The organism is Streptomyces sp. col6 (assembly GCF_008042035.1).
Taxonomy (GTDB): domain Bacteria; phylum Actinomycetota; class Actinomycetes; order Streptomycetales; family Streptomycetaceae; genus Streptomyces.
The window spans coordinates 852,509-910,179 of the sequence record NZ_RDBL01000029.1; the positions used below are offsets into that span (position 1 = coordinate 852,509).

Below are 57,671 nucleotides of genomic sequence, written 5' to 3' on the forward strand. Positions count from 1 at the left end.
TTCACGGCGAGGCCGGTGGTGAACAGCCGCGCCAGGCCCGCGACCAGGGCCTCGGAATCGCCGCGGTCCTTGCGTATCAGCGGGACGCAGGTGGTGTTCTCGTCGGCGGCGGATGCGGTCCCGAGCGCGGTGAGGATCGCGTCCGGGCCGATCTCCACGAACGTACGGGCTCCGAAGGCTTCGGCGGCGTTCACGGCATCGGCGAACCGGACAGGGCGGCGGACCTGGTCCACCCAGTACTCCGGGGACTGCCAGCCGGAGGCGGACGCGGCGCCGGTGACGGTGGAGACCACCGGGATGCCCGGCTCGCTGAACGTCAACTCCGAGGTGACCGAGCGGAACTCGTCGAGCATCGGGTCCATCAACGAGGAGTGGAACGCGTGCGAGACGGAAAGACGGCTGGTCTTCCGCCCCAGCGCGGCGAAATGCTCGCCCACCGCCAGCACCTCGGACTCCACACCTGAAACGACGACGGACTGCGGCCCGTTGACCGCCGCGATACCGACGCCCTCGGTCAGCAGGGGCAGCACCTCGTCCTCGGTCGCCTGAACGGCGACCATCGCACCGCCGGCCGGCAGCGCCTGCATCATCCGGCCACGGGCAACAACGAGACGAGCGGCATCCGCGAGGGACAACACCCCGGCAATGTGCGCGGCAGCCAGCTCACCGATCGAGTGACCCACCACCACATCAGGCGTGACGCCCCACGCCTCCACGAGCCGGAACAGCGCCACCTCGAACGCGAAGAGAGCGGGCTGGGTGAGAGCGGTCGCATTCAGCGCCTCCGCGTCTTCCCCCCACACCACCTCGCGCAACCCACGACCGAGATGCGCGTCCACCTCCGCGCACACCGCGTCAAACGCCTCCGCGAACACCGGGAACGCCTCATACAGCTCACGGCCCATCCCCAACCGCTGCGCACCCTGCCCCGTGAAGAGAAACGCTGTCTTCCCCTTCGCGGCGACGCCACGCACCACGGAAGGGTGGTTCTCCCCCTCGGCCACCGCCGCGAGCCCGGTCAGGGCCGCCTCGCGGGTCTCCGCGAGCACCACCGCGCGGTGGTCGAGCGCCGCGCGGGCCGTCGCCAGGGAGTACGTGAGGTCGGCGCCGCTCGTCTCCGAGTCCGCCGTGACATGGGCGTGGATGCGGCCCGCCTGTGCGGCCAGAGCCGTCGCATCGCGGCCGGAGAGCAGCCAGGGCAGCACCACCGGCAGGGGCGTGGCGGGGGCCTCGTCGGTCGGCGCTTCTGCTGCCTCATCGGCCTCCGCCGGTTCCGCCGCCGGCGCCTCCTCCAGGATCACGTGCGCATTCGTCCCGCTCACGCCGAAGGCCGAGACACCGGCCCGGCGCGGACGGTCCTCGGCACGCTCCCAGGTCCGGGTCTCGGTCAGCAGCCGGACCCGGCCCGCCGACCAGTCGACGTGGCTCGACGGCTCGTCGACGTGGAGGGTCTTCGGGAGCACGCCGTGGCGCAGCGCCTCGACCATCTTGATGATGGAGCCGACACCGGCGGCGGCCTGTGCGTGGCCCATGTTGGACTTGATGGACCCCAGCCACAGCGGCCGGTCCTCGTCGCGTCCCTGCCCGTAGGTGGCGAGCAGCGCCTGCGCCTCGATCGGGTCGCCGAGCGTCGTCCCGGTGCCGTGGCCCTCGACGGCGTCCACATGGGTCGCGGAGAGCTTGGCGTTGGCGAGGGCCTGGCGGATGACCCGCTGCTGGGCGCGGCCGTTGGGGGCGGTGAGGCCGTTGCTGGCGCCGTCCTGGTTGACCGCGCTGCCGCGTACGACGGCGAGCACGGGGTGTCCGTTGCGGCGGGCGTCCGCGAGGCGTTCGAGGACGAGCATGCCGGCGCCCTCGGACCAGCCGGTGCCGTCCGCCGCCTCCGCGAACGCCTTGCAGCGGCCGTCCGGGGCGAGCCCGTGCTGACGGCTGAACGCGATGAACGGCGACGGGGTCGACATCACCATGACACCGCCGGCCAGGGCGAGCGTGCACTCGCGCCGGCGCAGCGCGGTCGCCGCCAGGTGGAGGGAGACCAGCGACGAGGAGCAGGCGGTGTCGACGGTGACGGCGGGCCCTTCGAGGCCCAGGGTGTAGGAGATCCGGCCGGAGATCACGGCGGCCGCGTTGCCGGTCGTCATGTACGCCTCGGCGACCTCGCCCGCCGCGCCGACGATGTACTCGTAGTCCTGGATGCCGGAGCCCGCGAACACGCCGACGGGCTTGCCCCGCAGGGCCGTCGGGTCGATCCCCGCCCGCTCGATCGCCTCCCAGGACACCTCCAGGAGCAGCCGCTGCTGGGGGTCCATGGTCAGGGCCTCGTTGGGGCTGATCCCGAAGAAGCCGGCGTCGAAGTCGGCGACGTCGTGGACGAACCCGCCCTCGTTCACGTAACTGCTGCCGGACGCGGTGTCGCCCTCGTCGCCCCGCAGCGCGTCGAGGTCCCAGCCCCGGTCGGCGGGGAAGGTGGAGACGGCGTCGCGGCCCTCGGCGACGAGCCGCCACAGCTCCTCGGGGGAGGAGACCCCGCCCGGGTAGCGGCAGCTCATCGCCACGATGGCGATGGGCTCGTGGTCCTGGTTCTCGGCTTCCTGAAGCCTGCGCCGCGTCTGGTGCAGATCCGCCGTGACCCGCTTGAGGTAGTCGAGAAGCCGTGCGTCGTCATTGGACATGTTGGGTCCCACCGAGTCCTTGTTCATGCCGGTTCATGCCGAGAGGTCGAGTCGGGTCGCAGGTGCGGGGCGGGGCCCGGTGCCGTCGCCGGCACCGGGCGCGCGGTCGGTCAGGTGAGGCCGAGTTCGTTGTCGATGAAGGCGAAGACGTCGTCGGCGGACGCGGCTTCCAGCTGGTCGCCGACCTTCTGGCCGCGGTCGCCGTTCTGCGCGTCGAGCGTCCCGGTCAGCCGGGTCAGCAGGGACTGGAGCCGGGCCGTGATCCTGGTGGCCTCGATGTCCTCGGCGGCGAGCGCCGAAGCGGCCTCCTCCAGGCGGTCGAGCTGCGCCAGTACGGGGAGTTCGCCGAGGCTTTCGTCCTGGCAGAGCTCCGACCACAGATGGCCGGCCAGCGCACCGGGGCTCGGGTGGTCGTAGATCATGCTGGTGGGCAGCGGGCGCCCGGTCGCGGCGACGAGCTTCGTACGCAGATCGACGGCGGCGACCGAGTCGAACCCGAGGTCCGTGAACCCCCGGTCCGCCCCGACCTCGGCCGGGTCGTCGTACCCGAGCAGCGCCGCGACATGCGTACGGACAAGGTCCAGCAGCACGGACCGCTGCTCCGGTTCGGCGAGACCGGCCAGCCGGTCCGCGAGGCCGGAGTCCCCGGCTCCGCCGTCTGCGCCACCGTCCGTGCTGAGCGCGGCCCGCGCGTCGGGCAGGGCGTCCAGAAGGGGGCGGGGGCGGGACGCGCTCAGCACGGACGGGGTTCGGACTGAGCGGCACGAATGTGCACGTGATCGTGGAGGAGGCGCCGGCCGCGGTGGTTTCCGCCTCCGCCGCACCCGCCTCGGCGGAGGCGGAAACCACCGCGGCCGGCGCCTCCTCCACGATCACGTGCACATTCGTGCCGCTCAGTCCGAACGACGACACCCCGGCCCGCTTGGCGCGGCCGAGGTCCGGCCAGGCGACCGGCTCGGTCAGCAGCCGTACGCTGCCCGCGCTCCAGTCCACGTTGTGGCTCGGCTCGTCCACGTGCAGGGTGCGCGGCAGGACGCCCGCCTTCATCGCCTGCACCATCTTGATCACGCCACCGACACCGGCGGCGGCCTGCGCATGGCCGATGTTCGACTTGAACGACCCCAGCCACAGCGGCCGGTCGGCGGGCCGCTCGCGCCCGTAGGCGGCGATGAGGGCCTGCGCCTCGATCGGGTCACCGAGGGTCGTGCCGGTGCCGTGCGCCTCGACGGCGTCCACATCGGCGGGGGCGAGGCCGCCGGAGGCCAGGGCCTGCTGGATGACGCGCTGCTGCGAGGGGCCGTTCGGCGCGGTCAGCCCGTTGGACGCGCCGTCGGAGTTCATCGCCGAACCCCGGATGACGGCGAGGACGGGGTGGCCGTTGCGGCGGGCGTCGGAAAGCCGCTCGACGAGGAGCATGCCCGCGCCCTCGGACCAGGTGGTGCCGTCGGCCGCAGCGGCGAAGGACTTGCAGCGGCCGTCGGGGGCGAGGCCCCGGTCCTGGCTGAAGCCGACGAAGGAGTCGGGGCTCGCCATGACGGTGACACCGCCCGCGAGCGCGAGTGCGCATTCCCCGCTGCGCACCGACTGAACCGCGAGATGGAGGGCGACGAGGGAGGAGGAGCAGGCCGTGTCGACGGTGACTGCGGGGCCTTCGAGGCCGAGGGTGTAGGCGACGCGCCCGGAGGCGACGCTCGCCAGGCCGCCGGTACCGCCGCCGCCCGGGTAGTCGTGGTAGACGACCCCGGCGAACACACCGGTACGGCTGCCCTTCAGCGAGGTCGGGTCGATTCCGGCACGCTCGATGGCCTCCCAGGACACTTCCAGCAGCAGCCGCTGCTGCGGATCGGTGTCCTTCGCCTCACGCGGGCTGATCTTGAAGAAGTCCGCGTCGAACTCCCCCGCGTCGTGCAGGAAGCCGCCCTCCCGGCAGTACGTCCTGCCGGGCGTCGACGGCTCGGGGTCGTACAGCGCGTCCATGTCCCAGCCACGGCCGTCCGGGAACAGCGACACGGCGTCCCGGCCCGCGTCCACCAGCTGCCACAGGTCCTCGGGCGAGGTGATGCCGCCGGGGAAGCGGCAGCCCATCGCCACGATCGCGACCGGTTCGCTGCCCCGCGCCTCGGCCTCCGACAACTGGCGTCGGGTGCGCTGGAGTTCGGCGGTGGCGCGCTTGAGATAGTCCCGGAGCTTGTCGTCGTTGCTCATCGAACCTCAACCAATCTGCAGCTGATCGCTGGCTAGGAGATGCCGAATTCGCTGTCGAGCACGTCGAACAGCTCCTCGTCGGTGACCGTTTCGAAGTCGGGCCCCTCGCCGACCGGTGCCGGGTCGCCCTGGGCGTCGCGCCACCGCCGCACGATGGCTTCGAGGCGGGCGGTGATCGCGTCCGCGCGGGCGCCGACCGTCTCCGCGTCCGCGCCGGTGACGGGGAACCCGCCGAGCACGTCCTCGATCCGGTCCAGCTCGGCCAGCACCGCGGCGGCCGGGTCGCCGCCCCCCGCACCGGACTCGGAGTCCAGGCGCTCCGCCAGGAAGGCGACGACGGCACGCGGGGTCGGGTAGTCGAAGATCAGCGTGGCGGGCAGGTCGCAGCCGGACGCGGCGGTCAGCCGCTTGCGCAGCTCCACGGCGGCCAGCGAGTCGAAGCCCATGTCGCGGAAGGCGAGATCGGTCTCGACGACGCCCACGGACGCGTGCCCGAGCACGGCCGCCACATGCGTACGCACCAGCGCCAGCAGGACTCGCCCGGCCTCGGCCGCCCCGAGCCCGTCCAGCTCCGCCCGCAGCCCCGCAGCGGCCCGCTGCGACTCCTCCACGGTGGGCACGTCGTGCGCCGTGTGCGGGACGGTGGCACCGGTGGAACCGCTGCCTTCCACCCAGAAACGGGTGCGCTGGAAGGCGTACGTGGGCAGCTCGACGGTCCGTGCCCCACTGCCGGCGAAGTACGCCCGCCAGTCGACCCGGACGCCCTGCGCGTACAGCCGCCCGGCCGCTCCGGCCAGGGACTCCGCCTCGGGGCGGTTCCTGCGCAGGAGCGGGACGAGCGCGGTGTCCTCGTCGGTCACGGAGGCCGCGCCGAGAGCGGTGAGCACCGCGTCGGGCCCGACCTCCACGAACGTACGGGCTCCGAGCGCTTCGGCGGCGTTCACTGCATCGGCGAAGCGGACAGGGCGGCGGACCTGGTCGACCCAGTACTCCGGGGTCTGCCAGTCGGTGGACGGGGCGCCGGTGACGGTGGAGACGACCGGGATACGGGGCTCCGCGTACGTCACCTTCTCGGCTACGGCGCGGAAGTCGATCAGCATCGGCTCCATGAGGGCGGAATGGAACGCGTGCGAGACGGGAAGGCGGCTGGTCTTCCGGCCGAGCGCGGCGAAGTGCTCGCCCACGGCGAGAGCGGCGATCTCGGTCCCGGAGACCACGACCGCCTGCGGCCCGTTGACAGCAGCGATGCCCACCCCGTCCGTGAGGAGAGGAAGCACCTCGTCCTCGGTGGCCTGTACGGCGACCATCGCACCGCCGGCCGGCAGCGCCTGCATGAGGCGGCCACGGGCAACAACGAGACGAGCGGCATCCGCGAGGGACAACACCCCGGCAATGTGCGCAGCGGCCAGCTCACCGATCGAGTGACCCACCACCACATCAGGCGTGACGCCCCACGCCTCCACGAGCCGGAACAGCGCCACCTCGAACGCGAAGAGAGCGGGCTGGGTGAGAGCGGTCGCATTCAGTGCCTCCGCGTCTTCCCCCCACATGACCGCGCGCAACGACGCACCGAGGTGCGCGTCCACCTCCGCGCACACCGCGTCAAACGCCTCGGCGAACACCGGGAACGCCTCATACAGTTCACGGCCCATCCCCAGCCGCTGCGCGCCCTGCCCCGTGAACAGAAACGCCGTCTTGCCCGCCCGGCGGGCCCGGCCGACGACCACCGCCGGGTGTTCGTTCCCCGCCGCGAGCGCGGCCAGCGCGTCCGTGCGGTCGGTGGCTGTCTGTCCGAGGACCACCGCCCGGTGGGTGAAGGCGGTCCGTGTGGTGGCCAGGGAGAGCCCGATGTCCGCCGCATCGGTCTCGGGCTCTCCCAGGGCCTGTTCCCGCAGGCGGGCGGCCTGAGCACTGAGGGCCTGCTCGGACTTCGCCGTCACCACCCAAGGAACCACGGGGAGCGCGGCCCGCACGGCCGTCTCCCCCGTCTCTTCCGGCGCCTCCTCGACGATCACATGGGCGTTCGTCCCACTGATCCCGAACGAGGACACCCCGGCCCGCCGCACCGCACCGCCTGGCACCCAGGGCCGCGGCTCGGCCAGCAGCTCGACCGCGCCCTCCGTCCAGTCCACCTGGTCCGAAGGCGTTTCGGCGTACAGGGACTTGGGAAGCACGCCGTGGCGCAGGGCCATGACCATCTTGATGATCCCCGCGACACCCGCCGCCGCCTGGCTGTGCCCCATGTTGGACTTGATGGACCCCAGCCACAGGGGCCGGCCCTCCGGCCGGTCCTGCCCGTAGGTCTCCAGGAGCGCCTGCGCCTCGATCGGGTCGCCGAGGGTCGTGCCGGTGCCGTGCGCCTCGACCGCGTCGACCTCCGCCGCCGTCAGGCCCGCGTCGGACAGGGCCTGGCGGATCACGCGCTGCTGGGCGGGCCCGTTGGGGGCGGTGAGGCCGTTGCTCGCACCGTCCTGGTTGAGCGCCGACCCACGCACCACCGCGAGCACCGGATGACCGTTGCGCCGGGCGTCCGACAGCCGCTCCAGGACCAGGACACCGGCGCCCTCGGAACAGGCGACACCGTCGGCGGATGCGGAGAAGGACTTCGAACGGCCGTCGGACGCCAGGCCCTGCTGCGTGCTGAAGTACACGAACATGTCCGGGGTCGACATGACCGTCACCCCGCCGGCGAGGGCGAGCGAGCACTCACCCGCCCGCAGCGCCTGCGCCGCCAGGTGCAGCGCCACCAACGAAGAGGAGCAGGCCGTGTCCACGCTGACCGCAGGCCCTTCGAGCCCCAGCGTGTAGGCGACCCGGCCGGACACCACGCTGCCCGCCGTGGTGCTCCCGGGCTCCGCGCCGAGCGCGTAGTCGTGATACATCACCCCGGCGAAGACACCGGTCGGCGAGCCCTTGAGCGTCGTCGGGTCGATCCCGGCCCGCTCGATCGCCTCCCAGGCGACCTCCAGCAGCAGCCGCTGCTGCGGATCGGTCACCAGGGCCTCGTTGGGGCTGATCCCGAAGAACACCGGGTCGAAGTCCGGTGCGTCGTAGAGGAAGCCGCCCTCGCGCGCGTACGTCTTGCCGGGCTTACCCGGCTCGGGGTCGTACACGCCCTCGTCCCAGCCGCGGTCCGCGGGAAACTCCCCGATCGCGTCCACGCCGTCCGCGACCAGCTGCCACAGGGCCTCGGGGCTCGTGGCGCCACCCGGGTAGCGGCAGCCCATGCCGACGACGACCACCGGGTCGTCGTGGTGCGCGCCGTGTCCGGACGGGCCCGCCTCTTCGAGACGGCGCTCGGCGTCCGCCAGCCGGCGGCGCACCTCGCGCAGGTCGGTCGTGGCCCGCTTCAGGTATTCGAGAAGTCGCTCTTCGTTGCTCACAGAGACCCGCTCCCTCTGGCTCGACGATCCGTGGCGACTCACTCACGCGGCGTCCAACGTTGATCGGATTCGAACGCTACTGACGGCTTCGAGGGGCGGCCTACCCTTAACCCACCCCTGCCGCGGGCCCCTGTCCGGCGGGGCGGGAACGCGCGAAAGCCGGGGTGCGTGACGGCTGCCGTACAGCTGTCACGCACCCCGGCCGGGGCCCGTACCGCCTGGTGAGGCGGGACCGGGTGTCAGGGGGTCGCGGGGGTGCCGAGCTCGTTGTCGAGGATGTCGAACAGCTCGTCCGCGGTGACCTCGCCGAGGTCCTGTGCCGCCTCCTGCGGCTCGTCCGCCTGCGGTGCGTCGAGCCGGCCGGCCAGCTCCCGCAGGCGCTGTACGAACCGGGCACGTTCGGGTCCGGCGGGCGGGGCATCGGTGGCGAGCAGGGACTCCAGCTTCTTGAGGTCCGCCTCCGCCCGTGACACCGGGACGGCCGGCACCAGACGGGCGGCGATGTACGCGGCGACCTCCGCCGCGCTCGGGTAGTCGAAGATCAGCGTGGCGGGCAGCCGCACCCCGCTCACCGCGCTGAGCTGGTTGCGCAGTTCGACCGAACCCAGCGAGTCGAAGCCCAGCTCCCCGAACGCGCGGTCCGGTTCGATCGCCTCACCGGACGCGTGACCGAGTACGGCCGCCGCGTGCCCCCGTACGACGTCCAGGATGATCCCGGTCCGTTCCTCCTCGTCGCATCCCGCGACCCGCGCGGCGAGCCAGGCGCCCTTGGGCGCACCGGCCGTGGAACGCCTGCGCGCGGGCGGGGCCATCGCGCGCAGGAGGGCGGGGAGTTCGTCGGTACGGGTGCGCAGGGCACCCGGGTCGACGCGGAGCGGAACGGTGGCCGCGACACCCGACGTCAGGGCGGCGTCGAACAGGGCCAGGGCCTCCGTCTCGGACAGCGCGGGCATCCCCGCCCGGCGCATGCGCTCCAGGTCGGCATCGGCCAGGTGGGACGCCATGCCGGTGTCCACGGCCCAGAGCCCGAAGGCCATCGAGGACGCGGGCAGCCCCTCGGCGTGGCGTTGGGCGGCGAGCGCGTCGAGGAAGACGTTGGCCGCCGCGTAGTTGCCCTGCCCGGCCGCCAGGACGAGCCCGCCGGCCGAGGAGAACATCACGAACGCCGACAGGTCCAGCTCCCGCGTCAGCTCGTGCAGATGCCAGGCCGCGTCCACCTTCGGCCGCAGAACGGCATCCACCCGCTCGGGCGTCAGCGCGCCCACCACACCGTTGTCCGCGACACCGGCGACATGGACGACACCGGAGAGCGGGTGCGCCGGGTCCACGGACGCGATCACCGCGGCCAAGGCGTCCCGGTCCGCGACGTCGCAGGCCGCGACGGCTACCGAAGCGCCCAGGCCGGACAGTTGCGCCACCAGATCGGCCGCACCGGGCGCGTCCGCGCCCCGGCGGCCCAGCAACAGCAGGCTCCGCACCCCGTGTTCGGCGACCAGGTGGCGTGCCACCCGGGCGCCCAGACCGCCGGTGCCGCCCGTGATCAGCACGGTCCCGTCCGCGTCCCACACAGGGGCGGCGTCGGCTCCCGGCGGGGCCGACACCAGGCGCGGCACCCGCACCTCGCCCTCACGCACCAGCAACTCCGGCTCACCGAGGGCGACAAGACTGCCGAGTGGCACCGAGTCGTCGGAGTCGATCAGCACGAACCGCCCCGGGTTCTCCGCCTGCGCGGCCCGGACCAGCCCCCACACGGGGGCCTGTCGCAGGTCCACCGGTCCCGCGCACTCGGCATCGACAGCACCGCGCGTGAGGACCGCCAGCACGGCGCCCTCTTCCCGCTCCTCGGACAGCCAGTCCTGCACGGCCTCCAGCGCACGGCCCACCACGCCCCGTACGGCGCCCGGCACGTCCGCGTCCTTCTCCGCCACCACGCACTCGTAAACGGCGGGCACCTCGGCTGTCCCGTCGCCCAGGGGCACCGGCTGCCAGTCCACCCGGAGCAGCGCATCTGCGGTCGCGGAGCCGGACTGCCGGTCCCAGACGGGCCGGGACAGCAGGGACTCCACCGACAGCACCGGGTTGCCGTGCTCGTCGGCGACGGTCAGCGAGAGGCCGTCCTGCTGGGCGACGGGCCTGACCCGGACCCGGAGCGCCTTCGCCCCGGCCGCGTGCAGGGCGACGCCGTTCCAGGCGAAGGGGAGCAGGGTCTGCCCGCCGTCCTCGCGGCCCGGGATCGCCAGCAGTCCGACGTGCATCGCCGCGTCGAGCAGGGCGGGGTGGAGGCCGAAGCGGGCGGCGTCCTCGTGCGCGGACTCGGGCAGGCGCACCTCGGCGTACAGCTCCTCGCCGAGGCTCCAGGCTGCGGTGAGCCCCTGGAACACCGGCCCGTAGTGGTACCCGGCCTCCGCGAGGTCCTGGTAGGCACGGTCCACGGTCAGCTCCTGGGCCCCGGCCGGCGGCCAGTCCATGAGCCCGTCCGGGCCCTGCTCGTCCGGCACCGGCGCCAGAACACCTTCGGCGTGACGGGTCCACGGCAGGTCCGGCTGGTCCTCGGCGCGCGAGTGGACGGCCACGGTTCGGCGCCCGGTCTCGTCCGCCGCCCCGACGGCCACCTGGACGGCGATGCCGCCGAGGGGGTGCAGGACGAGGGGCGCCTGAAGGGTCAGCTCCTCCAGCAGCCCGCAGTCGAGCTGTTCGCCGGCCCGGACGGCCAGTTCGACGAACCCGGTGCCGGGCAGCAGGACGCTTCCGAGGACGTTGTGGTCCACGATCCAGCCGTGCGTCCCGGCGGACAGCCTGCCGGTGAGCACCGCACCGCCGTCGTCGGGCAGGACCACGGCCGCCCGGAGCACCGGGTGGTCGAGCGCGAGCTGCCCGGAGGCGGCGGCGCCCCCGCCCTGGGACGCGGGTGCGTCGAGCCAGTAGCGGTTGCGCTGGAAGGCGTACGTGGGCAGCTCGACGGTCCGCGCCCCGGAACCGGCGTAGAACGCCCGCCAGTCGACCTCGCCGCCGCCGACGAACACGCGCGCCAGACCGCCGGCCAGGCACTCGGGCTCGGTGCGGTTCCTGCGGACGAGGGGGATGAACGTGCTGGTGTCCTCGGCCGCCGCGCCGGCGGCGAGGGCGGTGAGGATCGCGTCCGGGCCGATCTCCACGAACGTACGGGCCCCGAGGACTTCGGCGGCGTTCACGGCATCCGCGAACCGGACGGGCTGGCGGACCTGATCGACCCAGTACTCCGGGGACTGCCAGTCGGAGGAGGCGAGGCCGGTGACGGTGGAGACAGCCGGGATGCGCGGCTCGTCGAACGTCAACGCGGCGGTGACCGCACGGAATTCGTCGAGCATCGGGTCCATCAGCGCGGAATGGAACGCGTGCGAAACGGAAAGACGACTGGTCTTCCGGCCGGCAGCGGCGAAGTGCTCGCCGATACCCACCGCCTCATCCGCCAACCCTGAAACCACCACGGAACGGGCCCCGTTGACGGCCGCGATGCCTACCCCGTCCGTGAGAAGCGGAAGCACCTCGTCCTCGGTGGCCTGTACGGCAACCATCGCACCGCCGGCCGGAAGAGCCTGCATCAGCCGACCGCGCGCAACGACAAGCTTCGCCGCGTCCGCGAGAGACAGCACCCCAGCGATGTGGGCAGCAGCCAGCTCACCGATCGAGTGCCCGACCACGACATCAGGCGTGACGCCCCACGTCTCGACGAGCCGGAACAGCGCCACCTCGAAGGCGAACAGCGCAGGCTGGGTGTACGAAGTCGCGTTCAGCGCCTCTGTGTCTTCCCCCCACACGACCTCGCGCAACGACGAACCGAGGTGCGCGTCTACCTCCCTGCACACCGCGTCAAACGCTGCCGCGAACACCGGGAACGCCTCATACAACTCACGTCCCATCCCCAGCCGCTGAGCGCCCTGCCCCGTAAACAGAAACGCCGTCTTCCCCTTGGCCGGCGCACCCCGCACCAGCCCCGGGTGCTCCTCACCGGCGGCGAGGGCGGCCAGCGCGTCCGTACGGTCGCCGAGGACCACCGCCCGGTGCTCGAACACCGGGCGCGAGGCCACCAGCGAGTGGCCGGTGTCCTCGGCACGGTGGTCACCGGCCACGGACAGCAGCCGCGCAGCCTGCCCGGCCAGGGCCTCGGGGGACCTCGCGGACAGCACCCAGGGGGCGACGGCCAGATCGGCCCCGGGCTCGATCGCGGCAGCCCCGGGGGCCTCCTCCACGATCACGTGCGCGTTCGTCCCGCTCAGCCCGAACGACGACACACCGGCTCGCCTCGGCCGCCCCGCCGGCTGCCACTCACGGGCCTCCGTCAGCAGCTCCACGTCACCGGCCGACCAGTCGACCTGGTCCGAGCGCTCCCCCACGTGCAGGGAGGGCGGCAGCACACCGTGCCGCATCGCCATCACCATCTTGATGATCCCCGCGACACCGGCCGCCGCCTGGGTGTGGCCCATGTTGGACTTGATGGACCCCAGCCACAGGGGCCGGTCCTCGTCGCGCCCCTGCCCGTAGGTCGCGAGCAGTGCCTGTGCCTCGATGGGGTCACCGAGCCGGGTGCCGGTGCCGTGCGCCTCGACCGCGTCGACCTCCGCCGCCGTCAGGCCCGCGTCGGACAAGGCCTGGCGGATCACGCGCTGCTGGGCGGGCCCGTTGGGAGCGGTGAGGCCGTTGCTCGCACCGTCCTGGTTGAGCGCCGAACCCCGGACCACGGCGAGCACAGGGTGCCCGTTGCGCCGGGCATCGGACAGCCGCTCCAGAAGCAGCACACCCGCGCCCTCACCCCAGCCCGTACCGTCCGCACCCGCGCCGAAGGACTTGCAGCGCCCGTCCGGCGAGAGCCCGCGCTGCTCGCTGAAGTACACGAGCATGTCGGGCGTCGACATCACCGTCACACCCCCGGCCAGGGCGAGTGAGCACTCACCCGACCGCAGCGCCTGCGCCGCCGAGTGCAGGGCGACCAGGGACGAGGAGCAGGCCGTGTCGACGGTGACCGCCGGGCCTTCGAGCCCCAGCGTGTAGGCGACCCGGCCGGACACCAGGCTTCCCGCCGTGCCACCCGCGTAATCGTGGTACATCACACCGGCGTAGACCCCGGTGCGGCTGCCCTTGAGCGCGGTCGGGTCCACACCCGCGCGCTCGATCGCCTCCCAGGACACTTCGAGCAGCAGCCGCTGCTGCGGGTCCATGATCGCGGCCTCGCGCGGGCTGATCCCGAAGAACGCCGGGTCGAACTCCGCCGCGTCGTAGAGGAATCCGCCGTCCCGGGCGTACGACTTGCCGGGCACGCCCGGCTCCGGGTCGTACACATCCGGGTCCCAGCCCCGGTCGTCCGGGAGCGGGGCGATGGCGTCCACTCCGTCCGCGACCAGGCGCCACAGCTCGTCGGGGGTGGTCACACCGCCCGGGTAGCGGCACGCCATGCCCACGATCACGACCGGGTCATCGGCGCCCGCGCGGGAGACCTCCGGGGCCGATGAGCGGTCCGCCTCCGGGGTGCCGTCGAGCAGCGTCAGGACGAAGGCGGCGACGGCCTCGGCGGTCGGGTGGTCGAAGATCAGCGTCGCCGGGAGCCGCAGCCCGGTCTCGGCGTCGAGCCGGTTGCGCAGCTCGACCGCCGTCAGGGAGTCGAACCCCAGTTCGTCGAAGGCGCGGCCCGGTTCGATGGCCTCGCCCGAAGCGTGGCCGAGGACGGCCGCGATCTTCGTACGGACCAGTTCCAGGACGGCCCCGGCGCGCTCGGCGCCCGTCAGGCCCGCGAGCCGCGTCCGCAGCACCGGTGAACCCCCGCGCGCGGCACGGCGACCGGGTGCCCGTACGAGTCCTCGCAGCAGGGCGGGCACCTCGTCGGCATTCGCACGCAGGACCGCGAGGTCGAGGCGTACCGGCACCGAGGCCGCGATGCCCGACCCCAGGGCGGCGTCGAAGAGGGCGAGGCCCCGGTCGGCGGCGATCGCGGGGGTGCCGGCCTCGCGCATCCGGTCCAGCTCGGCCGCGCCGAGCCCGGTGCCCATGCCTCCGGGGGTGTCCCAGAGCCCGAAGGCCAGGGAGGACGCCGGAAAACCCTCCGCGTGGCGTTTGGCGGCGAGTGCGTCGAGGAAGGCGTTGGCCGCCGCGTAGTTGGCCTGGCCGGTGGAGCCGAGGGTGCCCGCGATGGACGAGAACAGGACGAACGCGGTGAGGTCCAGGTCGCGGGTCAGCTCGTGCAGGTGCCAGGCGGCGTCCGCCTTGGGCGCGAAGACGCCCCGGAAGCGGTCGGCGGTCAGCGAGGTGATCATCGCGTCGTCCAGGACGCCCGCCGCGTGGACGACGCCCCGCAACGGGTGCGCCGCGTCGATCCCCGCCAGCAGCGCGGCCACGGCTTCGCGGTCGGCCACGTCGCAGGCCGCGAAGGACACGCTGGCACCCGACTCGGCCAGTTCCGCCCGCAGTTCCTCGGCGCCGGGCGCCTGTGCGCCCCGGCGGCCGGCCAACAGCAGGTGGCGCACGCCATGTTCCGTGACCAGGTGGCGGGCGACAAGCGCGCCGAGGCCGCCCGTTCCGCCGGTGATCAGTACGGTGCCGTCCGCGTCCCAGACCGGTGCGGCCTCAAGGGACGCGGTGGTCCGGGCCAGCCGGGGCGTCAGCGCCCGCCCGTCGCGTACGGCGGACTCGGGCTCCTCGCCGGGCCCGGTGTGCGGCAGCCCCTCGGGGGCGTCCGTGTCGAGCAGCACGAACCGGCCCGGGTTCTCCGCCTGCGCGGCCCGGACAAGACCCCAGACGGGGGCCTGTCGTACGTCGACCGCTTCGCCGTCCGCTGTGGCGACCGCGCCACGTGTGACGACGAGCAGGGTGACGGCGACGAACCGCTGGTCCGCCAGCCACTGCCGTACGACATCCAGGACATGCACCGATACGGCGTGCGCGGCCGGGGGCACGTCGTCCCCCGCCGCAGCCGCGACCGGGGCGCAGTCCAGGACGACCGTGCCGGTCACGGGGCCGTCGTCGGGCACGTCCTCCCAGCGCTGCCAGTCGCCGGGCGCGGGCGCGGCACCGGCCGGCTGCCAGACGACCCGGTACAGCGGTTCCGTGGCCGTACCCGTCCCGCCGGGCGTCGAATCCATCGCCCGGCCGACGACTCCGCCGACCGAGGCGACCGGGGCGCCCGACCCGTCCGCGATCTCCAGGGCGAGGCTTTCCGGGGTGGGCCGCGAGATACGGACCCGGGCCGCCGGTGTGCCGTCCGCGTACAGCCGCACGTCCTTCCAGACGAACGGCAGCACCGTTCCGCCGCCCTGCTCCCCGGCGCCCTCCATCAGCGCGGCGTGCATCGAGGCGTCCAGCAGGGCCGGGTGCAGGCCGTAGTCGGTGGCCTGTATGTCGTCGTCGAGCGCGACCTCCGCGTACAGGTCGCCGTCGAGCCGCCAGGCGGCCGTCAGCCCCTGGAAGGCGGGTCCGTACGCGAGGCCCTGTTCGCGCAGGCTCTCGTACGCACCGTCGAGCGCGACCGGTACCGCGCCGGCCGGCGGCCAGGCGGACAGTTCGAAGGCGGGCGCCTGCGCGTCCTCGGTCAGCACACCTTCGGCATGCAGCACCCAGTCGGCGTCGGCCACGCTCTCGTGCCGTGCGTACACCCCGACCGTGCGCCGGGCGGACTCGTCCGCCGCCCCCACGACGACCTGCACGGTGACGGCGCCGTCCTCGGGCAGGACGAGCGGCGCGTGCAGGGCCAGCTCCTCCAGCACTGCACAGCCGACGTGATCACCGGCGCGCACGGCGAGTTCGACGAAGCCGGCACCGGGGAAGAGCACCGCGTCCCGCACCACATGGTCCGCGAGCCACGGCTGAGCCGCCACGGCCAGCCGCCCGCTGAGCACCGCGCCCCCGGAGTCGGCCAGGGTGACCACGGAACCGAGCAGCGGGTGCGGGTGCGGGTGCGGAATACTCCCCGGCTTCACCGCGTCGAGCCAGAACCGGGTGCGCTGGAAGGGGTACGTGGGAAGGTCCGCCCTCGCCGCGCCCGTACCCGCGAAGAACGCCTTCCAGTCGACCCGCAGCCCGTCCGCGAACAGCCGGCCCAGGCCGCCGACCAGGGACTCGGGCTCGGGGCGGTTCCTGCGGACGAGGGGGACGAAAGCGGTGTTCTCGTCGGTCGCGGCTGCGGTCCCGAGGGCGGTGAGGACCGCGTCGGGGCCGATCTCCACGAACGTACGGGCTCCGAAGGCTTCGGCGGCGTGTACGGCGTCCGCGAACCGGACAGGGCGGCGGACCTGGTCCACCCAGTACTCGGGGGACTGCCAGTCGGTGGACAGCTCGCCACTCACCGTGGAGACGACGGGAATGCGCGGCTCGGAGAACGTCAACCGGGCGGTGATGGAGCGGAATTCGTCGAGCATCGGGTCCATCAGCGCGGAATGGAACGCGTGCGAGACGGGAAGGCGGCTGGTCTTCCGTCCCAGCGCGGCGAAGTGCTCGCCGATACCGACCGCCTCGGACTCCACACCCGAAACGACCACGGAATGCGGCCCGTTGACCGCCGCGATCCCGATCCCGTCGGTCAGCAGCGGCAGCACCTCTTCCTCCGTCGCCTGCACCGCGACCATCGCCCCGCCGGCGGGAAGCGCCTGCATCAGACGACCGCGAGCGACGACCAGACGGGCGGCATCCGCAAGCGAGAGCACCCCCGCGACGTGCGCGGCGGCCAGCTCACCGATCGAGTGCCCGACCACCACATCAGGCGTGACGCCCCACGCCTCCACGAGTCGGAACAGCGCCACCTCGAACGCGAAGAGAGCAGGCTGGGTGTACGAGGTCGCGTTCAGCGCCTCCGCGTCTTCCCCCCACACCACCTCACGCAACCCACGATCAAGGTGCGCGTCTACCTCCGCACACACCTCGTCAAACGCCCCTGCGAACACAGGGAACGCCTCATACAGCTCACGGCCCATACCCAGCCGCTGCGCACCCTGCCCCGTGAACAGAAACGCCGACTTCCCGACCGTCCGTGTGGCGCCCCGCACCAGCCCCGCGTGCTCCTCGCCCGCCGCCAGCGCGGCCAGCGCGCCCGTACGGTCGCCGAGCACCACCGCACGGTGGGTGAACGCCGTACGCGTCGTGACCAGCGACAGCCCGATGTCCTCGGCCCGGTGGTCACCGGCCACGGACAGCAGCCGCGCCGCCTGCTCGGCCAGGGCCCCGGCGGACTTCGCGGACAGCACCCAGGGCGTGACGGCAAGATCCGCCCCCGCCTCGCCACCCGCAGGGGCGTCCGGTGCCTCCTGCACGATCACATGCGCGTTCGTCCCGCTCAGCCCGAAGGAGGACACACCGGCCCGCCGGGGCCGCCCCGGGCGCACCCACTCCCGGTTCTCCGTGAGCAGTTCCACGTCACCCGCCGACCAGTCCACCTGGTCCGAGGGCGCATCGACGTGGAGGGACTGGGGAAGGACTCCGTGGCGCATGGCCATGACCATCTTGATGATGCCCGCGACACCGGCGGCGGCCTGGGTGTGGCCGAAGTTCGACTTCACCGAGCCCAGCCACAGCGGCCGGTCCGCCGGCCTGCCCTGGCCGTAGGTGGCCAGCAGCGCCTGCGCCTCGATGGGGTCACCGAGCCGCGTGCCTGTGCCGTGCGCCTCGACCGCGTCGACCTCCGCGGCCGTCAGGCCCGCATCGGACAGGGCGTTGCGGATCACGCGCTGCTGAGCGGGCCCGTTCGGCACCGTCATCGCGGCCGACGCGCCGTCCTGGTTGACCGCCGAGCCGCTGACGAGGGCGAGCACGGGGTGCCCGTTGCGCCGGGCGTCCGACAGGCGCTCCAGGAGCAGTACGCCCGCCCCCTCGCCCCAGCCCGTGCCGTCGGCAGCCGCCGCGAACGGCTTGCAGCGGCCGTCCGGAGCAAGGCCCCGCTGCCCGCTGAAGTAGACGAGCATGTCGGGTGTCGACATGACCGTCACACCACCGGCGAGGGCGAGTGAGCACTCACCCGACCGCAGCGCCTGCGCGGCCGTGTGCAGCGCGACCAGTGAGGACGAGCAGGCGGTGTCGATGGTCACCGCCGGGCCCTCCAGGCCGAGCGTGTAGGCGACCCGGCCGGACACGAAGCTTCCCGCCGCGCCGTCCGCGTAATCGTGGTACATCACACCGGCGTAGACCCCGGTGCGGCTGCCCTTGAGCGTCGTCGGGTCGACACCCGCGCGCTCGATCGCCTCCCAGGACACCTCCAGGAGCAGCCGCTGCTGCGGGTCCATGGCCAGCGCCTCGCGCGGGCTGATCCCGAAGAAGTCGGGATCGAACTCCGCCGCGTCGTAAAGGAACGCGCCGTCCCGGGCGTACGACTTGCCGGGCAGCCCCGGCTCCGGGTCGTACACGTCCGGGTCCCAGCCCCGGTCGGCCGGGAAGCCGGACACCGCGTCGACGCCCCCGGCCACCAGCCGCCACAGGTCCTCCGGCGTGCCGGCCCCGCCGGGATAGCGGCACGCCATGGCGACGATCGCGATCGGGTCGTTGCTCGCGGCGGTGAGCCGGGCGTTCTCCTCGCGCAGCCGCTCGTTGTCCGTGAGCGACTTACGGAGCGCCGCCACGACCTGTTCCATCGATGTGCTGGTCACGTCATCCTCATCATCCAGCGTCGGGATCAGCTGAGTTCGCCGCCGGCCAGGGCGGCTCGTACGAGGTCGTCCACGGCCATCTCCTCGATGGCCTGCCCCGGTTCCTCGGTCGTGGTTTCGGCGGCCTGCCCGGATTCGGTCCGGGCCAGGCCGAGCAGGGTGTCGAGCAGTCCGGCTTCGCGCAGACGGGCGGTGGGGATCGACAGCAGAGCCCGCCGGACGGCCTCGTCGTCGACGCCGGCGGTGTCCGCCACCGGCTCGGGCGCCAGGCCCTCGCGCAGGAATCCGGCCAGCGCGGCCGAGTTGGGGTAGTCGAACATCAGGGTGGCGGGCAGCCGCAGCCCCGTCGCCTTCTGGAGCCGGTTGCGCAGCTCGATCGCGCCGAGGGAGTCGAGGCCCAGTTCGGTGAAGCCCCGGTCGGCGGCGACCCCGGCGGGGTCGCCGTGGCCGAGCACGGCGGCGGCGTGGCCGCGTACCAGCTCCTCCAGATAGCGGTCCTGCTCGGCGCCGGCGGGCAGACCGGCGAGCTTGGCGCGTACGAGGGAACCCCCGCTGTCGCCCGCCCCTGCGGCCGGCACGGCTGCCGGCCTGGGGCCCTTGCGGGCGGGCGGTCCGGCCAGGCCGCGCAGCAGGGCCGGGATCTCGTCGGCCCGTGCGCGCAGGGCGGCCCGGTCGAGCCGGACCGGTGCGAGCAGCGCCGCGTCCTGGGCCATCGCCGCGTCGAACAGCGCGAGTCCGTCGGGGAAGGACAGCTCCAGGACTCCGGAGCGGCCCATGCGGCGCAGGTCGGCGTCGGTGAGTTCGGGCCCTTCCCCGACCGTGCCCTCCCACAAACCCCAGGCGAGCGAGGTCGCGGCGAGCCCGGCGGCCCTGCGCTCGGCGGCGAGTGCGTCGAGGAAGACGTTGGCCGCCGCATAGGTGGCCTGCCCGGCGGAAAGGATCTGGCCTCCCGCCGAGGAGTACAGGACGAACGCCGTCAGATCCAGGTTCCGGGTCAGCTCATGCAGGTGCCAGGCCGCGTCCACCTTGGGCCGCAGCACCTTGCCGACCTGCTCCGGAGTGACCGCGCCGACCAGCGCGTTGTCCATGACCCCGGCCGCGTGCACGACACCGGTGAGCGGGTGCCCGTCCGGGATGTCGTCGAGCAGTGCGGCGAGGGCGTACCGGTCGGCGGCGTCCACGGCGACGATCCGCACCGATTCGGCCCCGGCCCCGGTGAGTTCGGCGTGCAGCTCCACGGCCCCCGGCGCGTCCATACCGCGCCGGCTGGTGAGGACCAGATGGCGCACGCCCTGTTCGGCGACCAGGTGCCGGGCGAGCACCGCGCCCAGCAGTCCGGTGCCGCCGGTGATCAGTACGGTGCCGTCCTCACGCCACACGGTCGCCTCGCCCGCGCCGGTGGCGGGGGCGTAGCGGGGGACCAGGACCGTGCCGCCGCGCAGGGCGATCTCGGTCTCGGCCGTGGCCAGGGCGGCGGGCAGGGCTGCCAGGGACTCGGGCGCCGCGTCGAGGTCGACGACGGTGAACCGCCCCGGGTTTTCGGCCTGCGCCGCGCGCAGCACCCCCCAAAGCGGTGCCTGTACGCAGTCCACCTCGTCGCCGTCGCCCGCGACGACGCCGTTACGGGTGACGAGCACCAACCGTGTGTCCGCGAACCGGGCCTCGGCCAGCCACTGGCCGAGCGTGTCGAGGAGCCGCCCGACGGACGTACGGACCCGCTCGGGCACACCGCCCGTGGTGCCGAAGACATCGGAGACGTCCGGCGCGGTCAGCAGCACGGTGCCCGGGACCCCGGGCTCCGCGAGGGCGTCGGTGAGCGTGGGCACCGACCGGATGCCCGGCAGCGCGCTCCCGACGACCAGCCAGTCGTCGGTGCCGCCCGCCGTTCCGCCGGACTGCGGTGCCTGCCAGTCGATACGGAACAGCTCGGCGCCCCGGGCGTTCCCGTCGCCCGACAGCTGGGCGGCGGACACCTCACGGACCACCAGCGATTCGACGGTGGCCACGGGCTCGCCGGTCGGTGCGGTGATGCGCAGCGCGACGGCGTCCGGGCCCGGCTTCGTCAGCCGTACGCGCAGGGCGGTGGCACCGGTGGCGTGCAGGGTGACCCCGTTCCAGGCGAACGGCAGGGCCGCCCGGACGGGCCCGTCGTGGTCCCCGTCGAAGACGCGCTCCACGTGCAGCGCCGCGTCGAGCAGCGCCGGGTGCAGGGCGAACGCGGCGGCCTCGGTGCGGGCGTGCTCGGGCAGCCCGATCTCCGCGAACAGCTCGTCCCCGCGCCGCCAGGCGGCCGTCAGCCCCTGGAACACCGGCCCGTAGCCGTATCCGAGCCCGGCCAGGTCCTCGTACATCCCGCTCACGTCCACCGGCCGCGCCCCGACCGGCGGCCACGACTCCAGGTCCGGTACGACGGGCGCGGGCTCGACGGCCAGCACACCCCGGGCGTTACGGGTCCACGGCGCGTCGGCCGGCAGCTCCTCGGCGCGCGAGTACACGACGACATCGCGCCGCCCCGCCTCGTCCGCCTCGCCGACGGTGACCTGGACGGCGACGCCGCCCTTGGCCGGCAGCAGCAGCGGCGTCTCCTGCGTCAGCTCCTCCAGCTGCGCGCACCCGGCCTCGTGCCCGGCCCTGAGCGCCATCTCGATGTACGCGGTGCCGGGGAGCAGCACGCCGCCGTGCACGGCGTGGTCCGCGAGCCACGGGTGCGTGGCGACGGACAGCCGGCCGGTGAGCACCGGGGCCCCGGTCTCCGCCGACACGACCACCGCGCTGAGCAGCGGGTGCCCGGCGGGCAACTGCCCGAGCCCGGCCGCGTCCCCGACGGCTGCGGGTGCGTCGAGCCAGTAGCGGGTGCGGAGGAAGGGGTACGTGGGAAGGGCGACCTTGCGCGCCTCCGTTCCCGCCTGCACCGCGCCCCAATCCATCTCCCCGCCCCGCGTCCAGGCCGCACCGGCACCGGACAGGACGTCCTGGGATTCGTCGCGGTTCTTGCGTACGAGGGGGATGAAGGCGGTGGTGTCGTCGGTGGCCGAGCCCGCACCGAGCGCGGTGAGAATCGCGTCGGGGCCGATCTCGACGAAGGTGCGTACGCCGAAGGCTTCGGCGGCGACCACGGCATCCGCGAAACGGACGGCCTCGCGGACCTGGTCGACCCAGTACTCCGGGGACTGCCAATCGGACGACAGCGCGCCTGTCACCGTGGAGACGACGGGTATGCGCGGCTCGTTGAACGTCAACCCACCCGCAATGGCACGGAAATCGTCCAGCATCGGGTCCATCAGCGAGGAATGGAACGCGTGCGAAACGGAAAGACGACTGGTCTTGCGCCCCAGCGCCGCGAAGTGCTCGCCGATACCCACCACCTCATCCGCCAACCCCGAAACCACCACGGAACGGGCCCCGTTGACGGCCGCGATGCCTACCCCGTCCGTGAGAAGGGGAAGCACCTCGTCCTCGGTGGCCTGTACGGCAACCATCGCGCCACCGGCCGGAAGAGCCTGCATGAGACGGCCACGGGCAACGACGAGACGTGCAGCATCCGCGAGAGAGAGCACCCCGGCGATGTGCGCGGCGGCCAGCTCACCGATCGAGTGACCCACCACGACATCAGGCGTGACGCCCCACGCCTCCACCAGCCGGAACAACGCCACCTCGAAGGCGAACAGCGCAGGCTGGGTGAGAGCGGTCGCGTTCAGCGCCTCCGCGTCTACCCCCCACACGACCTCACGCAACCCACGACCGAGATGCGCGTCTACCTCCGCGCACACCGCGTCAAACGCCTCCGCGAACACAGGAAACGCCTCATACAACTCACGGCCCATACCCAGCCGCTGCGCACCCTGCCCCGTGAACAAGAACGCCGTCTTGCCCTTCGTCACCGCACCCCGAACACCCTCCCCGTCCGTGAAGGCGTCCAGCTCACGCAGCGCGCTCTCCGTGTCCGTGGCCAGGACCACGCCTCGGTGTTCCAGGTCCGCCCGGCCGGCGGTCAGGGTGTGGGCGATGTCGCGAAGGTCCAGGTCAGGGGATGCGAGCAGGAGATCGCGGAGAGCGGCGGCCTGGCGGGCGGGGGCCTCGGGGTCCGAACCGGACAGCGCCAGGGCCACCGGCCGCACGAGGTCCGGCCGAGGCTCCTGGGCCGACCGCGCCGACTGCGGCGCCTCCTCCACGATCAGGTGGGCGTTCGTCCCGCTGAGCCCGAACGAGGAGACAGTCGCGCGGCGCGGCCGGTCCTCGCGGCGGGGCCACGGCCGGGCCTCGGTCAGCAGCCGTACGTGCCCGGCCTCCCAGTCCACCTCGGGTGAGGGCTCGTCCACGTGCAGGGTCTTGGGCATCAGACCGTTGCGCAGGGCCATGACGGACTTGATGACCCCGCTGACGCCGGCCGCCGCCTGGGCGTGGCCGATGTTCGACTTGATCGAGCCGAGCCACACCGGGTCCTCGGCGGTCCGCCCCTGGCCGTAGGTGGCGAGGAGGGCCTGTGCCTCGATCGGGTCGCCGAGCCGGGTGCCGGTGCCATGACCCTCCACGAGGTCCACATCGGCCGTCGTGAGGCCGCTCGCGGCCAGGGCGCGCTGGATGACGCGCTGCTGCGAGGGGCCGTTCGGGGCCGTGAGTCCGTTGCTCGCACCGTCCTGGTTGATGGCGGAGCCCCGGATGACGGCGAGGACGTCGTGGCCGAGGCGCTCCGCGTCGGACAGCCGCTCGACGAGCAGCAGGCCGACGCCCTCCGCCCAGCCCGTGCCGTCGGCGCCGCCCGCGAACGCCTTGCAGCGGCCGTCGGCGGCGAGCCCCCGCTGCTGCGCGAACTCCACGTAGATCTCGGGCGTCGACATCACGGTGACACCGCCCGCGAGCGCCATGCCGACCTCGCCGCGCCGCAGCGCCTGGCAAGCCATGTGCAGGGCGACCAGCGACGAGGAGCACGCCGTGTCCACGCTGACCGCGGGCCCCTCCAGACCCAGGGTGTAGGCGACCCGGCCGGTGAGGATCGAGGCCGCGGTGCCGTTGCCGAGGTAGCCGGCGACGTCGTCGGGGATGTGCTGGAGGCGCGAGGCGTAGTCGTGGTACATCACGCCCGCGTAGACACCGGTCTGGCTGCCGCGCATGGCCGTCGGGTCGATGCCCGCGTCCTCGAACGCCTCCCACGCCGACTGGAGCAGCAGGCGCTGCTGCGGGTCCATGGCGACGGCCTCGCGCGGGCTGATCCCGAAGAACGCGGGGTCGAACTCGGCGGCGTCGTAGAGGAAGCCGCCTTCCCGCGCGTACGTCTTTCCATGCAGTCCGGGCTCGGGGTCGTAGATCCCGTCGGTGTCCCACCCCCGGTCGGCGGGGAATCCCGCGACGGCGTCGCGCCCTTCGGCGACCAGCTTCCACAGGTCCTCGGCGTTGCGGACCCCGCCGGGGAACCGGCAGCTGATGCCGACGATCGCGATGGGCTCGTCGTCGGAGAGCGCGGTCACCGCCACTGTCTCGGCGGCCGTCTCTTCCTGTGCGCCTCCGAGTTCACCGTCCAGGTAGTCCGCGACGGCCCGGGTGTTCGGGTAGTCGAAGACGAGCGTGACGGGCAGCCGGAGGCCGGTGGCGGCGTTGAGCGCGTTACGCAGCTCCACGGCGGCCAGCGAGTCGAAGCCCAGCTCCTTGAACGCGCGGTCGATGCCGACGGTGTCCGAGGACTCGTGGCCGAGGACCGCCGCGACCTGTCCGGCGACCAGTTCGCGCAGCGTCCGGACGCGCTCGTCGGCGGTGAGGGACGCCAGCCGGCGGGCCAGCGTGTCGACGGCCGGTGCGGCGGCGGCCGTACGGCGCAGCGCGGGCCGGACAGCGGCTGCGGCGGCCCGCAGCAGGGGCGGTACGTCGGAGCCCCGGGCATGCAGGGCCGCCGCGTCCACGAGGAGCGGGGCGACCAGGGCGTGCCGGGTGCGCAGCCCCTCGTCGAACAGAGCGATCCCCCGCTCGGCGGGGAGCGCGGGCAGCCCGAGCCGGTTCATCTTCTCGACGTCGGCGTCGGTGAGTTCACCGCCGAGCCCGGTGTTGACGGCCCACAGCCCGTACGCGAGTGAGGTGGCGGGCAGGCCGAGGGTGTGCCGGTGGGCGGCGAGCGCGTCCAGGAACACGTTGGCCGCCGCATAGTTTCCCTGCCCGGCGGGAAGGACGAGCCCTCCGGCCGAGGAGAACATCACGAACGCCGACAGGCCGAGCCCGGCGGTGAGTTCGTGCAGGTGCCAGGCCGCGTCCGCCTTGGGCCGCAGCACGGTGTCCAGGCTCTCCGGGGTGAGCGCCCCGATCAGGCCCGGGTCGACGACCCCGGCCGCGTGCACGACCCCGCCCAGCGGGTGCGCCTGCGGGACGGCGTCGAGGACACCGGCGAGCGCTTCCCGGTCCGAGACATCGCAGGCCGCGATCCGGACGTCCGCCGCTCCTGCCTCCAGGAGCCGGTCGCGCAGTCCGGCCGCACCGGGCGCGTCGAGGCCCCTGCGGCTGGTGAGCACCAGGTGGCGGACACCGTGGCGCTCGACGAGGTGCTGGGCGACGCGGCCGCCGAGTCCGCCCGTGCCACCGGTGACCAGGACGGTCCGCTCGCCGTCCCAGGGCGCGTCGGCCTCGGGCACGGCGGTCCGGACGAGCCGCGGGATGAGGAAGCGGCCGTCGCGGAGCGCGAGTTCGGGCTCGCCCTGGGCGAGGGCGGCGCCGGCGGTGGCCGGAAGGCCCTCCGCGTCCAGGTCGTCGCCCGGGTCGACGTCCAGCAGGACGATCCGCCCCGGGTTCTCCGCCTGGGCCGCCCGGACGATGCCCCACACGGGGGCCTGGGTCAGGTCGGGGGCGGTGGTCCGGCCGGTGGCCACGGCGCCCCGGGTCACCACGAGGAGCGTGGTGGACTCGAAGCGCTCGTCGGTCAGCCAGGCCTGGAGCAGGTCGAGCACGTACGAGGTGGTGGCGCGGGTGGCCTCCGGCACCGGCCAGCCGCCCGGGGTCGGGCAGCAGGCCAGCACGACGGCCGACGGTTCGCAGAGGATCGCGAGCCCGTACTCGTCCAGCACGGCGGCCGACGAGGGAAGCGGTTCGGCCGGCTGCTGGAGCGGCGTCCACTCGATGTGGTGCAGGGCGTCCGAGAGCGGCCCGTCCGCCGGAGCGAGCTGGTCGGCGGAGACCGGGCGGCAGATCAGCGACGACACGGTCATCACGGGGCTGCCGGTCTCGTCGGCGACGACCATCGCCGACTCCTCCGCGCCCCGGATGCGCCGCACGTACACCCGCAGCGCGGCGGCGCCCGTCGCGTGCAGGGACACCCCGCTCCAGGCGAACGGCAGCAGGGCCTCGGTACCGCCCTCGCCCTGGTCCACCAGGACGTCCACGTGCATGGCGGTGTCCAGGAGCGCCGGGTGCAGCCCGTAGTCGGCGGCCTCGGCACGTACGGACTGGGGCAGCGCGACCTCGGCGAACAGCTCGTCGCCGCGCCGCCAGGCCGCCGTCAGCCCCTGGAACGCGGGGCCGTACCCGTAACCACGCTCACTCAACCGCTCGTACGCGCCCTCCACCTCCACGGGGGTGGCGCCGCGCGGCGGCCACTGCGTGAGGTCGGCGCCGGGCACCTCGGGCGGTGCGCCGGTGGCGAGGAAGCCGGTGGCGTGCCGGGTCCAGGCGTCCTCGGCTGCGCCGTCGAGGCGCGAGTGGATGTGCAGGGGGCGGCGGCCCGACGCGTCGGGGGCCCCGGCGGCGACGCGCAGGGACGCGCCACCGTGCTCGTGGAGGACGAGCGGCGCCTCCAGGGTCAGTTCCTCCAGGAGGTCGCAGCCGACCTGGTCCCCGAGGCGCACGGCCAGCTCGACGAACCCGGTGCCGGGCAGCAGGACCGCCCCGTGCACGCCGTGGTCCGCCACCCAGGGCTGCCCGGCCGCCGACAGCCGGCCGGTCAGGACGACCGCCCCGGACTCGGGTGAGAACACAGCCGCGCTGAGCACCGGGTGCTCCACGGCATCCAGCCCGGCCGACCCCACATCACCCGCCTTCGCGGTGACGTCGAGCCAGTAGCGCTTGCGCTGGAAGGCATACGTCGGCAGGTCGACGAGGGGGCCGGTCGCACCCAGGAGCGCACTCCAGTCCACCTCGGCGCCCCGGGCCCATGCCGCCCCGAGACCGCTCAGGGCCTCGCGGGGCTCGTCGCGGTTCTTGCGTACGAGGGGGATGAAGGCGGTGGTGTCGTCGGTGGCCGAGCCCGCACCGAGCGCGGTGAGAATCGCGTCGGGGCCGATCTCGACGAAGGTGCGTACGCCGAAGGCTTCGGCGGCGACCACGGCATCCGCGAAACGGACGGCCTCGCGGACCTGGTCGACCCAGTACTCCGGGGACTGCCAGTCGGAGGACAGCGCGCCTGTCACCGTGGAGACGACGGGTATGCGCGGCTCGTTGAACGTCAACTCACCCGCAATGGCACGGAAATCGTCCAGCATCGGGTCCATCAGCGAGGAATGGAACGCGTGCGAGACGGAAAGACGGCTGGTCTTGCGACCCAGCGCGGCGAAATGCTCGCCGATACCCACCACCTCATCCGCCAACCCCGAAACCACCACCGAGCGGGGCCCGTTCACCGCTGCGATGGACACGCCACCGGTCAGCAGGGGCAGCACCTCGTCCTCGGTCGCCTGCACGGCAACCATCGCGCCACCGGCCGGGAGCGCCTGCATCAGCCGACCGCGCGCCACGACAAGCTTCGCCGCGTCCGCGAGAGACAGCACCCCAGAGATGTGGGCAGCAGCCAGCTCACCGATCGAGTGACCCACCACGACATCAGGCGTGACGCCCCACGCCGCCACCAGCCGGAACAACGCCACCTCGAAAGCGAACAACGCAGGCTGGGTGTACGAAGTCGCGTTCAGCGCCTCCGCGTCTTCCCCCCACACCACCTCACGCAACCCACGACCGAGGTGCGCGTCTACCTCCACACACACCTCGTCAAACGCCTCGGCGAACACCGGGAACGCCTCATACAGCTCACGGCCCATCCCCAGCCGCTGCGCACCCTGCCCCGTGAACAGGAACGCCGTCTTCGCCTCCTGCACACTGTCCGCGCCGGCCAGTGACTCCAGCGCACCGGCGAGTTCCGCCCGGTCGGCGCCCAGTGCGAGGGCACGGTGCTCCAGGGCGGCGCGGCCGGTGGCCAGGGTGAGGGCGGCGGCGGTCAGGTCCTCGTCGGAGAGACGGGCGAGCCCGTCGTGCAGGCGCGCGGCCTGGGCCTTCAGCGCCTCCGGGGTGGCACCCGAGACCGGCCAGGCGAGCAGCGCGGGAGCCTCGCCGGCCGTGGTCGTCGCCGGCTCCTCCTGAGCCTCCTCGATGATCACGTGCGCGTTCGTCCCGCTGATGCCGAAGGACGAGATGCCGGCGCGCCTCGGGCGGCCCTCCGGCGCCCACGCGCGGGCCTCCGTGAGCAGTTCCACGTCACCGGCCGACCAGTCCACCTGATCCGACGGGGTTTCCGCGTAAAGGGACTTGGGAAGCACGCCGTGGCGCATGGCCATGACCATCTTGATGATGCCCGCGACACCGGCGGCGGCCTGCGTGTGGCCCATGTTCGACTTGATGGAGCCGAGCCACAACGGCCGCCCCTCCGGCCGCTCCTGCCCGTACGTCTCCAGGAGCGCCTGCGCCTCGATCGGGTCACCGAGCCGGGTGCCCGTGCCGTGCGCCTCGACGACGTCGACCTCGGCGGCCGACAGACCGGCGTTCGCCAGCGCGCCACGGATGACGCGCTGCTGGGCCGGGCCGTTCGGAGCGGTGAGGCCGTTGCTCGCACCGTCCTGGTTGAGCGCGGAGCCCCGGACCACTGCGAGCACGCGGTGGCCGTTGCGCCGCGCGTCGGACAGCCGTTCCAGGAGCAGCACACCCGCACCCTCGCCCCAGCCCGTACCGTCCGCACCGGCACCGAAGGACTTGCAGCGCCCGTCCGACGCAAGGCCGCGCTGGCGGGCCATGTCGAGGAAGGTGTCGGGCGTGGACATGATCGTCACACCGCCGGCCAGGGCGAGTGAGCACTCACCCGCCCGCAGCGCACGGGCAGCCATGTGCAGCGCGACCAGCGACGACGAGCACGCCGTGTCCACACTGACCGCAGGGCCCTCAAGTCCGAGTGTGTACGCGACCCGGCCGGACACCACGCTCGCGAGGCTGCCGTTGCCGTGGTAGCCGGCCACATCGTCGGGAAGCGGGCCGAGCCGCAGCCCCCAGTCGTGGTACATCACCCCGGCGAACACGCCGGTCGAGCTGCCCTTCACCGAGCGCGGATCGATCCCCGCACGCTCGAAGGTCTCCCAGGCGACCTCCAGGAGGAGCCGCTGCTGCGGGTCCATGGCCTGCGCCTCGCGCGGGCTGATGCCGAAGAACGCCGGGTCGAACTGGGCCGCGTCGTACAGGAACGCGCCCTCCGTGGAGTACGTGCGCCCCGGCTTGCCGATCTCCGGGTCGTACAGGTCGGTGTCCCAGCCCCGGTCGGTGGGAAAGGGCCCGATGGCGTCGGAGCCCTCGTCGACGAGCTGCCACAGCTCCTCGGGCGAGGTCACCCCGCCCGGGTAGCGGCAGGCCATGGAGACGATGACGATCGGGTCCTCGTCCGTGGCAGCGGCACGGACCACCGGCGCCGCCGGGCCCGACGCCGTGGCCTCGCCCACGAGCTTGGTCACCAGGTGCTCGGCCAGCGCCGTCGCCGTCGGGTAGTCGAAGGTCAGGGTCGCGCTCAGCCGGAGGCCGGTCGCGGCGGCGAGCCGGTTGCGCAGCTCCACGGCGGCCAGCGAGTCGAAGCCGGTCTCCATGAAGGCGCGGGTGGCACTGACCTCGTCCGCGCTCCGGTAGCCGAGAACGGCGGCCGTCTCGGTGCGCACCATCCGCAGGACCTGCGCCAGCCGGTCGGCCGCGCCCAGCTCCGCGAGGCGTGCCGCGAGCGGGGCGGTCCCCGTGGCGGCGGGCGCCCCTGCCGACTGTGCGGCGGGGACCGTACGGGGGCGTACCAGGGCGCGCAGCAGGGTGGGTGTGCCGTCCGTGCGGCTGCGCACGGCACGCTGGTTGACGCGTACGGGGACCACGGCCGGCTCGAAGGTGGTGGCCAGGGCCTTGTCGAGCTGGGCGAGGTTCTCCTCGAAGGACAGCGAGTCCAGACCGAGGCGCTCGATGCGGGTCAGCGCGGCGGCGTCGAGCGTCGCGCCCATCCCGCCGCCCCCGGCCCACAGCCCCCACGCGAGCGAGGTCACGACCTGTCCGGCGGCTGCCCGGCGGGCGGCCAGGGCGTCCAGGAAGAGGTTGGCGGCTGCGTAGTTGCCCTGCCCGGCGCCGTCCAGAACGGTCGAGGCGGAGGAGAAGAGGACGAAGGCGGTCAGGTCGAGGCCCGCCGTCAGCTCGTGCAGATGCCAGCCGGCGTCCACCTTGGGCCGCAGCACGGTGTCGAACCGTTCGGCGGTGAGGTGGCCGACCAGGCCGTCGTCGATGACGCCCGCCGCGTGCACCACGGCGCGCAGTGGGTGCGCGGACGGAACGGCGGCGAGCAGGGCGGCCAGGGCGTCCCGGTCCGCGACATCGGTGGCGCTGACGGTGACCTCGGCGCCCGACTCGGCCAGGTCCGCCAGGAGTTCACGGGCCCCGGGAGCATCCGTGCCGCGCCTGCTGGTGAGGATCAGATGGCGTACGCCGTGCTCGCGGACCAGATGGCGGGCCAGTTCGGCGCCCACGCCACCCGTACCGCCGGTCAGGAGCACGGTGCCGGTCGCGTCCCAGGGCGTGGGGCGCGCCTCGTCGAGCACGGGCACGGCGGCCAGCCGGGGAACGTACAGCCGGTCGCCGCGCAGCGCCATTTCGGGCTCCGACGACGCGGCCAGGGCGCGGCCCAGGTGCTCCGCACCGTCCTCGTCGGTGTCGACGAGCACGAAGCGTCCGGGGTTCTCCGCCTCCGCCGACCGCACCAGGCCCCAGACGGGCGCCTGGCCGAGGTCCACATCGGTGCCGGGCACGGACGCACCGCCCCGCGTGACGACGGCGAGCTGCGAGCCGGCGTACCGGTCGTCCGCCAGCCACGCCTGTACGGCGGCGAGCGCGTCGGCGGCGACGGCACGCACGGCGGCGGGCACATCGCCGTCCGGGGTGGGCAGCGTGCGGTACACGACAACAGGCGGGACTTCCCCGCCCAGGTCCTCGCCGAACACACCGAACCCGGCTTCACCCGAAGGGAGTTCCAGCACGTTCCACCGCACGGCGAGCAGCGGGTCCGAACGGTCGGCGGCCAGCTGCCCGGCGGTGACGGCGCGCAGCAGCAGGGACTCGACGCGGGCGACCGGGGCGCCGGTCGCGTCGGCGACCGTCACGTCCAGCTCGTCGGAGCCGCGAGCGGCGATGCGTACCCGCACGGCGGACGCGCCGGACGCGTACAGCGCGGCCCTGTTCCAGGAGAACGGGATCCAGGTGCCCTCGGGCCGGTCGCCGGCCGTGGCGAGGGCGTGGTCGGCGGGGTGCAGGGCGGCGTCCAGCAGCGCCGGGTGCAGGCCGTAGCCGGGCGCGTCGGCCCTTACGTGCTCCGGGAGTTCGACGTCGGCGTAGACCTCGCCGTCGAGCAGCCAGGCGGCACGCACCCCGTGGAAGGCGGGCCCGTAGCCGTAGCCCTCGTCGGCCATGTCGGCGTACAGCGTGCTGACGTCGAGCGGTGCGGCACCGGCCGGGGGCCAGGTGCCGGACAGCGCGGTGGTGTCCGGCGCGGGCGCGGCCGGGGCAAGGACACCGGTGGCGTGCCGGGTCCAGGCGTCCTCGGAGGCTTCGGCACCGTCCGGACGGGAGAAGCACTCGACGCTCCGGCGGCCGGACGCGTCGGCCGGGGCGACGACGACCTGGAGGTCCACCCCACCGGTCGCGGGCAGCACCAGCGGCGCCTGGAGGGTCAGCTCCTCGACGAGCCCGCAGCCGGTCTCCGTGGCGGCGCGCAGGGCGAGTTCGACCAGGGCGGTGCCCGGGAGCAGGGTGACCCCGGCGATCGTGTGATCGGCGGTCCACGGGTGGGTACGCGGCGACACACGTCCCGTGAGCACGGTGGTCCCGGTCCCGGCGAGGTCGCCGGCCGAGGTCAGGACGGGATGCTGCGAAGCGAGCCGACCGAGCCCGGTCGCGGCGGTGGACGGCTCGGGGTTCAGCCAGTAGCGGCGCGTACGGAAGGCGTACGTGGGCAGCTCGACGCGGCGCGTGGCGCGGCCCGCGTACAGGGCCTCCCAGTCGAGGTGCGCGCCCCGGGCCTGGGCGAGCCCGGCGGCGCCCAGCGCCTCTCGGACCTCGTCCTTGCCGGCGCGAAGCAGGGGGGCGAAGAAGGTGTCGGACTCGCGTTCCTCGGGAAGGCAGCCCTGCCCGAGGGCGCTGAGGACACCGTCCGGCCCCAGCTCCAGGAAGGTGCGGGCGCCGCCCTCTCCGACGAGCCAGTCCATGGCGTCCGCGAAGCGCACGGCGCTGCTGACATGCCCGGTCCAGTAGTCCGGCGAGCACAGCTCCTCGGAGGTCGCGAGACGCCCGGTGACGGTGGAGACGAGCGGGATCCGGGGCGCGGAGTAGGTCAGGACGCCGGCGATCCGGCGGAACTCCTCCAGCATCGGCGCCATCAGCGGCGAGTGGAAGGCATGGCTGACCTGGAGCCGCTTGGTCTTGCGGCCCTGCGCCGCGAACCGCTCGGCCAACGCGACGGTCGCTTCCTCCTCGCCGGAGAGCACCAGGGAACCGGGCCCGTTGAGCGCGGCGACGGCGACCATGTCCCCGAGGAGCGGGGCCACCTCTTCCTCGGTGGCCTGGACGGCGATCATCGCGCCGCCGGCCGGGAGTTCCTGCATCAGCCGGCCCCGGGCCGCGACCAGGATCGCCGCGTCCTCCAGGTTGAGCACCCCGGCGACATGGGCGGCCGCGATCTCCCCGATGGAGTGACCGGCCAGGAAGTCGGGCCGGATGCCCCACGACTCGACCAGCCGGAACAGGGCCACCTCGACGGCGAACAGCGCGGTCTGCGCGTAACACGTCTGATCGAGCAGGGCCGCTTCCCGCGAGCCCTCCTCAGCAAACAGGACGTCCCACAGCGAGAGGTCGAGCTGGAGGTCGAGCCGGCCGATGGCGTCGGCGAGAGCGTCCGCGAAGACCGGGAAGGCGTCGTACAGCCGACGGCCCATCGCGAGGCGCTGGCTGCCCTGTCCGGTGAAGAGGAACGCGAGCCGTCCGGCGGGCAGCGTGCCCGTGTGCGTGTCGGCGGTGGCCGTGCCGTCGGCGAGGGCGCGCAGCTTGCCGAGCAGTTCACCACGGTCGTCCGCGACGACGGCGGCGCGGTGTTCGAGGGCGGCGCGCCCGGTACCGAGCGCGTGCCCGAGATCGGCGGCGGTGAGGTCGTCCCGCTCCTCCAGGAAGTCCGCCAGCCGGGCGGCCTGGGCGCGCAGCCCGTCCTCGGAGCGCGCGCCGACGGGCACGAGCACCGGCCCGGCGACAGGTTCTTCCGCGATGGGGACCGCGTCCTGCGCCGGCGGTTCCTCCACGATCACATGCGCGTTGGTGCCGCTGATCCCGAAGCCGGAGACGCCCGCACGGCGCGGCCGGTCCTCCGTCTGCGGCCACGCGACGGGCTCGGTGAGCAGCTGTACGGTCCCGGCGGACCAGTCGACGTTGCCGGTGGGGGTGTCGACGTGCAGGGTGCGGGGAAGGACCCCGTTCCGCATCGCCATGATCATCTTCATCAGCCCGGCCACACCGGCGGCGGCCTGGGTGTGCCCGAGGTTCGACTTGACCGAGCCGAGCCACAGCGGACGGTCCTCCGGCCGGTCCTTGCCGTAGGTGGCGATGAGGGCGCTCGCCTCGATCGGGTCGCCGAGGGTGGTGCCGGTGCCGTGTGCCTCGACGGCGTCCACCTCTGCGGGAGTGAGCCCGGCATCGGCGAGGGCCTGGGCGATGACACGTTGCTGGGCCGTGCCGCTGGGGGCGGTGAGCCCGTTGCTCGCGCCGTCCTGGTTGATGGCCGAACCCCGGACGACGGCGAGGATGTTGTGGCCGTTGCGCCGGGCGTCGGAGAGCCGTTCCACGACGAGCAGGCCGACGCCCTCCGCGAAGGAGGTCCCGTCGGCGCCGTCCGCGAACGCCTTGATCTGTCCGTCCGGGGCGAGCCCACGCTGCCGGCTGAACTCCGTGAACAGGCCGGGCGTGCTGAGGACGGTGACGCCGCCCGCCAGCGCCATCGAGCACTCGCCCCTGCGCAACGACTGCACGGCCAGATGCAGGGAGACCAGCGAACCGGAGCAGGCGGTGTCAACGGTGAGCGCGGGGCCCTCCAGGCCGAGCGCGTACGCGACCCGCCCCGAGGTGACACTCAGCGCGCCGCCGGTGACGAGGTATCCGGTCAGGTTCTCGGGGGCGTCCTGCACCCGGGGCCCGTACTCGGAGGGACCGGCGCCGATGAACACGCCCGTACGGCTGCCGCGCAACGAGGTCGGGTCGATCCCCGTACGCTCCAGCGCCTCCCAGGCCGTCTCCAGGAGCAGCCGCTGCTGCGGGTCCATGGCCAGCGCCTCGCGCGGGCCGATCCCGAAGAACTCGGCGTCGAACTCGGCGGCGTCGTGCAGGAATCCGCCGGTTTGGGTGTAGCAGGTGCCGGGAACGGTGGGGTCGTCGTCGAACAGGGCGTCCAGGTCCCAGCCCCGGTTGTCGGGGAACGGCCCGACGGCGCTCGCACCCGCGTCGACCAGGTCCCAGAGGTCCTCGGCCGAGCGGATGCCGCCCGGGAAGCGCCCGCTGATCCCGACGACCGCGATCGGCTCCCCGTCGAAGGCCGGTGCCGGCTCCGCGCCGGGCTGGGCGAGGGCCTGCCCGGCGGGTGCGCCGAGCAGCTCCTTACGGACGCGGTCGGCGAGCAGTTCGGGGCTCGGGTGGTCGAAGGCGGCGGTCACGGGCAGCGCGAGCCCGGTCGCCGCGTTGAGGCGCGCGTGCAGATCGACGAGGGCGATGGAATCCAGCCCCAGTTCGCGGAACGAGGTTTGGGCGACGACCACCGGCTCACTGTCGGGACGCACCTTGCGCAGGCACTCCGCGGTCTGCTCGCAGACGAGGTCGGTCAGGAGCCTGGACTGCTCGCTCCCGGGAAGCCCGGAGAGCCGGCCGGCCAGGGCGGCCCCTGGGTTCTCCCCCGGCTGGACCTCCGAGCGTCCCTCCGGGCGGACCTCCGCGCCGGACATGTCATCAGCGACAGGATCGAAGCCCGCGGACATCTGCACGCTCCCAGCTCGTATCGAATCCCCCGAGTCATTCCAGCCACGGGGTGTCCGCACGCTAGGTCGCCCCCGAAGGGCCGCGACACCCCTATCCCCCCAGGTGTTGACCCTGCACGCCGCCCGCCCGCGCCCTCGCAAAACCGCCGGTGACAGGGGTTGTGGCGGACGAGATGCCTGCTGGGCACGGGTCCCGGTGGGGCGGGGAGCGGTCAGGGGGGTGGTCGGTGTTCTCCGCGCGCGCCCCGGACCCCTTCAATGACACGCACTGCCCAGGGCGCCGCCATCGGCGGGCCCGATGGCCGAAGAGACGGGTGGATCATGACCGTTGCCGATGTCAGTGTCCGAGTGGCCGAACGAGGAGCCATCAAGGAGGCCGTGGAGCTGGGCCCTTCGCCGAGCGCCACCGAGGCGCAGCGCGCGCGGGGCAAGCTCACCGTGCGCGAGCGGCTGGACCTGCTGTTCGATCCGGGGACCTTCCGCGAGATCGAACAGCTGCGCCGCCACCGTGCGGCGGGATTCGGCCTGGAGGACCGCAGGCCGCACACCGACGGGGTCGTGACCGGCTGGGGCCAGGTCGAGGGCCGGAAGGTGTTCGTGTACGCGCACGACTTCAGGATCTTCGGCGGCTCGCTCGGTGAGGCGCACGCCCAGAAGATCCACAAGGTGATGGACCTCGCGCTGGCGGCCGGCGCCCCGCTGGTGTCGCTGAGCGACGGCGCGGGCGCCCGCATCCAGGAGGGTGTAACCGCTCTTGCCGGTTACGGCGGCATCTTCCGCCGCAACGTGGCCGCTTCCGGGGTGATCCCGCAGATCAGCGTGATGCTCGGCCCGTGCGCGGGCGGCGCCACGTACTCCCCGGCGCTCACCGACTACGTGTTCATGGTCCGCGACATCTCACAGATGTACATCACGGGCCCCGATGTCGTGCAGGCCGTCACCGGCGAGAAGATCACGCACAACGACCTCGGCGGCGCACAGGTGCACTCCACGGTGTCCGGCGCGAGCGCGTTCCTGTACGACACCGAGGAGGAGTGCCTGGAGGAGGTACGCCACCTGCTCACCCTCCTCCCGTCCAACAACCGCGAACTCCCGCCCGCCGTCCCCTGCGAGGACCCGGTGGACCGCCCCGGCGACACCCTGTCCCGCCTGGTCCCGGCCGACCCCAACCTCTCGTACGACATGCGCGCGGTGATCGAGGAGATCGTCGACGACGGCGACCTCTTCGAGGTGCACGCCACCTGGGCGACCAACATCATCTGCGGCCTCGCCCGCCTGGACGGCCACGTGGTCGGCATCGTCGCCAACCAGCCCGCGTCCCTCGCCGGCGTCCTGGACATCCACGCCTCCGAGAAGGCCGCGCGCTTCGTGCAGACCTGCGACGCGTTCAGCATCCCGCTGGTCACGCTCGTCGATGTGCCCGGCTTCCTGCCCGGCAGCGACCAGGAGCACAACGGGGTCATCCGCCACGGCGCGAAGCTCCTGTACGCGTACTGCAACGCGACGGTCCCCCGCGTACAGGTCATCCTGCGCAAGGCGTACGGCGGCGCGTACATCGTGATGGACTCCCGCTCCATCGGCTGCGACCTGTCCTTCGCCTGGCCCACCAACGAGATCGCGGTGATGGGCGCGGAAGGCGCCGCAAACGTGGTCTTCCGCCGCGAGATCGCCGCCGCCGACGACCCGGAGGCGGCCCGCGCCCAGCGCGTCAAGCAGTACCGCCAGGAGCTGATGCACCCGTACTACGCGGCCGAACGCGGCCTGGTGGACGACGTCATCGACCCCGCCTCCACCCGCCAGGTGCTGGCCGACGCCCTGGACGTCCTGCGCGCGAAGCACGTGCCGCTACCCGAACGCAAGCACGGAAACCCTCCGTTCTGACATGGCCGACTCCCTCATCCGCATCAAAGGCGGAACCCCGACCCCCACCGAACTGGCCGCCGTCCTCCTGGTCCTGCTCTCGGCGACGAGGGCCCAGGAGGCGCCCGCGCACCCCGCCGCCCCACCCCGGGCCACCTGGGGCCCCGCACGGGGCTGGCGCCCTCCGGGCACCTGGCCGGCCCCGTAACCCGACTGCGTAAGGAACTCCATGCCCACCACGCTGCAGGCCAACAGCGCCTGGCTGCGCCGCTTCCACCCGGCCGAACAGGCCCCCGTACGCCTCTTCTGCCTGCCCCACGCGGGCGGATCGGCGAGCTACTACTTCCCGGTCTCCCGGGCCCTGGCCCCGGCCGCGGACGTGTTCGCGGTCCAGTACCCCGGCCGTCAGGACCGCCGCAACGAACCGTGCGTGGACGACGTCCGCCGCCTGGCCGACCTGGTCACCGCGGAAATGCTGCCGTGGTGCGACCGCCCGATCGCCCTGTTCGGCCACAGCCTGGGCGCAACCCTGGGCTTCGAGGTCGCCCTCCGCCTGGAAGCGGCCGGCACCGTCCCCGTCGCCCTCTTCGCATCGGGCCGCCGCGCCCCTTCCCGCCCCCGCGAGAACGAAAACGTCCACCTGTCCCCGGACGCCCAACTCCTCACCACCATCCGCCGCATGAGCGGCACCGACCCCGCAGTCCTGGCCGACGAGGAACTCCTCCGCTCGATCCTCCCGGCCATCCGAGCCGACTACAAAGCCGCGGAAACCTACCGCTACCAGCCCTCCACCCCCCTGACCTGCCCCATCGAGGTCCTGAACGGCACAGAAGACCCCGAGGTAACCACCACGGAAGCCACAGCCTGGACCACCCACACCACGGCCCCCTGCACCTTCCACACCTACCAGGGCGGCCACTTCTACCTGAACGACCACGCCCCCGCAGTCATCAACCTGATCCGCGAACGCCTGGCGCAGTAGACCCGGAAGGGCGAAGGGCCCCGACAGGCCTTCGCCCTTCCCCGTTCCGCCGGACCTACTCGTCGTCCGGCGCCTCACGGACGCCTTCAGGATCGGGTTCGGAAACCACGCTGACCCGCAGGCACCCATCCGTACCGAACATGTCGATCAACTGGGAGAGATGGGCTCGGGCCACACTGCGAACAGGACTCTCCTCGACCCTCACCTGCACCCCTCCAGGTCGGCCCACACGACCTTGCCCCAACGGCGCGTGTATGTGCCCCAGTCGGATGCCAGGGCTGCGACGAGTAAGAGCCCTCGTCCCTCCTCATCGCCGTCCCCCGCCCGACACTTCACGGGCAGCTCCCGGGAGAAGTCCGAGACGGCCACACGCACCGTCCGCTCCGTGATGCGCTCCACCACCACCCTGATGGACCCCCGACGAGCGTGCCGTACAGCATTGGTCACCAGTTCAGTCACGATCGAGGCGCCGTCGTCGGCCAGTTCTCCCAGGCCCCAGCAACAGAGGGCGGCGTCGATGAGGCGCCTGGCGGCGGCAGCACTCTCCGGCTTGCGCAGCAATGTCTGGCTGTACCCCGGTGGCCCGGTCGGGCGGGCCTGCGTTGTAGCTTGCGGCATGTCGGTCTGCTCTTTCAGATCGGCCGAGCCCCGGGGCCGGTCGCACGGCCGCCGGGGCACTGTCCGCTCATGTAAGCGACATGCGAGAAGTGGTGACAGGGATGCCACGTCCCACTTTCACGACGCTATTCGCAGACCCCCAGAAACTCGGCCAACGGCCGGAGTCCCACCGGATGGTTGGGAAGAGCCCAAAGATCCCGGACGACAGCCACGGCCAGCGTGTGGTGCTGCATCCACGTCGGCGCCACACGACGCAAGGACTCCAGGGTCTTTACGGCGCCGGCCGCATCCCCGATGTCGGTATGCGCACGCGCCACGTCGAGGAGCAGCCACGTACGCCAGGACGGCGGCGTGTCCTTGCTCAGCCGCATTCCCTTGGCCAGGGCCAGGGCATCCTGCGGGTGCCCGTACTGAACCGCCAATCGGACCCGTTCGATGCGAACGGAGGACGGACTGAAGACGCTGACCATGCGGTTGTCGCCGCCGTCAGGCAGCTTCACCACACGCGCAGCCTCCTTCTCGGCCGCTTCCATCATCACCGCCGCACGCTCGTAGTCCCCACTCCGTGCAGCGGATGTGGCGGCGCTCATGGTCAGCGCGCCCCACACCTTCAGCCCGTCGGCAGTGTCGAGACGCCCCGCGCTCATCAAGTCGTCGGCATGGCGGAGCGCGATGCCCAACGCGTCTTCCAGCCGCCCCTGCCTCTGGTACGTCCAGGCCGTCGAGTTGACGATCATCGGCACGAGCAGCGGATCTCCGGACTGCCCCGCAGCGTCTATCGCCCGCTCCAGGCTGATCAGCGCAAGGTCGGTCTTCCCCATCCGCACGGCGACATGCCCAGCAAGCTGAAGCGCCTTCCCCAAGGCACCGAACCCGGCCCGCCGCACCTCCCCGTCGCCCGAAGCAGTAGCCGTACGCGCATCCGCGATGAGATCCGGCAGCGCCTTCATCACCGTGTCGAACTCTGCGGAGTGGTACTGCGTCCACCCTGACGCGATCTGCTCCCGCAACCGCTCCAACGAGAAGTCGTCCCCGGGCGGCCCCAGGTCCGGCCCCCCGAGCGCGGGCATGATGGCCCGCCGCACAGCCACGAAGCGCGGCCCGTCGTTCTCCCCCGAAGACGCGACAGCGGGCGGATCCCCCAACAACGTGGTGAGCTCCACGCCCAGCCCATTCGCCAGCGCATGCAACGTAGGAAGCCGAGCCGACTGCTTCCGCCCCTGCTCAAGCTGCCTGATCACATCGACAGACACACCGGCCCGCTCGGCCAGCTCCTCCTGCGTCAGCGAAGCCAGCCGCCGCAACCGCCGCAGAGTCCGCCCGAGATCATCGTTCGCCACGCAGCCACGGTACGCCCGCGCCCCTCACCCTGTGGCTCACGAACATCGAGCCCTCGGCTCCCACCCACCGACGTCCGGCGACCTCAACGATCGACAACCCACCGCGCATCAGCCGGCCAGGTTCCAGTCCCCACGATGCACTCCACAATCCGAAGCCCCTCTGCGAGCGGCACGGTGTCCTGATCCGGGTACTCGTCATCCTGGCCATTGGCCAGCACGAACCCGTCGCTCTCCCCGACGCCCCCGGGGTCGACGGCATGCTCCCCGGGGTCGCCCTCCCCGTCGAGCAACATCACCATGGCCCGCTCGCCATTGGTCACAAAGGCCAACAACCGCCCCCGCGAGCTGAGCAACCACGTCTCGAGCCGCCCATCGTCCACCCGCGCCCGCAGGTCCGGAGAGACCACCTCACGCGAAAGAGAAGGAGGACCACCATCGTCAATCACCCAGGACTCGATCACGGGCCCGACGATCTCACGCGAACGCCAAACGCCAGAGGCCCCGGATTTCTCCGGGGCCTCTGGCCTGCTGTGCACTCGGCAGGATTCGAACCTGCAACCTTCTGATCCGTAGTCAGATGCTCTATCCGTTAAGCTACGAGTGCTTGTGCTTCCGGGGTTTTTTCTGCCCCGTCGGCGTTGCGAGAACAACATTACATGACCTGCGCCGGGACGCGAAATCCATTACCCAAACCCTGCCTGACCTGGGCAAACACCAGAAGCGTGCCGAGGAACGGCCGAAGCCCCGGTCCTGGGGACCGGGGCTTCGGTGGTGGTGCGGAGGCGGAGGGATTTGAACCCTCGATGGGGGGTAAGCCCCAAACCGCATTAGCAGTGCGGCGCCATAGACCGGACTAGGCGACGCCTCCAGCGCAACCCCCCGCGCGAGCGCGAGTGGTGCGTGCAGATGATGACACAGCTGCACGCTGTGCCACCAATCGCGGCCTACGGTACTAGGCGGTCGGCCGGGAGGGCAAAGCGGTTGCCGTGCGAAACGCCGGGGCGCCTGGCGCGTTAGGCAGCGCGGGGGCGCCGCCCCCGCAGGTTCATCCGCCACAGGAGTCCGCAATGATGCGCCGTCTCGTTCTCACCGCTGTCGCGTCCCTCGCCGCGCTGTCCGCCGCCGCGCCCGCCGCCACCGCCGCCGCCTCGGCCGGGCCCCTGCCGTTGCCCCTCGCGCTCCCCTTGCTCCAGGACGACGCCACGGGCACCCGGCTCACCGTGGTCGTCGCCGCCACGGGCAACCCGGAGGCCGACGGGACGTACGAGCTGCAGTGCGGGCCGGCCGGCGGGAGCCACCCGGTCGCGCGGCAGGCGTGCGAGCGACTGGAGCAGGCGGAAGAGGAGGGAGTGGACCCGTTCGCCCCTGTGCCCGGGAACGCGATGTGTACGCAGCAGTACGGCGGGGAAGCCACCGCCCGCGTCACCGGGACCTGGCACGGGCACCGGGTCGACTCCACGTTCAAGCGGACCAACGGGTGCGAGATCGCCCGGTGGAACGGCCTGCGCCCGGTCCTGCCGAACGTGCGGTGAACCGCCCCCGGGGCCCGCGTCCGGGTCTTTGCGGGGCGCGTCGCGGGTCGGAGCCGTACACCGAATGCACCAAACCTTGGTGAGAGCTCCCCCTCATCCGCAGTCCCACGCCCCTTCCCTGCCTTTAGACTCCTTCAGTGACAGCCTGAGGCCCGAGGGGCAAGATGGGGCCGCTGTCGGGCAAGGTGCAGTAATCAGGGAGGAAGCGTCGTCGTGAGCAGCAGGCCATCCCGAGGCGCTGCTCGCCTCGCAGCCATACTCGACGCCCTTCCGGACGGGCTTCTGCTCGTCAACTGCAACGGTACGGTCGTCAACGCCAACACCATCGCCCTCGAAATGTTCGAGACCCCGGGCACCGCGCTCGTCGGTCGCGGGCTGCTCGATCTGCTGCCGGAGTTCGACTCCAAGCTGATCCCGGGGTCGATGCGCCGGCCCGATGCTGCGGACGAGCGGGGCCGGACCAAGCCCACGCGCATGATCGCGCGGCGTACCGACGGCAACGAGTACCCCGTCGAGGTGACGAGCGCCAGCCTGGAGGACGGGCAGGCGGCGTACAACGACGTCCAGGGCTCGTACGGGGGCAGCTACACGGGCGACGAGCTGCTGATGCTCGTCGTGCGCGACCTGTCCGGCACCGTCGACACCGAGGCCGAGCTGGCCCGCTCGCAGCGCCAGACGGAGATGATCCTGCGCGCCGCGGCCGAGGGCGTCGTCGGTACGGACACCGACGGCCGGGTCGTCCTGGTCAACCCCGCCGCCGCGCAGATCCTCGGCTTCCGGGCCAGCGACCTCGGCGGCCAGGAGCTGCACCCGCTGATCCTTCACTCGCGTGCGGAGGGCGAGCCCTTCCCGTACGAGGAGTCCCCCCTCGCCGACACGCTGAAGTCGGGACGCAAGCATCGGGTGCGCGGGCAGGTTCTCTGGTCCAAGAGCGGGGCACAGGTCCCGGTCGACCTGACCACCGCGCCCGTCCGCGACGGCGACCAGCTCGTCGGCGCCGTGATGACCTTCACCGACCGCCGCCCCTACGAGGAGCTCGACAAGCAGCGCAAGGCCGAGGTTTCCGAGCTGACCGCGAGCCACACCGCCGAGGTCACCGAGCTCACCGAGCGGCACGCCGCCGAACTCGCCGCCCTGAAGGAAGCGCACGCCGCCGAGCTGGCCGACCGCACCGAGCGTTACGCCTCCGAGCTGGAGGAGCAGACCGAGCGGCTGACGGACCTCACCTCCCGGCACGCCCAGCTCACCGCCGTGCTCGGCGAGTCGCTGCGCGGGCCCCTGGAGGAGCTGCGCGGCGAACTCTCCACGCTCGCCGCCGACCCCGCCGGCCAGCTGTGGCCCGAGGCGAACCAGATCCTGCACCACCTGGCCGCGGGCTACGCGCGTATGACGACGCTCATCGACAACGTGCTCAGCTACCAGCGCCTCGACGGCGGCGCGGAGGCGCTCGTCAAGACGCGTGTGCTGCTCGACGGGGTCGTCACGGCCGGTATCGACGCCTCGGTCGAGCTGATCGGACCGGGCCGCGCGCAGTTCGCGGTGCACGCCCCGCCGATCGAGGCGGAGGTCGACGCCGGACGCCTGGTGACCGCCCTCGCCCACCTCGTCGCGGACGTCGCCGGCGTCGACTCGACCGGCAAGGCCCGGCTCGTGCCCGGTGGCGGTTACGTCGACTCGACCGTCGTAGTCGCCGCCGCCCAGCGCGGTGACGTCGTACGCATCGAGGTGCGGGGTCCGTTCGCCGGGGGAGACCCGGTGCACGTCCCGATCGTGAGCGGCATCGTCCGTGCGCACGGCGGTGTGCTCCAGACGCATGAGATGCCGGGCATGAGCGGCAGCGCGTACGTGCTCGAACTGCCGATCGGCGCCGGTGCGGGGACCGTGGCGCCGCCGCAGCCGACACCGTTGCCGCAGGTGGAGGCGGCTCCTGCGGTGGTGTCCGAGTCCGATCAAGCGGACCCCGCGACGGCGGTTCCGGATGCCCCCGAGGCGGGCAGGGGGCGGCGCCGTGCGCGGCGTTCCTCCACCGACGCCTTCCTGGAGAGCCCCGTGGGCGGCTCCGACGGCACCGGCGAACTGGAGGCTGCACCCGGGGACACCGGCGCGGGCGCGCCGACCGGGCGCCGGCGTGCGCGCCGTGCGGCCCCCGCTCCCGAGGCGGCCCCGAACGAGCTGATCCCCGCCCAGCAGGCCGCCGAGGGCTCCGGACGCCGGCGCGGGCGCCCCAGCCCCGCCGAGACGGCTGCCCCGGCGCCGGGGCAGGCCCTCGCGCTGCCCTCCGCCGCCCCGTCGGAGGGGTCCGTGGTGACCGCCGCCGAGGGTGCGCAGGGCGCGGGTGCCCGGCCGCAGCGCGGGCAGACCGTGCCGCCGCAGGGTGTCCCGGCCGAGGCGCAGGTCCCGGTCGCGGCGGGCGGGCACCGGGGGAATCCGGGCGAGGAGGGCCGCCTGGCCCTTCCCCCTGTCGTGAACGCCGTGGAGTCCACCGCCCCCGCCGCGTTCTCGAACCTCGACGAGGCCGCCCGTACGGCTCCCGGCTCGGTGGCCCCGACTCCGGAGCTGCCCGTGCCGGCAGCGCAGCCGACCGGCCGCCGCGCCCGCCGCGCGTTGGCCGCCGCCCAGGACAGGGCCGCCGCCGAGGCCGGACCGCGCGTCCCCTTCGCGCTCCCGCCCGCCGACGCGGACCGTGTGCCGACGGATGGCGTGGAGCCGCAGGACCCCCTCGGCGGAGGACGCCCCGCCGGCGCGCCGGGCGCCGTGGGTACGCGTGTGGCCGTGGACGATTCGTACGAGGCCGGTGCGGGTACGCGTGCGGCCGGTGCGGATGCCGGCGCCGGTTCGTATGCGCCCGGTGCGGGCACGCGTGAGGCCGCGCCCGCTGCGTACGCGCCCGAGCCCGGGATGCCCGGCGCGCTGCCGCGTGCGGACGCAGCCGCCCCCGGCGCGCTGCCCGGTACGGACGGCCCCACCGCTGCCGCACCTGACGCCGTCGCCCCCGAGGCTCTGCCCGGTGCGCCTGAGCACGCCCCCGTTCCGCCGCAGGCGCAGCCCGCCCCCACCGGCCGACGCCGCGCCCGCCACGGGGACACGGGCCCGCAGGAGGCACAGCCGGCCCCCTTCGCACCGCCGGCGCAGACACCGGGCACCCCGGCCGCGCCCGCCGCGCGTTGGCCGCCGCCCAGGACAGGGCCGCCGCCGAGGCCGGACCGCGCGTCCCCTTCGCGCTCCCGCCCGCCGACGCGGACCGGCCCCGGCCGACCAGCCCGCGACGGCCGCCCCGGCCTCCGGCACCCCGCCCGACGATCCGAGGCTCGGCGCGCCCGACGCGCGACGGCAGCCGTTGCCCGCCGAGGCGCCCATGCCGGGGTCGCCGGACTCGACTCAGGGGCGCGCGTTCAGCGTGCGCACGCTCGGACAGGGCGTTCCGTTCGCCCAGCACATCGCCCACCAGCAGAACCAGACACTCGGCGGCGGCAGCAGCGTCGGCCGGCGCCGCAAGCTCGCCGCGCCGCCGGAGCCGGAGCCCGGTCAGGACGMGCGCCCCGCGCCCGCCGGCCCCGCGCCGGCCGCCCCGCAGCCCACGCCCCAGGCCACCGGCGGCACCGTGCACGGGCAGGGCTCCGGGAAGCTGCTCTCCGCACCCGCGGCCGAGGGGCGCGCGTACGCCATCGGGGCGCCCGACGAGGGCGCAGCCGAGGGGCCCGAGCCGCTCGACGGCCCCGGCGGCGCGGTCGAGGTCGCCAACCGGCCCTCGCCGCAGCCGGTCGACGACGAGCTTCCCCCCGAGCCGCTGGACAACCCGCGCCGGCTGCTCGTCTGGCCCGCGCCCGACGTATCCACGCAGCAGGCGCTGAGCGACCGCGGCTACCGGCCGGTGATCGTGCACTCGCGCGAGGAGGTGGACGCGCAGATCGCGGCGTTCCCCGCCGCGCTGTTCGTAGACCCGTTGACCGGGCCGATCACCCGAAAGGCGTTGCAGTCCCTGCGGCAGGCCGCGGTGGCCGCCGAGGTGCCCGTACTGGTGACGGCCGGTCTGGGGCAGGCCACGCGGGAGGCGGCATACGGTGCGGATCCGGCCGTGCTGCTGAAGGCGCTCGCGCCGCGCGACAGCGAGCAGCACCCGCCGCGCGTCCTGCTGATCGAGGAGCACGAGGACATCGCGGACGCGCTGACGCAGACGCTGGAGCGGCGGGGCATGCAGGTGGCCTGCGCCGCGACGGACAGCGAGGCCGTGTCGCTGGCGACCCGGATGCGGCCGAACCTGGTGGTGATGGACCTGATGCAGGTGCGCCGCCGCCGGGCCGGCATCGTCGACTGGCTGCGCGCCAACGGGCAGCTGAACCGCACCCCGCTGGTCGTCTACACCTCGACCGACATCGACCAGTCGGAGCTGCCGCGCCTCGCCTCCGGCGAGACCGTGCTGTTCCTGGCGGAGCGTTCGACGAGCGACGAGGTGCAGTCCCGCATCGTCGACCTGCTCGCGAAGATCGGCACGAACTGACCGGCGCGGAACGGCATACGACGAGGGCGGTACGGGAGCACACCCGTACCGCCCTCGTCCTGTCCGGACCGTCGACCGGGGCCTGGCCCGGCCCGTCGGTCAGAGCTGCGTGATGTCCAGCTCGCCCTGCGCGTACTGCTTGCGGATGACCTTCTTGTCGAACTTGCCCACGCTCGTCTTCGGCACGGACGGGATGACCGACCACCGCTCCGGCAGCTGCCACTTCGCGATGCCGGATTCGGCGAGGAACGCCCGCAGCGCCTCGTAGTCGGCGGTGGCGCCCTCCTTGAGGACGACGGTCGCGAGCGGGCGCTCGCCCCACTTCTCGTCCGGGACGGCCACGACAGCGGCCTCCGCGACGTCCGGGTGCGCCATCAGCGCGTTCTCCAGCTCGACGCTGGAGATCCACTCGCCGCCGGACTTGATGACGTCCTTGGCGCGGTCGGTGAGGGTGAGGAAGCCGTCCTCGCTGATCACGCCGACGTCACCGGTCTTCAGCCAGCCGTCCTCGCTGAACTTGTCCTCGGGGCGCAGCATCTCGCCGTCCGCGCCGCCGTAGTACGCGCCGGCGATCCAGGTGCCGCGCACTTCCAGCTCACCGGCAGACTCGCCGTCCCACGGCAGGTGTTCGCCGGTCGGGCCGACGAGGCGTGCCTCGACGCCGGCGGGGAAGCGGCCCTGGGTGATGCGGTAGGGCCACTCCTGCTCATCGGTCAGCCCGGCGGGCGGGTTGGCCATGGTGCCGAGGGGCGAGGTCTCCGTCATGCCCCAGGCGTGGCAGAGGCGCACGCCGAGCTTGTCGTACGCCGCCATGAGCGAGGGCGGGCAGGCGGCGCCGCCGATCGTCACGTTGGCCATGGAGGTGAGGTCGCGCGGCTTGGCGGTGACCTCGGCGAGCAGGCCCTGCCAGATGGTGGGGACGGCGGCGGCGTGCGTGGGGCGCTCGCGCTCGATCATGTCGGCGAGCGGGGCGGGCTGGAGGAAACGGTCCGGCATCAGCATGTTGACGCCGGACATGAACGTCGCGTGCGGCAGGCCCCAGGCGTTGACGTGGAACTGGGGGACGACGACGAGCGTGGTGTCCTTGTCGGTCAGGCCCATCGACTCGGACATGTTGACCTGCATGGAGTGCAGATAGATCGAGCGGTGCGAGTAGACGACGCCCTTGGGGTCGCCGGTCGTGCCGGAGGTGTAGCACATGGCGGCGGCCTGCCGCTCGTCCAGCTCGGGCCAGTCGAAGGTGGTGGGGCGGCCGGCGAGCAGTTCCTCGTACTCGTGGACGCGCACCGCCGCGCCGTCCAGGACGGAGCGGTCACCGGGGCCGGAGACGATCAGATGCTCCAGCGACCTCAGCTGGGGGAGCAGCGGCGCGATGAGCGGCAGCAGGGAACCGTTGACGACGACGACCTTGTCGTCGGCGTGCTTGACGACCCAGACCAGCTGCTCTGCGGGGAGGCGGAGATTCAGGGTGTGGAGGACGGCGCCCATGGACGGGATGGCGAGGTACGCCTCCACGTGCTCGGCGTTATTCCACATGAGGGTCGCGACACGCTGATCTCCGTCGATGCCGAGTTCGTCGCGCAGGGCGTTGGCGAACTGCGTCGCGCGCCGGCCGATCTCCGCGAAACTGCGCCGGTGCGGCTCCGGCTCTCCGGTCCAGGTCGTGACCTGCGACTTCCCGTGGATCGTCATCCCATGCGTCAGGATGCGGGTGACAGTCAGCGGTACGTCCTGCATGGTGCTGAGCACGGCGTCCTCCCGGTGGGCGCTACGCGGCAGTAGGGTTCCGCTGATTCTGCGCACATACCGAGCGGTATGTCACTACTCCCGGGGGTACGAATCGGTGTCGTCCCGCAATGTCACACCGGCCGGGACGATGGCGGACGTATCGGTTCCGTTTGCCTGAGGGCCCCGTACGGGGAGGCTCGACGGCCTCAGCGGACCGGGGTCAGCTCCGGGTCCTGGCGCAGCTTGCCGAGCGCCCGGGAGACCGCGCTCTTCACCGTGCCGACGGACACACCGAGCACCTCGGCGGTCTGCGCCTCGCTCAGGTCCTCGTAGTACCGGAGGACGACCATGGCGCGCTGCCGGGCCGGCAGCTTCAGCACCGCGCGCCACATCGCGTCGTGCAGCGACTGCTGCTCCGCCGGGTCGGGACCGGGAACCGCCTCCTGCTCGGGCAGCTCGTCGCAGGCGAACTCGTCGACCTTGCGCTTGCGCCACTGCGAGGTCCTGGTGTTCAGCAGGGCCCGGCGGACATAGCCGTCGAGGGCTCGGTGGTCCTCGATCCGGTCCCAGGCGACGTACGTCTTGGTGAGCGCCGTCTGCAGCAGGTCCTCGGCGTCGCTGGGGTTGGCGGTGAGCGAGCGGGCCGCCCGCAGCAGCACCGGACCGCGCGCCTGCACGAACGACGTGAACGAGGGGTACGGAAGGTGCGGCACCGCCGACGCGCGCGCACCGTGCGAGGCGCGGCCGAGGGCGCCCGGCGTGCGTAGCGATGCGGAGGCGCGCGCCGGCGCGGAAGTACGTACCGCGGCCGACGTGCATGCCGGTGCGGCTCCCCTGGAGGTGCCCGTACGGACTGGCGTGGTCATGGCTCCACGCTAGGAGCGGGGCCCGCTCCCCGGATCGCCCCCAGGTCCCGAAACCGCGTCCGCCTCAGGGTGTAGGTCCGGGCCCCCGTCCACCTCCTGTAGGTGGACGGGGCCGCACTCCAGGACTCCGGGTCCCCCCTGAGGTGCGCACCCGGAGCACAGCCCCGCACGCACCCCGCACCACGACGGCCCGCCCGTACGCCACTTCGGCGTACGGGCGGGCCGTCGTGGTGCGTCCGTCGCGGTCCGGCCCCCCGACCGGGCCGCGCACGCTTCCGGGTCTCACCAGAGGTTCGTGAAGTTCACCGCCAGGTTGTACGTGGACTGATCGATATCGGTGAAGCCGGAGCCGTTGACCAGGGCGGAGTTGCTCTGGTTGGACGCCCCGGCACCGGTCGCCTGCTGCTGCGAGGTCGACGAGTTGCCCGCGTTGTCCCTGCCGACCCCGCTCCCACTGATCGTGGCGACGCCCGCGTTGGATCCGCTGCTCGCGATCGCTCCGTTGTCCGCCTGGGCGACTCCGCCGAGGAGAACGGCGGCAAGAGGCAGCGCGGCGACGACGGCGAGGGCACGAGCGGTACGGATGCTTGCCATGTCTGTTCCTCCAGGAACCGGAAGTAGGGCTGAGGCTGAACCCGGGCCGGCGGCCGACCGCCCGGTGATGATCACGACGTCGCGGACCAAAGCTGCCCACCGACCCACCCGCGAACCACCCACCGCTTCCGATTCCCCCGCAAGCGTGAGGAACGAAAACCAAACCCCCGACCCGGTGCCAACTGTGCGCTCAGCGCCCGCGTGGGAGCCGCCCGAGGAGGGAAAGGCCGAGGCGGAACCGACCGGATTCGAACCGGCGTCCTCGCGGTTTTGGAGACCGCGCGCGACGACCTCTGCGCTACGGCTCCGCCCCCGCCGGCCATCCTAGGAGCACGCCCGCCCACGACAACGGCCCCCGACCGGTACGCCCGGTCGGGGGCCGTTCACGTGCGGTGGGTGTGGGATTTGAACCCACGGTGACTCACGCCACGACGGTTTTCAAGACCGTTCCCTTAGGCCGCTCGGGCAACCCACCCCGCGCCGGCGCGGTCGGTGAGGACCGGTCCGGCGCGGGAACAGCCTAGCCGGTCAGCTGTCGCCCTTGCGCTCCCCCAGGGTGACTTCGGCCGTCGCCGACTTGCCGTCGCGCTCGTAGGTCAGGGTGACCCGGTCGCCCGGCTTGTGGGTCCAGATCTCGCCGATCAGGGTCGGGCCGCTGTCGACGGGGGTGTCGTTGAACTTCGTGATGACATCGCCCGCGCGCAGGCCCGCCTTGGCGGCCGGGCCGTCCTTCGTGACCGCCTCCGTGCCGCCCGTGCCCCGGTCGGAGATCACGGCGCCGCCGCTCTTCTCGTCCATCGTCACCGTGGCACCGATGACCGGGTAGACCGGCTGACCGGTCTTGATCAGCTGCCGGGCGACGGTCGTCGCCTGGTTGATCGGGATCGCGAAGCCGAGGCCGATGGAGCCGGCCTGGCTCTGGCCGGAGCTGCCGGCCGACTGGATCGCCGAGTTGATCCCGATGACCGCGCCGCCCGAGCTGAGCAGCGGGCCGCCGGAGTTGCCCGGGTTGATCGACGCGTCGGTCTGCAGGGCGCTCATGTACGAGTTGCTGCCGCCGGTGCCGTCACCGGAGGCGACCGGGCGGTTCTTCGCGCTGATGATGCCCGTGGTGACCGTGTTGGACAGGCCGAACGGGGCACCGATCGCGATCGTCGAGTCGCCGACCGCCACCTGGTCCGAGTTGCCCACCGGCAGCGGGGTCAGGGACTTCGGCGGGTTCTTCAGCTTGATGACGGCCACGTCGTAGCCCTGGGCGCGGCCGACCACCTCGGCGTCGTACTTCTTGCCGTTGGAGAACGTCGCCGTGAGCTGGCCGCTGTCCGCCGCGGAGGCCACCACGTGGTTGTTCGTGAGGATGTGGCCTTCCTTGTCGTACACGAAGCCGGTGCCCGTGCCGCCCTCGCCGTCGCCGCCCTGCGCCTCGATGGTCACCACGCTGGGCAGCGCCTTGGCGGCCACACCGGCGACCGTGCCCGGGTCGCGCTTGAGGTCCTGCGGGTTGGCCGACGCCGCGACCGTCGTCGATCCGGAGTCGTCGTTGTTGTCCGCGGCCCAGTAGCCGAGCGCGCCGCCGATCCCGCCCGCCACGAGCGCCGCCACCACCACGGCGGCCACCAGAGCGCCCGCACCCCGCTTGCGCGGCGATTCGGAAGAGTGCGGTCCGCCGGGCGGGCCCCACACCGGGCCGCCACCGCCGCCGTGCGCCCCTTGCGTGTACGAGGGAACGGCGGGCGGCGGCGGGGGCCAGCCCGCGTCGGCCGCCGACTGCGGCGGGGGCGGGGGCGCGTACTGCGGAGTCGTCGGGACCGCGCCGGTCTGTCCGGTCACCTGATCCGGCGCGGGCTGCTGCTCCGGCGCGGGGTGGACCGGCTGCTGCCGGGTGGCCGTCAGGTCCGGGTCCGGGTGGGCCGCGACGGAGGGCGCGTCCTCGGGATGCGCCTGGGGAGCGTCGGCCGGCACGGGAGGTGCGGACGGGGCGGCCTCGCCCGCGGTGCCCTCGTTGCCCTCGTTCTCTGTGCTCACAGCTCTTTACTCCTCGGTTCCACATCAGTCGTACGGCAAGAGATCCGCTGTGTACGTGTCAGGGGTCAGCCTTTCCCACAACACGTCAGGCCACTGTAAGCAGGACCTGTGCATCTGCGCACGACCCTTACATCGGACAAAACGGCCCTGCCTCGCAAGGTGCGCACAGCCGTGTTCCCACGGTGACACCATGACCCGGGTGAACCGAGCGCGGCAGCAGCACCCCATGCAGCATCCCATCCAGGTCATCGCCCATCGGGGCGCGTCCGACGACGCCCCCGAGCACACCCTCGCCGCGTACCGGAAGGCGATCGAGGACGGTGCCGACGCCCTGGAGTGCGACGTACGCCTCACGGCCGACGGCCACCTCGTCTGCGTGCACGACCGCAGGGTGAACCGTACGTCCAACGGCCGCGGAGCGGTCTCCGCCCTGGAGCTGAACGACCTCGCCGCCCTCGATTTCGGCTCCTGGAAGGACCGCGACGAGACGGAGTCACCGGACTGGGACCCGGTGCCGGGTGAGCTCACCTCCGTACTCACCCTCGAACGGCTGCTCGAACTCCTCGCCGAGACGAGGGCGGCCGGGCGGCCGCTCCAGCTGGCCATCGAGACCAAGCACCCGACCCGTTGGGCGGGACAGGTCGAGGAGCGCCTGCTGCACCTGCTGAAGCGCTTCGAACTCGATGTGCCCCCGCCGGCCGGCACCCCTTCCCCGGTACGCGTGATGAGCTTCTCCGCCCGTTCCCTGCACCGCGTCCGGGCCGCCGTGCCCCATCTGCCGACCGTGTACCTGATGCAGTTCGTCTCCCCGCGGCTGCGTGACGGGCGCCTGCCCGCCGGTGCACGGGTCGCCGGCCCCAGCGTGCGCATCCTGCGCAGCCATCCCGGCTACATCGAGCGGCTCCACAGGGCCGGGCACCGGGCACACGTCTGGACGGTCAACGAGCCGGAGGACGTCGACCTCTGCGTACGGCTGGGCGTCGAGGCCATCATCACGAACCGACCCAAGCAGGTCCTGGCCCAGCTGGGCCGTTCGTAACATCAGCGAATCAGCGAACAGGTACATATGCGCACCGCCGCATGAACCCATGACCGCACCACCTGATCAACTACAGGGAGTACACCGGCGCACTCGGACTGTGTCTGTTCGTGACGAGTGCGTCACTGACCGACCTTTGGCCGGTTTCCGGCACAGCCCAGGAGGGCATCCACTCCGTGGCGTGGGGGCAAAGGAGGTCTCGGGGGTGGCGTTGGTGGTGGCACAGGAGGTGCCCACGTCGTCGAGCATGGCCGTTCCCCATGGTCCTGCGGGCGTGGGCCAGGCGCGGCACCGGATGCGCGAGCAGTTGCGCAGCCACGGGGTGTCGGATTCGGTCGTCGACGATGCGGTGCTGATCCTTTCCGAGCTGCTCAGCAATGCCTGCCGGCACGGCAGGCCGCTGGGATGGCAGACCGAGAGGGAGGACGGGGCCGTGCGCGCCGCTTGGCGCGTCGACAGGACGGGCGGACTGACCGTCGAGGTGACGGACGGTGGCGGCCCGACCCGGCCGGTTCCGGCCACGCCATCGGTGACCGCCCGCGGTGGCCGCGGGCTCAACATCATCAGCGCGCTGGCCCAGGAGTGGGGCGTACGTGACGACGCCCCCGGCGAGGTCACCGTCTGGGTGCTGGTCGACGGGGGCCACGGCTCCCACAGCCGCCCCGGTGAACGGCGCGGCAGCGGCAGGACAGCAGGTATGGCCGGACTGCCGAGTGCGCAGAGGGCCACCGTGGTCCCGGGCTTCGACGGGCTGGATTTCTCCGGCGCGTTCGACGACGCGTTCGACGACGTCGGCTGAGAATACGGACCGGGCCGGGCATGAGGGCGGTTGTGCCGTGCCCCGGCGGTGGTGGGACGGCTAGGCTCGCGGGCCAGACCGCACTGTCGCAATCGGGAGTAAGCCCACCATGGCGAAGAAGCGCCCTCAGACCAAGGCCGGGAAGCAGCAGCTCAAGGACGGCGAGATCCCGGTGGTCGGGGCTCGTGAGCCCTGCCCGTGCGGTTCGGGCCGCCGCTACAAGGCGTGTCACGGCCGCGCCGCGGCCCAGGCCGTGACCGAGCTGGTCCAGCGCCCGTTCGAAGGTCTGGCCGGGGAGTGCGACTGGGTCGCGCTGCGCGAGCTGGTCCCCGCCGCCACGGCCGCACTGACGCTCAAGGGCGGCCTGCCCGAGGGTGTGCCCTCGGTGACGCTCGCGACGGTCCTTCCGATGGCGTGGCCCGCGCTGCGCCGCGAGGACGGTTCCGTCCTGCTCGCCCTGCAGAACGACACCTCCTCCGGCGACCTCAGCCGGGACCTCGCGGACACCCTCCAGCGCGCGCTGGAGGCGGAGGCCGGTTCGCCCGTGGCCGCCCGCCGCGTACCGGCCGACGGCCCCCGGCTGCAGGACCTGCTGGACGGCGACGCGCCGTTCGAGCCGGTCGTCCACTCCGGCTTCGAGTTCTGGGTGCCGGACGCCGAGAACGCCACGGCCGAGGTGTCGGCATCGCTCGAACGTGCGAACGAAGCGGCCATCCCGACCGCGCTCCTCTCCGGGGTGGACGCCGCCTACTGGTGCGAGACGCCGGAGAAGAACCACCTGCGCTGGGTCATGCCGTACGCCGAGGAGCAGCTCCTCGACGCACTCGCCCGGCTGCACGCCGCGGGCGAGACATCGCTCGGCGAGGGCACCCGGCTGGTCGGCTCGTTCCGGGCGCACGGGCTGATGGTCCCGGTCTGGGACCTGCCGAGCGCGATGGGCGCCGAGGACTGCGAGAAGCCCGCCGCCGCGTTCGCGGAGCGGCTCGCGACGGCGCTCGCGTCGGACGCGCCGCTCACCGCCGAGGAGCGGCGGGCACGCGGCGGCCTCACCAACCGTCAGGTGACGCTCAGCTGACCGTGACCGCCGGCCGGACCGAACGGTGACGCCCGTCACAACTCGTCGTACTGGCAGGTAAATCGCTGTCCGAATACGCGAGATCGAATTTGCGAACGGCAGATCTCTTGTTACGGTTCTAGAAGCCCGGTCGCTGGTGCATCCCCCGTCGCCAGCGACCGGGCATCCTCATTTCCGGGTACGGCGCGCACCGCGCGCCCGGGGCGCGCGGGCCCGCGTACGGGCCCCGCACAGGCGGCGCACAGACCCGCCGCGACGCCCCCGCCCAGCTCTCTGCGCACGATGGCTCTGCGTCAGCCCTGCGTCCGGGAACGGCGGTTGATCCCACACGCCTCCGGGAACAGCGACCGGGGCGCACCACCGGAAAGCACGGTCCCGACCGGTTTTGCGGCGGTCCCGATTTCGACGGAAGCACCCCACCGCGGAACAAACGGATGCGGGACAAGCGGCCCCCGCCGTTTACGCGGAAATCGCGAAGTACGGCGGAAGGAAGTGGGAGGGAGGCGGGGAAGAAAGGAGGCGATTCACCGGAGATCGGACAGGGAAGCGACAGAACTCCGTAATGAATGCCTTCCAAAAGAACAAGCGCGCGGCAGAATCTGGCCAACTCCGCCATCGACCGCTCAGTACGTGAGTCTGCTGCCGCCGTCGGGAGCACTTGTGCTCGCCTCGACCAGCGCCTCCAGGACGTCCCCCACATCCGGCAGCCAGGGCGACGCGGGCGCCGCGACGGCGCGCTTGGGACGTGGACCGGTAGCGCACTCCGGCGTACGCTCCCAGCGCACCTGCCCCGTACCGATCTCCGACGGCGGAAGGACGACATAGCCGCCCTCCCCGTGGAACCGCAGCGAACTGGGCACCCAGTCCTGCGCGTACAGCAGCTCGCCGAGCCGTTCGAGGGTGTACGGGGCGACCAGCAGCGCCCACCGCGTGGGCGTCGCCACCACGGGCCCCAGCCGCAGCCCCGCCCCGTCGAGTCCGGCCAGGGCACGGGCACCGGCCACGGCCGGCAGGCTCAGGGCGCACGGCGCCTGCCCGCCCGTCGCGAGCAGCACCGGCGCGGCGGGCCGGTTCGTCCACCACCAGCGCACCATCCGGGCATCGGTGGTGGCGGCGAGGAGACCCGGATCGAAGGGGTGCGCCCCCGGCACCGCGCACTCCGGATCAGGGCACGCGCAGCCCCGGTCACGGTCGCCGCGGCCGCCCGTCCCCCGCAGCCCGGCTCCGGGGACCACGGGCCACTGCCACTCCGTGGCACAGGTCAGGGCCGCGTCGAGCCGGGCGGTGCCGCCCCTGCGGCCGAGCCTGCGTCGCCTTCCGAGGATCTCGCGCATGAGCGCTCGTTCCTTTCCGTTGAACGCCAAGGGTCCGCCCCACATCGTGCGCATTCACACCATGCCGCGGATCTTCTGGGTGTACGTGCTCGTCGAGCCTGCGGTACGAGCCGTTCGTCGCTACCGAGCGTGAGCTGTGCTGAGCCGGATCGAGCTGCGTGCAGTCGACATCGTGGCGAGGAGGCGGGGCGCACCGCGCGCCTGCCGTCCGTGCGTACGGCCTCACCACTCGGGGATGGGGCGCGACCGTCACCAGAGAGGACGTCCGGACTCGCTGCCAGGTTCCGGGGGCAGGCGGGGCCACCCCTGGCCATCCGAAGAACTACGTACCCAGCATGCCCGGAATGACGCTCCCCCGGGACTTCACCCGGAAGCACATCCCCCGTCGATCGGACCCAGTCGACCGCTCACGCGCACTACAGGGTGCGTTTTTTGGCCAAGTTGGTCATCGCACGGACACCGCGTTTTCCGTGGGGACAATGCTGGACATCGGCTTACTTGTGCGTGTACATGTGGATGCACTGGTAGCGGCGCAAAATGACATGGGGGTTTGCGATGCTATTCGACGGAACACACCGCTCGGAAAGCCGACGACCATGACCGCTCCGCACCTGCCAAAAGTGGCTGGAATCGATCCCACAGTTCCGGTTTCGGCGCACACTGCCGGGCCAATCGACGAGGTCCCCGCGGCACCCGGTGCCTTCATCCAGGACCGGCTGGCCGGCTGGGTCTCCGACCTCACCACCCTCCACGAGCTCACCGAGCGCCTGGCCAGAACCAGCACCCTCGACGACGCCCTGCACGAGTTCCTCGACGCCGGGGCCGCCCTGGTCGGCGCCCGCCGGGGACTGGTCGCCTTCGAACCGTCCGACCGCCGCGGACCCGTCTCCACCATCGGGCTCGGGCTGGCCCACGCCGAACTGGGCCAGATCGAGACCGTGCCGCGCAGCGCCACCTCCTACGGCCGCGTCCTGGAGGGCCTGCCGAACCCGGACGGCCCGCTGACCACCCCCGATCTGCTCGGCGACAGCAGCCTGGACCCCCGCAGACGCGAGGTCGCCGCCCGTCTCGGTTACGCCGCCAGCTACGCGCTCCCTCTCACCACCGACACCACCGGCCTGCTCGGCGCCGCCGTCTGGCTCTACGACGAACCCGCGGAACCACTGGAGCGCCAGCGCCACCTCGTCGGCCTGTACGCCGGATACGCCTGCGAGCACCTGGCCCGTCTGCTGGAGCTGGAGAGGGCCAGGACGGATGTCGCCACCGTGGCCGAGGAGCTCCTGCCCACCCGGCTGCCCCGCGTCCCCGGCGTCCAGCTCGCCGTCCGCCACGAGGTGGCCCCCCAGGGCGGCAACGACTGGTACGACGCGCTGGCCCTGCCCGAGGGGGCGCTCGGACTCGCCGTCGGTTCGGTGGACGGCTCGGGTCCCAGCGCGCTGGCCGCCGTGGGACGGCTGCGCGCCGGGCTGCGCGCGTACGCGGTGATGGAGGGCGAGGACCCGGTCGCCGTGCTCTCCGACCTCGAACTGCTGCTCCGGCTGACCGAGCCGGCCCGGTCGGCGACCGCGCTCTTCGCGTACTGCGAACCGGCCCGCCGCAGGATCCTGCTGGCCGGGGCCGGGCACACCCCGCCGCTGATCATCGGCGAGCGCCGCACCTCGTACGTGGAGACCACGCTGTCCGCCCCGCTGGGCATGCTGTCCTGCTGGGAGGCGCCCAGTGTCGACATCACCCCCGCCCCCGGAGAGACGGTTCTGCTGTACACCGACGGGCTGCTGCGCCGGGCCGGCGACTCGATGGACCGGGCCTACGCGCGGCTCCAGTCGGCGGCGGCGAGCGTCCCGAAGGCGCTGCGCCGGGACGCCGCGGCGGTGGCCGACCACGTGGTACGCACCGTGCTGCCGGAGGGCACCGGCCGGGCGGACGACGCCGAGGACGTGGTCGTCCTCGCGGCCCGGTTCGACTGAGGCGCGCTTCCTGTGTAAGAGGTCTTCCGGCCCTGGGCCCCCTTCCGTACGCCCGTACGATGGAGAGGGTCCAGTGTCGTATCAAGGAGAACAGTCGTGTCTGAGGAGTTCCCGGAGACCCCGGAGACCGAAGAGACAGAGCCGGTCAAGCAGCGGAAGAACGGCCTGTACCCGGGCGTGTCCGACGAGCTCGCCGACAGCATGCAGTCCGGCTGGGCCGACACCGAACTGCACGGTCTGGAGCCGATCCCCCAGGCCGCCCACACCGCCGACCGCCGTGCCGCGCTGTCCGCGCGCTTCCCCGGCGAGCGG

General features: G+C 72.9%; 21 protein-coding genes, 4 tRNA genes and 2 pseudogenes (2 of these 27 running past the window's edge). 10 read left to right on the top strand and 17 right to left on the bottom strand.

The features are described from left to right. The 5 genes and pseudogenes from EAO73_RS33175 to EAO73_RS33195 all read right to left on the bottom strand — a co-directional run. A protein-coding gene (locus EAO73_RS33175; RefSeq protein WP_191134331.1) for a type I polyketide synthase crosses the window boundary here: on the bottom strand, positions 1-2,672 show its start. Its footprint begins 13,714 nt before the window's first position; only the first 2,672 of its 16,386 coding nucleotides appear in the window; the start codon lies at positions 2,670-2,672; its stop codon lies beyond the left edge, outside the window. A gap of 110 nt (positions 2,673-2,782) precedes the next feature. Further along, positions 2,783-3,412 carry a phosphopantetheine-binding protein gene (locus tag EAO73_RS36970; RefSeq protein WP_224756550.1) on the bottom strand — a complete coding sequence of 210 codons (630 nt, stop codon included), beginning with the start codon at positions 3,410-3,412 and terminating at the stop codon, positions 2,783-2,785. Between the two features lie 94 nt (positions 3,413-3,506). Next, a pseudogene (locus tag EAO73_RS33185) lies at positions 3,507-8,302 on the bottom strand (beta-ketoacyl synthase N-terminal-like domain-containing protein); the annotation flags it as partial. A 197-nt stretch (positions 8,303-8,499) separates the two neighbouring features. After that, positions 8,500-18,855: an SDR family NAD(P)-dependent oxidoreductase gene (locus tag EAO73_RS33190; RefSeq protein ID WP_318153310.1), complete on the bottom strand. Its 10,356-nt coding sequence runs from the start codon at positions 18,853-18,855 to the stop codon at positions 8,500-8,502. A 26-nt stretch (positions 18,856-18,881) separates the two neighbouring features. Then, on the bottom strand, positions 18,882-35,162 hold the full coding sequence (locus EAO73_RS33195; protein WP_412075808.1) for an SDR family NAD(P)-dependent oxidoreductase: 16,281 nt from the start codon (positions 35,160-35,162) through the stop codon (positions 18,882-18,884). A gap of 261 nt (positions 35,163-35,423) precedes the next feature. Here EAO73_RS33195 and EAO73_RS33200 point away from each other — a divergent pair, with 261 nt between their 5' ends. The 3 genes from EAO73_RS33200 to EAO73_RS33210 are packed head-to-tail and all read left to right on the top strand — an operon-like array spanning position 35,424 to position 37,944. Then, positions 35,424-36,983, top strand: a complete 1,560-nt coding sequence (locus EAO73_RS33200; RefSeq protein WP_191134309.1) for an acyl-CoA carboxylase subunit beta — start codon at positions 35,424-35,426, stop codon at positions 36,981-36,983. A gap of 1 nt (position 36,984) precedes the next feature. Continuing rightward, positions 36,985-37,170 carry an acyl-CoA carboxylase epsilon subunit gene (locus EAO73_RS33205; protein WP_147975168.1) on the top strand — a complete coding sequence of 62 codons (186 nt, stop codon included), beginning with the start codon at positions 36,985-36,987 and terminating at the stop codon, positions 37,168-37,170. Between the two features lie 21 nt (positions 37,171-37,191). Beyond that, positions 37,192-37,944: a thioesterase II family protein gene (locus EAO73_RS33210; RefSeq protein ID WP_147975169.1), complete on the top strand. Its 753-nt coding sequence runs from the start codon at positions 37,192-37,194 to the stop codon at positions 37,942-37,944. Positions 37,945-38,145: 201 nt separating this feature from the next. Here the strand turns inward: EAO73_RS33210 and EAO73_RS33215 are convergent, their stop codons facing one another. The 5 genes from EAO73_RS33215 to EAO73_RS33235 form a co-directional block, all read right to left on the bottom strand. Next, a complete protein-coding gene (locus tag EAO73_RS33215) occupies positions 38,146-38,562 on the bottom strand; it encodes an ATP-binding protein (RefSeq protein WP_147975170.1) in 417 nt (138 codons plus the stop codon). A gap of 125 nt (positions 38,563-38,687) precedes the next feature. Then, positions 38,688-39,902 carry a helix-turn-helix domain-containing protein gene (locus tag EAO73_RS33220; protein WP_147975171.1) on the bottom strand — a complete coding sequence of 405 codons (1,215 nt, stop codon included), beginning with the start codon at positions 39,900-39,902 and terminating at the stop codon, positions 38,688-38,690. Between the two features lie 83 nt (positions 39,903-39,985). Further along, entirely contained in the window at positions 39,986-40,363 is a 378-nt protein-coding gene (locus tag EAO73_RS33225; RefSeq protein WP_147975172.1) for a hypothetical protein, read from the bottom strand. 70 nt (positions 40,364-40,433) lie between these two features. Continuing rightward, a tRNA-Arg gene (locus EAO73_RS33230) sits at positions 40,434-40,506 on the bottom strand. Positions 40,507-40,679: 173 nt separating this feature from the next. After that, a tRNA-Ser gene (locus EAO73_RS33235) sits at positions 40,680-40,770 on the bottom strand. A gap of 199 nt (positions 40,771-40,969) precedes the next feature. On the opposite strand from EAO73_RS33235, the gene EAO73_RS33240 reads away from it, so the two are divergent. Together EAO73_RS33240 and EAO73_RS33245 are read left to right on the top strand one after the other, a co-directional pair. After that, complete coding sequence (locus EAO73_RS33240; RefSeq protein WP_147975173.1) at positions 40,970-41,434, top strand: SSI family serine proteinase inhibitor; 465 nt, start codon at positions 40,970-40,972, stop codon at positions 41,432-41,434. Positions 41,435-41,647: 213 nt separating this feature from the next. Further along, positions 41,648-45,932: pseudogene (locus tag EAO73_RS33245) on the top strand (PAS domain-containing protein). Positions 45,933-46,031: 99 nt separating this feature from the next. Here the strand turns inward: EAO73_RS33245 and EAO73_RS33250 are convergent. From EAO73_RS33250 to EAO73_RS33275, 6 genes are all read right to left on the bottom strand, one after another. Continuing rightward, positions 46,032-47,681 carry a long-chain fatty acid--CoA ligase gene (locus EAO73_RS33250; RefSeq protein ID WP_147975174.1) on the bottom strand — a complete coding sequence of 550 codons (1,650 nt, stop codon included), beginning with the start codon at positions 47,679-47,681 and terminating at the stop codon, positions 46,032-46,034. Between the two features lie 185 nt (positions 47,682-47,866). Then, positions 47,867-48,526 carry a SigE family RNA polymerase sigma factor gene (locus EAO73_RS33255; protein ID WP_147975175.1) on the bottom strand — a complete coding sequence of 220 codons (660 nt, stop codon included), beginning with the start codon at positions 48,524-48,526 and terminating at the stop codon, positions 47,867-47,869. A 282-nt stretch (positions 48,527-48,808) separates the two neighbouring features. Further along, positions 48,809-49,120 carry a hypothetical protein gene (locus EAO73_RS33260; RefSeq protein ID WP_147975176.1) on the bottom strand — a complete coding sequence of 104 codons (312 nt, stop codon included), beginning with the start codon at positions 49,118-49,120 and terminating at the stop codon, positions 48,809-48,811. A 233-nt stretch (positions 49,121-49,353) separates the two neighbouring features. Further along, positions 49,354-49,428: transfer RNA gene (locus EAO73_RS33265), tRNA-Trp, on the bottom strand. Positions 49,429-49,510: 82 nt separating this feature from the next. Further along, positions 49,511-49,595, bottom strand: a tRNA-Ser gene (locus EAO73_RS33270). Between the two features lie 53 nt (positions 49,596-49,648). Next, positions 49,649-51,145 carry a S1C family serine protease gene (locus tag EAO73_RS33275; RefSeq protein ID WP_147975177.1) on the bottom strand — a complete coding sequence of 499 codons (1,497 nt, stop codon included), beginning with the start codon at positions 51,143-51,145 and terminating at the stop codon, positions 49,649-49,651. Between the two features lie 190 nt (positions 51,146-51,335). Between EAO73_RS33275 and EAO73_RS33280 the strand changes: the two genes are divergently transcribed. The 3 genes from EAO73_RS33280 (at position 51,336) to EAO73_RS33295 (ending at position 54,058) form a co-directional block, all read left to right on the top strand. Further along, entirely contained in the window at positions 51,336-52,184 is an 849-nt protein-coding gene (locus EAO73_RS33280) for a glycerophosphodiester phosphodiesterase (protein WP_147975178.1), read from the top strand. A 322-nt stretch (positions 52,185-52,506) separates the two neighbouring features. Next, the gene (locus EAO73_RS33290; RefSeq protein ID WP_318153312.1) at positions 52,507-52,983 is read left to right on the top strand and encodes an ATP-binding protein; all 477 of its coding nucleotides are present in this window, start codon (positions 52,507-52,509) and stop codon (positions 52,981-52,983) included. Positions 52,984-53,092: 109 nt separating this feature from the next. Continuing rightward, on the top strand, positions 53,093-54,058 hold the full coding sequence (locus EAO73_RS33295; RefSeq protein ID WP_147975180.1) for a DUF5926 family protein: 966 nt from the start codon (positions 53,093-53,095) through the stop codon (positions 54,056-54,058). Positions 54,059-54,681: 623 nt separating this feature from the next. Here the strand turns inward: EAO73_RS33295 and EAO73_RS33300 are convergent. Next, positions 54,682-55,392 (bottom strand): bifunctional DNA primase/polymerase, encoded by a 711-nt coding sequence (locus EAO73_RS33300; RefSeq protein ID WP_147975181.1) that lies wholly within the window; start codon positions 55,390-55,392, stop codon positions 54,682-54,684. A 620-nt stretch (positions 55,393-56,012) separates the two neighbouring features. Between EAO73_RS33300 and EAO73_RS33305 the strand changes: the two genes are divergently transcribed. Then, entirely contained in the window at positions 56,013-57,359 is a 1,347-nt protein-coding gene (locus EAO73_RS33305; RefSeq protein ID WP_147975182.1) for a PP2C family protein-serine/threonine phosphatase, read from the top strand. Positions 57,360-57,455: 96 nt separating this feature from the next. Continuing rightward, positions 57,456-57,671, top strand: partial view of an aminopeptidase P family protein gene (locus EAO73_RS33310; protein ID WP_147975183.1) — the 5' end (the start) only. 1,245 nt of this gene lie beyond the right edge of the window; 216 of the gene's 1,461 nt are visible here — the first part of the coding sequence; the start codon lies at positions 57,456-57,458; its stop codon lies beyond the right edge, outside the window.

Bases quoted from the DNA above. Each gene is read 5' to 3' on its own strand.
- EAO73_RS33215 (WP_147975170.1), bottom strand. From the start codon at position 38,562: ATGCCGCAAGCTACAACGCAGGCCCGCCCGACCGGGCCACCGGGGTAC.
- EAO73_RS33210 (WP_147975169.1), top strand. From the start codon at position 37,192: ATGCCCACCACGCTGCAGGCCAACAGCGCCTGGCTGCGCCGCTTCCAC.
- EAO73_RS33205 (WP_147975168.1), top strand. From the start codon at position 36,985: ATGGCCGACTCCCTCATCCGCATCAAAGGCGGAACCCCGACCCCCACC.
- EAO73_RS33295 (WP_147975180.1), top strand. From the start codon at position 53,093: ATGGCGAAGAAGCGCCCTCAGACCAAGGCCGGGAAGCAGCAGCTCAAG.
- EAO73_RS33300 (WP_147975181.1), bottom strand. From the start codon at position 55,392: ATGCGCGAGATCCTCGGAAGGCGACGCAGGCTCGGCCGCAGGGGCGGC.
- EAO73_RS33255 (WP_147975175.1), bottom strand. From the start codon at position 48,526: ATGACCACGCCAGTCCGTACGGGCACCTCCAGGGGAGCCGCACCGGCA.
- EAO73_RS33280 (WP_147975178.1), top strand. From the start codon at position 51,336: ATGACCCGGGTGAACCGAGCGCGGCAGCAGCACCCCATGCAGCATCCC.
- EAO73_RS33260 (WP_147975176.1), bottom strand. From the start codon at position 49,120: ATGGCAAGCATCCGTACCGCTCGTGCCCTCGCCGTCGTCGCCGCGCTG.
- EAO73_RS33240 (WP_147975173.1), top strand. From the start codon at position 40,970: ATGATGCGCCGTCTCGTTCTCACCGCTGTCGCGTCCCTCGCCGCGCTG.
- EAO73_RS33200 (WP_191134309.1), top strand. From the start codon at position 35,424: ATGACCGTTGCCGATGTCAGTGTCCGAGTGGCCGAACGAGGAGCCATC.